At 73.0% G+C, this 53,512-nt stretch carries 44 protein-coding genes (1 of these 44 cut by a window edge); 31 read left to right on the top strand and 13 right to left on the bottom strand.

Annotated features, from left to right (window positions below):
- The first annotated feature begins 223 nt into the window (after nucleotides 1-223).
- From ACIRRS_RS30450 to recX, 4 genes are all read left to right on the top strand, one after another.
- On the top strand, nucleotides 224-418 hold the full coding sequence (locus tag ACIRRS_RS30450) for a DUF3046 domain-containing protein (protein WP_402977415.1): 195 nt from the start codon (nucleotides 224-226) through the stop codon (nucleotides 416-418).
- Between the two features lie 24 nt (nucleotides 419-442).
- Nucleotides 443-1,654: an AI-2E family transporter gene (locus ACIRRS_RS30445; RefSeq protein WP_402977412.1), complete on the top strand. Its 1,212-nt coding sequence runs from the start codon at nucleotides 443-445 to the stop codon at nucleotides 1,652-1,654.
- Nucleotides 1,655-1,807: 153 nt separating this feature from the next.
- Entirely contained in the window at nucleotides 1,808-2,935 is a 1,128-nt protein-coding gene (gene recA / locus ACIRRS_RS30440) for a recombinase RecA (protein ID WP_402977409.1), read from the top strand.
- A gap of 133 nt (nucleotides 2,936-3,068) precedes the next feature.
- Nucleotides 3,069-3,713 carry a recombination regulator RecX gene (gene recX, locus ACIRRS_RS30435; protein WP_402977428.1) on the top strand — a complete coding sequence of 215 codons (645 nt, stop codon included), beginning with the start codon at nucleotides 3,069-3,071 and terminating at the stop codon, nucleotides 3,711-3,713.
- A gap of 31 nt (nucleotides 3,714-3,744) precedes the next feature.
- On the opposite strand, the gene ACIRRS_RS30430 is transcribed toward recX, so the two are convergent.
- The 5 genes from ACIRRS_RS30430 to ACIRRS_RS30410 form a co-directional block, all read right to left on the bottom strand.
- Nucleotides 3,745-5,442 carry an FAD-dependent monooxygenase gene (locus ACIRRS_RS30430; RefSeq protein WP_402977406.1) on the bottom strand — a complete coding sequence of 566 codons (1,698 nt, stop codon included), beginning with the start codon at nucleotides 5,440-5,442 and terminating at the stop codon, nucleotides 3,745-3,747.
- Nucleotides 5,443-5,564: 122 nt separating this feature from the next.
- A complete protein-coding gene (locus ACIRRS_RS30425) occupies nucleotides 5,565-6,413 on the bottom strand; it encodes an amino acid ABC transporter permease (RefSeq protein WP_402977403.1) in 849 nt (282 codons plus the stop codon).
- Nucleotides 6,410-7,060, bottom strand: a complete 651-nt coding sequence (locus tag ACIRRS_RS30420) for an amino acid ABC transporter permease (RefSeq protein WP_402977400.1) — start codon at nucleotides 7,058-7,060, stop codon at nucleotides 6,410-6,412. The genes ACIRRS_RS30425 and ACIRRS_RS30420 overlap by 4 nt, the downstream gene beginning before the upstream one ends.
- Nucleotides 7,061-7,103: 43 nt before the next feature.
- Complete coding sequence (locus tag ACIRRS_RS30415) at nucleotides 7,104-8,018, bottom strand: glutamate ABC transporter substrate-binding protein (RefSeq protein WP_402977397.1); 915 nt, start codon at nucleotides 8,016-8,018, stop codon at nucleotides 7,104-7,106.
- A gap of 119 nt (nucleotides 8,019-8,137) precedes the next feature.
- Nucleotides 8,138-8,911 (bottom strand): amino acid ABC transporter ATP-binding protein, encoded by a 774-nt coding sequence (locus tag ACIRRS_RS30410; protein ID WP_402977394.1) that lies wholly within the window; start codon nucleotides 8,909-8,911, stop codon nucleotides 8,138-8,140.
- Between the two features lie 380 nt (nucleotides 8,912-9,291).
- Here ACIRRS_RS30410 and ACIRRS_RS30405 point away from each other — a divergent pair, with 380 nt between their 5' ends.
- Both ACIRRS_RS30405 and ACIRRS_RS30400 read left to right on the top strand, forming a co-directional pair.
- Entirely contained in the window at nucleotides 9,292-10,041 is a 750-nt protein-coding gene (locus ACIRRS_RS30405) for a response regulator transcription factor (protein ID WP_402977391.1), read from the top strand.
- Between the two features lie 6 nt (nucleotides 10,042-10,047).
- Nucleotides 10,048-11,481, top strand: a complete 1,434-nt coding sequence (locus ACIRRS_RS30400) for a sensor histidine kinase (protein WP_402977388.1) — start codon at nucleotides 10,048-10,050, stop codon at nucleotides 11,479-11,481.
- Here the strand turns inward: ACIRRS_RS30400 and ACIRRS_RS30395 are convergent.
- Nucleotides 11,478-12,497: a TAXI family TRAP transporter solute-binding subunit gene (locus ACIRRS_RS30395; RefSeq protein ID WP_402977385.1), complete on the bottom strand. Its 1,020-nt coding sequence runs from the start codon at nucleotides 12,495-12,497 to the stop codon at nucleotides 11,478-11,480. The two genes, ACIRRS_RS30400 and ACIRRS_RS30395, sit on opposite strands and share 4 nt — an antisense overlap.
- 97 nt (nucleotides 12,498-12,594) lie before the next feature.
- Between ACIRRS_RS30395 and miaB the strand changes: the two genes are divergently transcribed.
- A complete protein-coding gene (gene miaB / locus ACIRRS_RS30390) occupies nucleotides 12,595-14,097 on the top strand; it encodes a tRNA (N6-isopentenyl adenosine(37)-C2)-methylthiotransferase MiaB (RefSeq protein WP_402977382.1) in 1,503 nt (500 codons plus the stop codon).
- A 74-nt stretch (nucleotides 14,098-14,171) separates the two neighbouring features.
- On the top strand, nucleotides 14,172-14,870 hold the full coding sequence (locus tag ACIRRS_RS30385; protein WP_402977379.1) for a class III extradiol dioxygenase subunit B-like domain-containing protein: 699 nt from the start codon (nucleotides 14,172-14,174) through the stop codon (nucleotides 14,868-14,870).
- A 16-nt stretch (nucleotides 14,871-14,886) separates the two neighbouring features.
- Here the strand turns inward: ACIRRS_RS30385 and ACIRRS_RS30380 are convergent, their stop codons facing one another.
- Nucleotides 14,887-15,177, bottom strand: a complete 291-nt coding sequence (locus ACIRRS_RS30380; RefSeq protein ID WP_402977377.1) for an antitoxin — start codon at nucleotides 15,175-15,177, stop codon at nucleotides 14,887-14,889.
- Between the two features lie 171 nt (nucleotides 15,178-15,348).
- On the opposite strand from ACIRRS_RS30380, the gene miaA reads away from it, so the two are divergent.
- The 5 genes from miaA (at nucleotide 15,349) to hflX (ending at nucleotide 22,201) form a co-directional block, all read left to right on the top strand.
- Nucleotides 15,349-16,284, top strand: coding sequence for a tRNA (adenosine(37)-N6)-dimethylallyltransferase MiaA (miaA, locus tag ACIRRS_RS30375; RefSeq protein ID WP_402977374.1), 936 nt, complete (start codon nucleotides 15,349-15,351; stop codon nucleotides 16,282-16,284).
- A 228-nt stretch (nucleotides 16,285-16,512) separates the two neighbouring features.
- A complete protein-coding gene (locus ACIRRS_RS30370) occupies nucleotides 16,513-17,025 on the top strand; it encodes a hypothetical protein (RefSeq protein ID WP_402977372.1) in 513 nt (170 codons plus the stop codon).
- Nucleotides 17,026-17,148: 123 nt separating this feature from the next.
- Nucleotides 17,149-18,057: a diaminopimelate epimerase gene (gene dapF / locus ACIRRS_RS30365; protein WP_402977370.1), complete on the top strand. Its 909-nt coding sequence runs from the start codon at nucleotides 17,149-17,151 to the stop codon at nucleotides 18,055-18,057.
- Nucleotides 18,058-18,282: 225 nt separating this feature from the next.
- The gene (locus tag ACIRRS_RS30360) at nucleotides 18,283-20,487 is read left to right on the top strand and encodes a RelA/SpoT family protein (RefSeq protein ID WP_402977368.1); all 2,205 of its coding nucleotides are present in this window, start codon (nucleotides 18,283-18,285) and stop codon (nucleotides 20,485-20,487) included.
- A gap of 208 nt (nucleotides 20,488-20,695) precedes the next feature.
- Nucleotides 20,696-22,201, top strand: a complete 1,506-nt coding sequence (hflX, locus tag ACIRRS_RS30355; protein WP_402977366.1) for a GTPase HflX — start codon at nucleotides 20,696-20,698, stop codon at nucleotides 22,199-22,201.
- Nucleotides 22,202-22,268: 67 nt separating this feature from the next.
- Here hflX and ACIRRS_RS30350 read toward each other — a convergent pair whose 3' ends face one another.
- Complete coding sequence (locus ACIRRS_RS30350; protein ID WP_402977364.1) at nucleotides 22,269-23,381, bottom strand: trypsin-like serine peptidase; 1,113 nt, start codon at nucleotides 23,379-23,381, stop codon at nucleotides 22,269-22,271.
- A gap of 37 nt (nucleotides 23,382-23,418) precedes the next feature.
- The gene (locus ACIRRS_RS30345; RefSeq protein WP_402977361.1) at nucleotides 23,419-24,600 is read right to left on the bottom strand and encodes a hypothetical protein; all 1,182 of its coding nucleotides are present in this window, start codon (nucleotides 24,598-24,600) and stop codon (nucleotides 23,419-23,421) included.
- 267 nt (nucleotides 24,601-24,867) lie between these two features.
- Between ACIRRS_RS30345 and ACIRRS_RS30340 the strand changes: the two genes are divergently transcribed.
- From ACIRRS_RS30340 to ACIRRS_RS30320, 5 genes are read left to right on the top strand one after another with little or no spacing between them, the layout of a single operon-like run.
- Complete coding sequence (locus ACIRRS_RS30340; RefSeq protein ID WP_402977359.1) at nucleotides 24,868-26,781, top strand: IucA/IucC family protein; 1,914 nt, start codon at nucleotides 24,868-24,870, stop codon at nucleotides 26,779-26,781.
- Nucleotides 26,670-27,341: a GNAT family N-acetyltransferase gene (locus tag ACIRRS_RS30335; RefSeq protein WP_402977425.1), complete on the top strand. Its 672-nt coding sequence runs from the start codon at nucleotides 26,670-26,672 to the stop codon at nucleotides 27,339-27,341. The genes ACIRRS_RS30340 and ACIRRS_RS30335 overlap by 112 nt, the downstream gene beginning before the upstream one ends.
- Before the next feature lie 9 nt (nucleotides 27,342-27,350).
- Nucleotides 27,351-28,736 carry a lysine N(6)-hydroxylase/L-ornithine N(5)-oxygenase family protein gene (locus ACIRRS_RS30330; protein WP_402977357.1) on the top strand — a complete coding sequence of 462 codons (1,386 nt, stop codon included), beginning with the start codon at nucleotides 27,351-27,353 and terminating at the stop codon, nucleotides 28,734-28,736.
- Nucleotides 28,714-30,552: an IucA/IucC family protein gene (locus tag ACIRRS_RS30325; RefSeq protein ID WP_402977354.1), complete on the top strand. Its 1,839-nt coding sequence runs from the start codon at nucleotides 28,714-28,716 to the stop codon at nucleotides 30,550-30,552. The genes ACIRRS_RS30330 and ACIRRS_RS30325 overlap by 23 nt, the downstream gene beginning before the upstream one ends.
- 12 nt (nucleotides 30,553-30,564) lie before the next feature.
- Nucleotides 30,565-32,703, top strand: a complete 2,139-nt coding sequence (locus ACIRRS_RS30320) for an ATP-dependent DNA helicase (RefSeq protein ID WP_402977352.1) — start codon at nucleotides 30,565-30,567, stop codon at nucleotides 32,701-32,703.
- A gap of 113 nt (nucleotides 32,704-32,816) precedes the next feature.
- Here ACIRRS_RS30320 and lexA read toward each other — a convergent pair whose 3' ends face one another.
- Entirely contained in the window at nucleotides 32,817-33,698 is an 882-nt protein-coding gene (gene lexA, locus ACIRRS_RS30315) for a transcriptional repressor LexA (RefSeq protein ID WP_402977349.1), read from the bottom strand.
- A gap of 344 nt (nucleotides 33,699-34,042) precedes the next feature.
- On the opposite strand from lexA, the gene nrdR reads away from it, so the two are divergent.
- The 9 genes from nrdR to ACIRRS_RS30270 all read left to right on the top strand — a co-directional run bounded on the left by nrdR (nucleotide 34,043) and on the right by ACIRRS_RS30270 (nucleotide 44,763).
- Nucleotides 34,043-34,540 (top strand): transcriptional regulator NrdR, encoded by a 498-nt coding sequence (gene nrdR / locus ACIRRS_RS30310; RefSeq protein WP_402977346.1) that lies wholly within the window; start codon nucleotides 34,043-34,045, stop codon nucleotides 34,538-34,540.
- Nucleotides 34,541-34,746: 206 nt separating this feature from the next.
- Nucleotides 34,747-37,635 carry a vitamin B12-dependent ribonucleotide reductase gene (locus tag ACIRRS_RS30305; protein ID WP_402977343.1) on the top strand — a complete coding sequence of 963 codons (2,889 nt, stop codon included), beginning with the start codon at nucleotides 34,747-34,749 and terminating at the stop codon, nucleotides 37,633-37,635.
- A gap of 159 nt (nucleotides 37,636-37,794) precedes the next feature.
- Complete coding sequence (locus tag ACIRRS_RS30300) at nucleotides 37,795-38,559, top strand: SDR family oxidoreductase (RefSeq protein WP_402977340.1); 765 nt, start codon at nucleotides 37,795-37,797, stop codon at nucleotides 38,557-38,559.
- Between the two features lie 80 nt (nucleotides 38,560-38,639).
- Complete coding sequence (locus ACIRRS_RS30295) at nucleotides 38,640-38,876, top strand: RNA polymerase subunit sigma-70 (RefSeq protein ID WP_402977337.1); 237 nt, start codon at nucleotides 38,640-38,642, stop codon at nucleotides 38,874-38,876.
- Nucleotides 38,877-38,879: 3 nt separating this feature from the next.
- Nucleotides 38,880-39,458 carry a Clp protease N-terminal domain-containing protein gene (locus tag ACIRRS_RS30290; protein ID WP_402977334.1) on the top strand — a complete coding sequence of 193 codons (579 nt, stop codon included), beginning with the start codon at nucleotides 38,880-38,882 and terminating at the stop codon, nucleotides 39,456-39,458.
- Between the two features lie 207 nt (nucleotides 39,459-39,665).
- Nucleotides 39,666-40,919 (top strand): cytochrome P450, encoded by a 1,254-nt coding sequence (locus ACIRRS_RS30285; protein WP_402977331.1) that lies wholly within the window; start codon nucleotides 39,666-39,668, stop codon nucleotides 40,917-40,919.
- Nucleotides 40,920-41,241: 322 nt separating this feature from the next.
- A complete protein-coding gene (locus tag ACIRRS_RS30280) occupies nucleotides 41,242-42,573 on the top strand; it encodes an ABC transporter substrate-binding protein (protein WP_402977328.1) in 1,332 nt (443 codons plus the stop codon).
- Nucleotides 42,574-42,778: 205 nt separating this feature from the next.
- Complete coding sequence (locus ACIRRS_RS30275; protein WP_402977325.1) at nucleotides 42,779-43,798, top strand: carbohydrate ABC transporter permease; 1,020 nt, start codon at nucleotides 42,779-42,781, stop codon at nucleotides 43,796-43,798.
- A complete protein-coding gene (locus ACIRRS_RS30270) occupies nucleotides 43,795-44,763 on the top strand; it encodes a carbohydrate ABC transporter permease (RefSeq protein ID WP_402977322.1) in 969 nt (322 codons plus the stop codon). Before ACIRRS_RS30275 ends, ACIRRS_RS30270 begins: the two co-directional genes overlap by 4 nt.
- Before the next feature lie 86 nt (nucleotides 44,764-44,849).
- Here the strand turns inward: ACIRRS_RS30270 and ACIRRS_RS30265 are convergent, their stop codons facing one another.
- Nucleotides 44,850-46,397, bottom strand: a complete 1,548-nt coding sequence (locus ACIRRS_RS30265) for an MFS transporter (RefSeq protein WP_402977319.1) — start codon at nucleotides 46,395-46,397, stop codon at nucleotides 44,850-44,852.
- Between the two features lie 235 nt (nucleotides 46,398-46,632).
- Here ACIRRS_RS30265 and ACIRRS_RS30260 point away from each other — a divergent pair, with 235 nt between their 5' ends.
- The 3 genes from ACIRRS_RS30260 to ACIRRS_RS30250 all read left to right on the top strand — a co-directional run bounded on the left by ACIRRS_RS30260 (nucleotide 46,633) and on the right by ACIRRS_RS30250 (nucleotide 48,811).
- Nucleotides 46,633-47,229: a TetR-like C-terminal domain-containing protein gene (locus tag ACIRRS_RS30260; protein WP_402977315.1), complete on the top strand. Its 597-nt coding sequence runs from the start codon at nucleotides 46,633-46,635 to the stop codon at nucleotides 47,227-47,229.
- Between the two features lie 87 nt (nucleotides 47,230-47,316).
- Nucleotides 47,317-48,015, top strand: coding sequence for a ribonuclease HII (locus ACIRRS_RS30255; protein WP_402977312.1), 699 nt, complete (start codon nucleotides 47,317-47,319; stop codon nucleotides 48,013-48,015).
- Nucleotides 48,016-48,115: 100 nt separating this feature from the next.
- Nucleotides 48,116-48,811: a hypothetical protein gene (locus ACIRRS_RS30250; RefSeq protein ID WP_402977310.1), complete on the top strand. Its 696-nt coding sequence runs from the start codon at nucleotides 48,116-48,118 to the stop codon at nucleotides 48,809-48,811.
- Between the two features lie 296 nt (nucleotides 48,812-49,107).
- On the opposite strand, the gene ACIRRS_RS30245 is transcribed toward ACIRRS_RS30250, so the two are convergent.
- The gene (locus ACIRRS_RS30245) at nucleotides 49,108-49,827 is read right to left on the bottom strand and encodes a hypothetical protein (RefSeq protein ID WP_402977308.1); all 720 of its coding nucleotides are present in this window, start codon (nucleotides 49,825-49,827) and stop codon (nucleotides 49,108-49,110) included.
- Nucleotides 49,828-50,206: 379 nt separating this feature from the next.
- On the bottom strand, nucleotides 50,207-52,405 hold the full coding sequence (locus ACIRRS_RS30240) for a RecQ family ATP-dependent DNA helicase (protein WP_402977306.1): 2,199 nt from the start codon (nucleotides 52,403-52,405) through the stop codon (nucleotides 50,207-50,209).
- Between the two features lie 229 nt (nucleotides 52,406-52,634).
- Here ACIRRS_RS30240 and ACIRRS_RS30235 point away from each other — a divergent pair, with 229 nt between their 5' ends.
- Nucleotides 52,635-53,512, top strand: partial view of a DUF4192 domain-containing protein gene (locus tag ACIRRS_RS30235; RefSeq protein ID WP_402977303.1) — the 5' portion only. The gene runs 598 nt beyond the window's last position; only the first 878 of its 1,476 coding nucleotides appear in the window; it begins with the start codon at nucleotides 52,635-52,637; the stop codon falls past the right edge of the window.

Here is a 53,512-nt window from a genome sequence, read left to right as displayed (position 1 = left end):
TGGTGCGGACCGTTGGCAGTCTGAAAATCACCCGCAACGCCCCACTCCGGGCCACCCCCTGCGCCGCCCCCTCCCGCAGCGCGTCCCTCTCGCCTTGGTCGGGTCGTCGTGGGGGTGGCGGGGTGGTTGCTGTGGGTGGGTGGGTTGCTGGTGCGGCCGCGCGGGCTTCGCCCTGCGCGGCCGTTGGGGGTGAGGGGAGTGGGGTGGTTGGGATACTGGGGGCATGAGGCTGACGGAGTTCTGGCGACGGATGTACGCGCACTTCGGGGAGGGGTATGCGGAGTCGTTCGCGAGTGATCATGTGATGAGTGAGCTCGGGGGGCGGACGGTGCGGCAGGCGTTGGAGGCGGGGTGGGAGGCGAAGGACGTGTGGCGGGTGGTGTGTGAGACGCAGGGGGTTTTGGGGCCGCTGCGGTGAGGGGGTGTGGGCCAGACTGTTCGGGTGACGAGTAGTACGGAAGAGCGGGACGGGTCGGCCGAGGGTGTCGACGAGGGGCGTGGGGTGCTGTGGGGCGGGGGGATGCCGAGATGGCTGCCCCGGGCGATGGTGCTGGCGATGGTGCTGGTGGGGTTGTTCCAGCTGGCCAGTTGGGCGTTCCTGCAGTTGGTCGACCTGTTCGTGATGTTGTTGGTGGCGTTCTTCCTGTCGTTGGCGTTGGAGCCGGCGGTGGACCGGATGGCGGCGCGGGGGGTGCGGCGGGGGGTCGGGACGTGTCTGGTGTTCGTCGCGGTCGGGGTGGCGGTGGTCGGGTTCCTGGGGGCGTTGGGGACGCTGCTGGTGGATCAGGTGGCGAAGATCGCGGGGGACATGCCGCATCTGGTGGAGAACCTGATCGGCTGGATCAACCGGACGTTTCATCAGGACGTGTCGTTGGGCGAGCTGCAGAAGAAGCTGTTGAAGGACTCGGGGGCGATCGAGACCTACGCGCAGCAGGCGGCGGACAACGTGTGGGGGTTGTCGTCGACGCTGATCGGGGGGTTGTTCCAGGCGTTCACGGTGGGGCTCTTCACCTTCTACTTCACGGCCGAGGGGCCGCGGGTGCGGCGGACCGTGTGTTCGATGCTGCCGCCGGCGAAGCAGGGGGAGGTGCTGCGGGCCTGGGAGATCGCGCTGGCGAAGACGGGCGGGTACCTGTACTCGCGGGCGGTGCTGGCGGTGGTGTCGGCGGCCGGGCACTGGGTGATGTTCGCGCTGATCGACCTGCCGTACGCGGCGGCGCTGGCGATCTGGGTGGGCGTCATGTCGCAGTTCGTGCCGACGATCGGGACGTACCTGGCGGGGGCGCTGCCGGTGCTGGTGGCGCTGACGGTGGAGCCGGTGGACGCGCTGTGGGTGCTGGTGTTCACGGTGGTGTACCAGCAGATCGAGAACTACCTGCTGCACCCGAGGATCACGGCCAAGACGATGGACGTGCACCCGGCGGTGGCGTTCGGGGCGGTGATCGCGGGGGCGGCGCTGCTGGGGGCGGTGGGGGCGCTGATCGCGATCCCGGCGGCGGCGACGCTGCAGGGGTTCGTGGGGACGTACGTGAAGCGGTACGAGGTGGCCAGTGATCCGCGGATCGACCGGGGGGAGCAGCGGCGGGCGCGGAGGGCGCTGCGGCGGGAGGCGACGCGGCGGCTGCGGCGGATGGTGGGTGGGGACGGGGAGTAGGCGGGCGTGTGAGGCTTGAATCGAACAGATGTTCTTTGTACTCTCCGGCCAGGAGTTTTCCACAGGCCGATGCGGGTGGGGCTCGTTTGTCAGTGGGACGCGCTAGCGTCGAGGACGATGAAGCGCACAGCACAGAACCCGAGGGAAAAAGTCATGGCAGGTACGGACAAGGAGAAGGCCCTAGAGGCCGCACTCGCCCAGATCGAACGGCAATTCGGCAAGGGCTCGGTGATGCGCCTCGGCGAGAAGGCGAACGAGCCGGTCGAGGTGATCTCCACCGGGTCCACCGCGCTGGACGTCGCCCTCGGTGTCGGCGGCATCCCGCGCGGCCGCGTCGTCGAGATCTACGGCCCCGAGTCCTCCGGTAAGACCACTCTGACCCTGCACCTGGCCGCGAACGCCCAGCGGGCCGGCGGCACGGTCGCCTTCGTCGACGCGGAGCACGCGCTCGACCCGGAGTACGCCAAGAAGCTCGGCGTGGACACCGACGCCCTGCTGGTCAGCCAGCCGGACACGGGTGAGCAGGCCCTGGAGATCACCGACATGCTGATCCGCTCCGGCGCGATCGACCTGGTGATCATCGACTCCGTCGCGGCGCTCGTGCCCCGCGCCGAGATCGAGGGCGAGATGGGCGACTCGCACGTCGGCCTCCAGGCCCGTCTGATGAGCCAGGCGCTGCGCAAGATCGCGGGTGCGCTGAACCAGTCGAACACCACGGCGATCTTCATCAACCAGCTGCGCGAGAAGATCGGCGTCATGTTCGGCTCGCCGGAGACCACGACCGGTGGCCGGGCGCTGAAGTTCTACGCCTCGGTCCGTCTGGACATCCGCCGCATCGAGACGCTGAAGGACGGCACGGAGGCGGTCGGCAACCGCACCCGCGTCAAGGTCGTCAAGAACAAGGTCGCCGCGCCGTTCAAGCAGGCCGAGTTCGACATCCTGTACGGCATCGGCATCAGCCGCGAGGGCGGCCTGATCGACATGGGCGTGGAGCACGGCTTCATCCGCAAGTCGGGCGCCTGGTACACGTACGAGGGCGACCAGCTGGGCCAGGGCAAGGAGAACGCCCGCAACTTCCTGCGGGACAACCCGCAGCTCGCCGACGAGATCGAGCGGAAGATCAAGGGCAAGCTCGGCATCGGCCCGAAGCAGGAGGAGCCCGCCGAGGGCGCCGCCGCTCCGGAGGCCGCCGCGGCCGCCGACGACGCCGCGGCGAAGCCGATCACCGCGACCGCCGCCAAGACGGCCGCGGCGAAGAAGACGGCGGCTGCCAAGGCCTGAGCCGTTGAGCACGTACGACACGGTGGGCGCCGAGGACGACCACGGGCCGCCGGACTGGTTCGCCGCTGTGGCGGAGGAGCCCGATCCGGCGCCCGGGCCGGGCCCGGCGGAGGTGACGGTCGAGGAGCTCGGCCTGGTCACCGCCTCCGAGCTGCCTGCGGGGCGGCGCCGGAGGCGCTCGGCGCTGGAAGCCGAGGAGGGTGGGGCGGCCGGTCACGGGGGTGTGGCCGCCCCGGAGGTACGGCCCGGCCGGGGGCGGCGCTCGGGGGAGGAGCGCGCGCCCCGGAAGCGGGCCGAGGAGCCGGAGGATCCGGAGTCCCGTGCGAGGGACATCTGCCTGCGGCTGCTGACGGGCTCCGCCAAGAGCCGCAAGCAGCTGGCCGACGCCCTGCGCAAGCGGGAGATCCCGGAGAACGTCGCCGACGGGGTGCTGACCCGGCTCGAAGAGGTCGGGCTGATCGACGACGCGGCCTTCGCCGCCGCCTGGGTGGAGTCCCGGCACGCCGTCCGGGGGCTGTCCCGGCGGGCGCTGGCGCAGGAGCTGCGGACCAAGGGCGTCGACGCGGAGCTGGTCGAGCGGGCCGTCGCCCACCTCGACTACGACGACGAGACGGAGGCCGCCCGGGCGCTGGTCGAGCGCAAGCTGCGGAGCACCCGGGGGCTGGAGACGCAGGTCCGGATGCGGCGGCTGGTCGGGGTGCTGGCGCGGCGCGGGTACTCGGAGGGGATGGCCTTCCGGGTGGTGCGCGAGGCGTTGGAGGACGAGGGCCGGGAGTAGCCCACCTGAAGGGGTGGCTGCTCCCGGTTCGTCATTCCACCGGTTGGGCGATGGGCTCGGGGGCCCCGGTGAGGGGGACCGGGCCGCCGCTGGCCCGGTCGGCGAGGGCCAGCAGGTCCTCGGCGGCGGCGCCCTGGGTGGCGCCGACCAGGTGGCCGTCCGGGCGGATCAGCAGGACGGTGTGCGGGCCCGCCGCCGGGTACTCCTCGGTGACGAGCACCTCGGCCGGGACGGGCAGCGCGGCGGCGACCTCGGCGAGGCGGGGCATCAGGCCGGCGCTCAGCCAGTGCTCGGCGGACCAGACGGCGGTGCCGGGGGCGACCAGCAGCAGCAGGAAAGTGGAGCCCAGCCGGGCGTGGAGGTGGTCCGGGGTGCCGTCCGCGGCGAGGACCGGGAGGTCCGGGACGAGGACGCCGGGGGCCGTGGCGGGCAGCAGTTCGCTGAGCGAGGTGGTGCCGCGCGCCCCGCGCTGCACCGGGACGCGGCTGGGCACGCCCGAGGGGGCCGCCGGGTAGGCGGGGGCGCCGCCGAAGCGGCCGGTGCCCAGTTGGCCGTCCGCCAGCAGCGGGGCGTGCTTGCGGAAGCCGCCCGCCAGCAGCGAGCGGCGGGTCTGCGCCCAGCCGCGCAGCGGGCGCAGCAGCGGCATGGACTGGTCGACGGCGCGCAGCCGGGCCCCGACGGCGCCGCGGCGCTCGGCCTCGTAGCCGTCCAGCAGGGAGCCGCCGGGCTGGGGGCCGCCGGAGTGCAGGTGCCAGGCGAGGGAGAGCCGCCAGGCGAGGTTGTCGGCGTCGCGCAGCCCGTCGGCGAGGTTCTGCATGCCGAGGGCGCCGTGCAGGTGGGCGGCGTCGCCGGCGAGGAAGCAGCGGCCGACCCGGAAGCGGGCGGCGAGGCGCTGCTGGGCGGTGTGGTCGGCGGCCGCGAGGAGTTCGTAGCGGGGGAGTTCGCCGCCGCACCAGCCGGTGAGGGTGGAGGTGACCCGGGTGAGCAGGGTGTCGCCGGTGACGATGCCGGGCCAGGTGGCGTGCGGGTCGACCTCCTCGGCGGGGTCGGGGCGGCCGGGGGGCAGGCGCCAGTCCAGGCGCCAGACGCCGTCGGGCAGGGGGCGGGCGGAGGCCTCGCGGTCACCGCGCCACGGGGGCTCGCGGTGCAGCCGGGCGCCGTCGAAGGGCAGGTCGACGCGGACGGTGGCGACGGCGTTGCGGTCGACGGCCGGGCGGCCGGGGAAGCGGACCTTGAGCAGCTTGCGGACGGCGGACCGGGCGCCGTCGCAGCCGACCAGATGGCTGCCGCGCCACCAGGTGGTGGAGCCGTCCTGGGTGCCGGTGGTGCGGACGCTGACGCCGTCGCGGTCCTGTTCGAGCTCGACGACCCGGTTCAGCGGGACGAGCCGGACCAGCGGGGTGGCGGTGAGGGCGTCGCGCAGGCCGCGCTGGAGGCGGTGCTGCGGCAGGTGGAAGGTCGGGGAGTCGGTGAGGTCGATCCGCAGCATCTCCTGGCGGCGGCGCCAGACGGAGAAGGAGTCCCACAGCGCCGAGTCGGAGACCGCCCGGGGGTAGCCGATGCGGGTCAGGAAGGCGGTGGTGTCGGCGCCGAGGACGACGCTGCGAGGGCCCTCGGGGCAGAGCCCGGAGCCCTCGTCGAGGATGACGGTCGGGACCTCGTGCCGGGCCAGGGCGAGGGCCAGGGCCAGACCGACCGGTCCGGCCCCGACCACGATCACCGGGTCCACGAGGGAACCCCCGGGCACGAACCGGCCGATCGGCCGGCGTCAGGTACCGCTGCCGCATATGCCGCGTGGATGCTCCCGGGAGGTGTCACGAAGAGCAATGCAACAGATCGCCTGCGTGTCCGTCAAGCAGCAGTCGAAGTGCGCCGGTTCGCGCCGCGGCGCCCGCGGCTCTCGATCCAGTGGGCGAGCGCGGTCAGCAGCAGGCACATCGCGATGTAGATCGGGCCGATCACCAGGACCACCGGGATGTACGGGAAGCCCGCGGCGTTGATCGGCTGGCTGGCGATCGCCTTCCCGACGAACAGCAGCTCGTGGTAGGTGATGACGAAGCCGAGCGAGGTGTCCTTGAGGGTGACGACCAGCTGGCCGATCATCGAGGGCAGCATCGAGCGGACGGCCTGCGGCACCAGGACGAAGGTCATGACCTGCGTCTTGCCCATGCCGAGCGCGTACGCCGCCTCGCCCTGGCCGCGGGGCACGGCGTTGACGCCGCTGCGGATGATCTCGGCCTGGACGGACCCGTTGTAGAGGGTGAGGCCGAGCACCAGCGCCCACATCGGCTCCTTCGCGAAGAACGCGTAGTAGAGCGCGACGATCAGGATCAGCAGCGGCATCGCCCGGAAGAACTGGACGACGGCCGTGCAGGCCCAGCGGACCGGCTTGTGGTCGGAGAGCTGGCCGGCGGCGAGCAGGGCGCCGAGGGTGAGCGAGAACAGCCCGGCCAGGCCGAAGGCCTTCAGGGTGGACAGCAGGCCGTCCACGATCCGCTGCTGGACGGCGGTGTACTGGAAGACGTCCCAGAGGTCCGGGTCGAACTGGTTCTTGCCGTCCAGCGAGGCGATGGCGAACCAGATCAGGCCGATGATGGCGAGGACGGAGACGATGCCGAACGCCTGGTAGCGGGCGCGGGCCTTCGGGCCGGGGGCGTCGTAGAGGACGCTCGCGCTCGCGGAGCGGTTGAGGAAGCTCATCGGGCCACCGCCAGTCGGGATTCCAGGAAGCGGAACAGCGTGGCGACCGCGGCGCTGATCAGCAGGTAGGCGCAGGCCACCCAGAAGAAGATCGCGAAGATCGAGTAGCCCTTCTCGGAGAAGGACTGCTGGGCGCTGTACAGCTCGGCGACGCTGAACGCGCCGGCGATCGCCGAGTTCCTCGGGAGGGCGATGAACACGCTGCTCATCGGGGCCAGGACGGTGCGCCCGGCCTGGGGGAGCACCACCAGCAGGAGGGTCTGGCCGAAGCTCATGCCCAGGCTGCGGGCGGCCTCGGCCTGGCCCAGCGGCACGGTGTTGATGCCGGAGCGGATGACCTCGCAGACGAACGAGGCGGTGTACCCGCCCAGCGCCAGCACCGCGAGGGTCATGTAGCTCAGGCTCGCGCCGAGCTTGGGCAGGCCGAAGACGACGGCGAAGAACAGCAGGGTCAGCGGGGTGTTGCGGAAGAGCGTCACCCAGGCGGTGCCGAAGCCCCGCAGGACCGGGACCGGGGAGACCCGGAAGGCCGCCAGCAGGGTGCCCAGCAGCAGGGCGAGCAGTGCGCTGAGCGCGCTCAGCTCGATCGTCTGCAGGAAGCCGTCGCGGAACAACGTGAAGTTGTCGTCCTCGAACAGGAAACCCATCCGGCGGCCCTCCTCTCAGGAATGGTCGGGAACGTTCGGCGGATCAGTAGCGCTCGAGGGTCGGCATGGTGGACGGCGCCGGGGAGCCGGACAGGCCGAGCGTCGCGTCGTACGCCTTCTTCCAGTCGCCGTTGTCCTGGTGGGCCTTGATCGAGTCGTTGATCGCGTCGCGGAGGTTCTTGTCGTCCTTGTTCAGGCCGACGCCGTACTTCTCCTCGGTGAACGGCTTGCCGACGACCTTGAGCTGGCCCTTGTACTTGGAGGCGTAGCCCTTGAGGATCGCGTCGTCCGTGGTCACGGCGTCGACCTCGCCGGCCAGCAGCTTCTCCACGCAGGCGGAGTAGGTGTCGAACTGGGTGACCTTGGCGTTGTACTTCTGGATGTTCTTGATCGAGGTCGAGCCGGTGGCGGTGCAGATGTTCTTGCCCGCGATGCTGTCCGGGCCGGTGATCGCGGTGTTGTCGGCCTTCACCAGGAGGTCCTGGCCGGCGATGTAGTACGGGCCGGCGAAGGAGACGGTCTTCTTGCGCTCGTCGTTGATGCTGTAGGTGCCGACGTAGAAGTCGATCTGGCCCTTGGCGATGGCCGGCTCGCGCTGCGAGGAGACCAGGGTCGACCACTTGATCTGCTGCGGGGTGAAGCCGAGGTCGGCGGCGATCATCTTGGCGATCTCGATGTCGAAGCCGGTGCGGTCGCCGCTGCCGAGCTCCTCGAAGCCGAGGAAGGGCTGGTCGGCCTTGGCGCCGATGATCAGCTGGCCGCGCTTCTTCGCCTCGGCGAGGGCCGGGGAGTCCACCTTGACGTCCGTCTTGACGGCGTAGGCGGGCGCCTTGGGGGCGTTGCTGGCCGCGGCCGAGTCGGCGGCGGTGGCGCCGGGCGTGCCGTCCTTGCCGCAGGCGGCGGTGGCAGTGAGCGCGACGGCGCAGAGCGCGACGGCGAGGGTGCGGGAAGCCTTCATGAGGGTCGATCTCCTGGGGCCGGGCCACGGCGTCAACCGGGCTCTGACGTCTGGGGGTTGTGCGCGGGCGGGACCGGCCGGCTCCGTTGCCGGGGGCGGTGCCGCTGGGGCTCGAAGCGTCAGTGGTGGAGGATCTTCGAGAGGAAGTCCTTCGCGCGGTCGGAGCGCGGCGCGGTGAAGAACGCGTCCGGGGTGTTCTGCTCGACGATCTTGCCGTCGGCCATGAACAGGACCCGGTTGGCGGCGGAGCGGGCGAAGCCCATCTCGTGGGTGACGACGACCATCGTCATGCCGTCGGCGGCCAGTTGGCGCATGACCTCCAGCACCTCGTTGACCATCTCCGGGTCGAGCGCCGAGGTCGGCTCGTCGAAGAGCATCACCTTGGGCTTCATCGCCAGCGCGCGGGCGATCGCCACGCGCTGCTGCTGGCCGCCGGAGAGCTGGGCCGGGAACTTGTCCGCCTGCGCCCCGACGCCGACGCGCTCCAGCAGGTGCCGCGCCGTCTTCTCCGCCTCGGCCCGGGGGACCTTGCGCACCTTGACCTGGCCGATGACCACGTTCTCCAGCACGGTCTTGTGCGCGAACAGGTTGAAGCCCTGGAACACCATGCCCACCTCGGTGCGCAGGCGGGCCAGTTCGCGGCCCTCCTCCGGCAGCGGGCGGCCGTCGATGGTGATCCGGCCGGAGTCGATCGTCTCCAGGCGGTTGATCGTCCGGCAGAGCGTGGACTTGCCCGAACCGGACGGGCCGATCAGCACCACGACCTCGCCCTGGGCGATCTCCAGGTCGATGTCCTGGAGCACGTGCAGGGCGCCGTAATGCTTGTTGACGTTGCTCAGCACGACCAGGGGGTGGGCTGCGGGGGTGGAGTCCCCGATGGGGCTCTCGGTCATCGCGCCTGCTCCCTCGAAGTCGGTCATGCCTCCCAGGAAAGCGTCAACTCCCTTGGGGGGCAATGGTGGTACGTGGATCGGGGGCCGCAGCCGGCGGAGCCGCAGCCCCCGGTGGGCCGACCTTAGGAGGCTTGACGACACCCAGTCAGCCGATCTGAGCGGAACTTGAGCATCACGAAACGGACACACGGCGGGCGCGGCCCGTTCGCGGGGGCGGCGATCGGGCATGTCACAGCCGGCGGCCGCGCCGGTGCCCACCGTCCCCCACGGGCCCGGAGCGCGGCCGTGCCTGGCGCCGGGCCGTCCTCTGGCCCATACTGCGCAGGGCCGGGACCGACCGTACGGTCCGATGATCACCAGGGGGAGAGGAGGAGAACGGCATGCGACTGCTGCTCGTCGAGGACGACGAACGCGTGGCCGCCGCACTGGTCGCGGTGCTCGGGCGCCACGGCTTCCAGGTCCGGCACGCGCGCAGCGGGCACGAGGCGCTGGACGCGCTGGTGCCGGACGGCAACGACCCGTACCGGGTGGTGCTGCTCGACCTCGGGCTGCCCGACCGCGACGGCTTCGAGGTGTGCAGCCGGATCCGGGCCGGCAGCGGCGTCCCGGTGATCATGGTCACCGCCCGCGCCGATATCCGCTCCCGCATCCACGGGCTCAACCTGGGCGCCGACGACTACGTCACCAAGCCGTACGACATGGGCGAGCTCCTCGCCCGCATCCACGCCGTCGCCCGCCGCGGCACCGGCCCCTCCGCGGCGAGCGCGCCCGCGCCCGACACCGTGCCCCAGCAGCGCGGCCCGCTGGAGTCCCGGGGCATCCGGATCGACCGGGAGCGCCGCCGGGTCAGCGTCGACGGCCGCGACGTGCCGCTCACCCGCAAGGAGTTCGACCTGCTGGCCCTGCTCGCGCAGAGCCCCGGCGTCGTCTACCGGCGCGAGCAGATCTTCAGCGAGGTCTGGCGCAGCGGCTGGGAGGGCAACGGGCGCACCCTGGAGGTGCACATCGGCTCACTGCGCAACAAGCTGGCCCTGCCCGGGCTCGTCGAGGCCGTGCGCGGCGTCGGCTACCGGCTGATCCCCGAGTCCCCCGCGCCCGCCGCCGGGCAGCAGCCCCCCGCGGAGCACTGACCGCACGTGCGCACCCGCCTGCTCGGCATCCTGATCGCCCTCATGCTGTGCGTGCTGGCCGCCCTGGGCATGCCGCTCGGGGTGGCGGTGGCGGCGGCCGAGCAGTCCAAGGTCGTCGTCGACCGGCTCGACGACGCCGCCCGCTTCGCCCAGGACCTGCCCACCTCCGGCACGGCCACCGTGGACGCCGCCCGCAAGGGCGACCCCGAGCCCGCGCCCGGCGACCTCAGCCGCAAGCACGCGATCGACGCCGAGGTGCGCCGCTACTTTGACCTGTACGGGGTGCGGCTGGGCATCTTCCAGCGCGACGGCGCGCCGATCTCCGTCGCCCCCGGCGACTGGCGGGTCCCCACGGGCGGCTGGGGCGCCCAGGCCTTCCAGGAGGCGCTGGACGGGCGGCGCAGCCACAACCCCCCGCAGGTCTGGCCGTGGACGCCGGACCGCACGATCACCGTGGCCACCCCGGTGGTGCGCGACGGCGACGTGGTCGCGGTGGTGCTCAGCGAGTCCCCCACCGGGGCGCTGCGCACCCGGGTGCTGCACCGGTGGCTGGTGATCGCCGGCGGCGAGGCCGTCGCGATGATCGTCGCCGTGCTGCTGGCTGTCCGGCTCACCGAGTGGGTGCTGCGCCCGGTGCGCACCCTGGACCGGGCCACCCACGACATCGCCACCGGCCGGATGAACGCCCGGGTCGCCCCCGGCGGCGGGCCGCCCGAACTCCAGCGGCTGGCACGGTCGTTCAACGAGATGGCGGATCACGTGGTGCTCGCCATGGACCAGCAGAAGGCCTTCGTCGCGGACGCCTCGCACCAGCTGCGCAACCCGCTGGCGGCCCTGCTGCTGCGCGTCGAGCTGCTCGGCCTGGAGCTGCCCGAGGGCCACGACGAGGAACTCGGAGGCGTACGGGAGGAGGGCGTCCGGCTCGCCCGGGTGCTGGACGACCTGCTCGGGCTGGCCACCGCCGAGCACTCCCGGCCCGAGCCCGAGCAGACCGACCTCGCCCAGCTCGCCCTGGCCCGCGCGGACGCCTGGCGGCCGGTGGCCGAGCAGCGCGGCCTCGAACTGACCTGGGACGGGCCGGCCCTGGCGATCGGCATGGCCGACCCGATCGGCTTCGGCTCCGCGCTGGACGCCGTCCTCGACAACGCGCTCAAGTTCAGCCCGCCCGGCAGCCGGGTGCGGCTGCGGGTCGCGGTGCGGCGCGGCGAGGTGGCGGTGACGGTGAGCGACGCCGGGCCCGGCCTCACCGAGGAGGAGCTGACCCGGGCCGGCGACCGGTTCTGGCGCAGCCCGCGCCACCAGAACGTGGACGGCTCGGGGCTCGGCCTGTCCATCGCCCGCACCCTGCTGGCGGCCGGCGGCGGCTCGCTCTCCTTCGCCCCGGTCAGGCCGACCGGGCTGGCGGTGACGCTGACCGTGCCGAGGCCTGAAAAGAGCTAGGGCTTCACGGACTGGTAGTAGCGGGACGCGCCGGTGTGCAGGGGCAGCGGGTCCGTGTAGACGGCGGTGCGCAGGTCGACGAGCTGGGCGGCGTGGACCTTGGAGCCGATCTGGTCGCGGCTGTCGATGACCGCCTTCGTCATCCCCTCGACGAGGTCCTGGTCCACGTCGGCCCTGGTGATCAGCAGGTTGGGCACGGCCACGGTGGCGACGGCGTCCGAGGGGACGGCGTCCGGGTAGGTGCCCTTGGGCATGGTGGCCGCGCGGTAGGCGTCGGTGCCGCCGCCCTCGGCCTTGTGCAGCGCCTCGGAGAGGTCGCTCAGCGGCACCACCTTGATCGCCATGTGGGAGGAGAGGTCGGTGAGCGCGCTGGTCGGCAGGCCGCCGGACCAGAAGAACGCGTCCAGCCGGCCGTCGCGGAGCATCGTCGCGGAGTCCATGATCCCGATGTTCTGCGGCTTGATGTCGTGGTCCGGGTCCAGCCCGGCCGCCGTCAGCAGCCGCTTGGTCACCAGGTTCACCCCGGACTGGCCCAGGCCCACGCCCACCCGCTTGCCCTTGAGGTCGGCGACGCGGCCCACCGGGGAGTCCGCCGGGACGATCAGCTGCAGGTAGTCGTCGTACAGCCGGGCGATCGCCCGCAGCCGGCCCTTGTTCGGGCCGCTGTAGTCGGCCACCGCGTCGGCGGTGGCGATCGCGAAGTCGTCCTGGCCCCGGGCCACCCGCTCCAGGTTGTCGACCGAGCCCTCCGAGCCGTCCAGGGCCAGCCGCAGCCCCGGCATCGCCCGGGAGACGTGCTCCTGGAGCATCTGCCCGTACCGGTCGTAGACCCCGCTGGGGACCCCGGTCGCGAAGCGCGCCTCGCCCCGGGGGCCGCCGGGCGGGCCGCCCGCCGACAGCCACCAGCCGCCCAGGCCCGCCAGCAGCAGGGCCAGCACCAGCACCGTCCGCCACAGCCGGCTGCGCGCGACCGCGCGGACGGCGGCGCCGAGACGGGACGGGACGGGGGAGGTCATGCAGGGATACTGCCAGGCGCCCCGGCCGAACGGGAGGGGGAGGGATTGTGCGATGGGCCGGGAAAACCGCTTCGCGGGTGCCCGTACCCTTGGTCGGGTGAGCGGTGAGAGCGGATTGAAGAGCTACAAGGTCGTCACGCACGGCTGCCAGATGAACGTCCACGACTCCGAGCGGCTGTCCGGCCTGCTCGAGGAGGCGGGCTACGTCAAGGCCGGGGCGGAGGGCGACCCCGACCTGGTGGTGTTCAACACCTGCGCGGTGCGGGAGAACGCCGACAACAAGCTGTACGGCAACCTCGGGCAGCTCGCGCCGGCCAAGACCCGCAACAAGGGCATGCAGATCGCCGTCGGTGGCTGCCTGGCCCAGAAGGACCGCGAGAGCATCGTCGCCCGTGCCCCCTGGGTCGACGTGGTGTTCGGCACCCACAACATCGGCCACCTGCCGGCCCTGCTGGAGCGGGCCGCGGTCGAGCGCAAGGCCCAGGTCGAGATCCTGGAGTCGCTGGAGACCTTCCCCTCCACCCTGCCGACCCGCCGCGAATCCGCCTACGCCGCCTGGGTCGCCATCTCGGTCGGCTGCAACAACACCTGCACCTTCTGCATCGTCCCCGCGCTGCGCGGCAAGGAGGAGGACCGCCGGCCCGGCGACGTCCTCGCCGAGGTCGAGGCGCTGGTCGCCGAGGGCGTCATCGAGGTGACCCTGCTCGGCCAGAACGTCAACGCGTACGGCTCCGACCTGGGCGACCGCGAGGCCTTCTCCAAGCTGCTGCGCGCCGCCGGGCAGATCGAGGGCCTGGAGCGCATCCGCTTCACCTCGCCGCACCCGCGCGACTTCACCGACGACGTGATCGCCGCGATGGCCGAGACCCCGAACGTGATGCACCAGCTGCACATGCCGCTGCAGTCCGGCTCGGACCGGGTGCTCAAGGCGATGCGCCGCTCGTACCGGCAGGATCGCTTCCTCGGGATCATCCGCAAGGTCCGCGAGGCGATGCCGGACGCGGCGATCTCCACCGACATCATCGTGGGCTTCCCCGGCGAGACCGAGGAGGACTTCGAGGAGACGATGCACACCGTCCGCGAGGCCCGCTTCACCAACGCCTTCACCTTCCAGTACTCCAAGCGGCCCGGGACCCCGGCGGCCGAGATGGAGGACCAGGTGCCGAAGGAGGTCGTCCAGGCCCGCTACGACCGGCTGATCGCGCTCCAGGAGGAGATCTCCTGGGACGAGAACAAGAAGCAGGTCGGCCGGACGCTGGACATCCTCGTCGCCGAGGGCGAGGGCAAGAAGGACGACCGGACGCAGCGGCTCTCCGGCCGCGCGCCCGACAACCGGCTGGTGCACTTCGCCAAGCCGGAGGAGCCGGTGCGGCCGGGCGACATCGTGACCGTCGAGATCACGTACGCCGCCCCGCACCACCTGCTGGCCGAGGGCCCGTCGCTCGCGGTGCGGCGCACCCGGGCGGGCGACGCCTGGGAGAAGCGGCAGGCGAAGCCGGCGGACAAGCCGGCCGGGGTGATGCTCGGGCTGCCGAAGATCGGCGCCCCGGCGGAGCTGCCGCCGGCCGCCCCGGCGGGCGGAGCCTGCTGCGGGGACTGAATCCTCCGAGGGCGGCCCGGTGGGACCTTCGTGGTCCCGCCGGGTCGTTCGGCTTCCCCGCTAAAGTGATCCACATGCTGGTAGCCGCCGCCGTGTGCCCCTGTCCGCCGCTGCTCGTCCCCGAGGTCGCCGCCGGGGCGGCGCCGGAGCTGGACGGGCTGCGCGCCGCCTGTGACGAGGCGCTGGCGGCGCTGGTCGCGGCCGGGCCGGAGCTGCTCGTGGTGGTCGGCACCGGGCCGGAGGCCGAGGTGTGGACCGAGGGCGGCGCCGGGTCGTTCCACCGGTACGGGGTGCCGCTGGCCGCCAAGCTGCCCGGCGGGCGGGTGGAGGGGCCGGAGCTGGCGCCCTCGCTGACCGTGGGCGCCTGGCTGCTGGAGCGCGCCGGGGTGGACCTGCCGACGCACGCCTGCGCCGTCCCGGCGGACGCCCCCGCCGACCGGATGCTCGGCCTCGGCCAGGGCTTGGCCGGGCTCGCCGACAGGGTCGGCCTGCTGGTGATGGGCGACGGCAGCGCCTGCCGCACGGTGAAGGCGCCCGGGTACCTGGACGAGCGGGCCGAGGGCTTCGACGCCGCCCTGGCCGCCGCGCTGGGCTCCGCCGACCTGTCGGCCCTGGCCGGGCTGGACGCCGGGCTGGCCGCCGAGCTCAAGGCCGAGGGCCGGGCGCCCTGGCAGGTCCTGGCCGGCGCCGCGGAGGGCGCCGGCCTCACGGCCCGGCTCGGCTACCAGGACGCGCCGTACGGGGTCGGGTACCTCGTGGCGTCCTGGTCGTAGTCGTAGTCGTAGGGCGTTACGGCTTCGGGGCCTCGCCCTCACCGCCCGGCTGACCGGACTGACCGGGCTGACCCGGTTGGTCGGGCTGGTCGGACTCGGGCTTGTGGGCGAAGTCGTTCACCGCGCCCTTGGCCTTGCCCGCGCCCTGCTCGATCTTGTCGCTGTACTTGCCCTTGGTCGCCTTGTCGATCGCGCCGCCGGCCTTGTCGACCATGCTGTCGATCTGCTCGTGGTGCTTGCCCGCGAGCTCGCTGGCCTTCTCCTTGAGCTCCTCGGCCTTGCCCTTGAGGTTGTCCATCAGGCCCATGGCGATCCCATTCCTTCCTCGACTGTCTCCCTGCACAACGTCCGTGGCCGGCAAAGCGTTCGCAAAGAAGGGCCGTCGGCCGAAACGGAGGAAACAGTCATATCGTCGCGCAGGTGCGGCCCGGCGGCAGCCCGATACCCGGGGCGGCGGCGCTTTTGGGAGACTGGAGCGGTGAGCAGCTCCCGTGTGATCAGCATCGTCGGCGCGACCGCCGCCGGAAAGTCCGACCTGGCCGTCGCCCTCGCCCGCACTCTCGGCGGCGAGGTGATCAACACCGACTCGATGCAGTTGTACCGGGGCATGGACATCGGCACCGCGAAGCTCACCACGGCCGAGCGCGGGGGAGTGCCGCACCACCTGATGGACGTCTGGGACGTCACCGAGGCCGCCAGCGTCGCCGAGTACCAGCGGCTGGCCCGCGCCGAGATCGACCGGCTGCTCACCGCCGGGCGCGTGCCCGTCCTGGTCGGCGGCTCCGGGCTGTACGTGCGGGCGGCGATCGACGAGATGGAGTTCCCCGGCACCGACCCGGCCGTGCGCGCCCGGCTGGAGGCGGAGCTGGAGGAGGCCGGCCCGTACGCGCTGCACCGGCGGCTGGCCGAGCTGGACCCGGCGGCCGGCGAGGCGATCCTGACGAGCAACGGGCGGCGGATCGTCCGGGCGCTGGAGGTCATCGAGATCACCGGGCAGCCGTTCACCGCCAACCTGCCGAGCAACACCGCCGTGTACGAGGCCGTGCAGATCGGCGTGGCCGTGCCGCGCCCCGAACTGGACGAGCGGATCGCGCTGCGGGTCGACCGGATGTGGGAGGCCGGGCTGCTGGACGAGGTGCGGGCGCTGGAGGAGGTCGGCCTGCGGGAGGGGCGGACGGCCTCGCGGGCGCTCGGCTACCAGCAGGTGCTGGCGCACTTCGCCGGGGAGTGCACCGAGGACGAGGCGAGGGCCGAAACCGTACGGGCCACCAAGCGGTTCGCGCGGCGCCAGGAGTCCTGGTTCCGCCGCGACGACCGGATCACCTGGCTCTCGCGCCCGGCCGGCACCGACCCCGTCGCACTGCTGGAACGGTCCCTCGAACTGATCGACCGTCAGGAAGTTCCTGCCCCTTAGTACCAGTTCAGGCCATTCGGACGGTGCACCTGCGCGCGCAGCCGACCGTGCAGGACGAACCGGGGGTCACGGCGCGATCACGTGATGGCCACGGATCACCCGCCGGACCCGGTACGGCCCGGACGGCCCCTCTGGACATGCCATCATCGATGCCGTAGGGGTCGGCCCGGGCGGGCCGACCGGGCCAGGCCGCGAGTCCGCTCGTGTCGAACTGTCAGGGGAGGCCGTGTGTCGACGGGTACCGGCCCCGAACCCGGCCAGAGCGGGAGCGTCACCGCGCCGGCCGAGGAGTTCGACGAGTCGACCAGGGGGGACCTCCCGGTGCTGACCGGCCTCGAAGCGCCCACCTCGTACGCGGTCGCGGTGCCCGCGCTGGACACCCGCACGCCGCCGGGGGGCGCTGTCCACGAGCGGGAGATCCGGCCGCGCCGTCGGCTGCGCTGGTGGCAGATCCTGCCGATCGCGCTGACCGGCATCCTCGGCTCGCTGATGTTCGCCTTCCCGCTCGCCTTCGGCTCGGCCGGTGCGCGCGCCACCATGGTCGGGATGCTGGGGCTGCTGCTCACCGCCGCCTCGGTCGGCTGGGGCGCGATGGCCGCCCGGCACGCCGGGTACAAGTGGCCCGGGCTGCCGCGCCGCGGCTCCGGGCAGCGGGCCGGCTGGAAGGCGATCGTGGTCTACACCCTCGTCGCGCTGGCCGCCTCGGTGCTCGCCGTCTGGCGGGTCGCGTACCTGAGGTAGGACCCCCGCCGCGAGCCGAAGGGCGCGCCGGTTCCGAGAGGGAGAAGCGAGGGAACGCCGACCGTCGGCACCGGGTCAAGAGCGCCCGGAGGCGAGCGGTCGAGTATCAGTACTATCGGGAGGGTGAGCGAATCCACCTCTCCGCGGGCCGGTCTCCCCTTCTTCAAGGGCCACGGCACCCAGAACGACTTCGTCATCGTCCCGGACCCGGACGGGCTGCTCGACATCGGGCCGGAGGCCGTCGCCGCGCTGTGCGACCGGCGGGCCGGGATCGGGGCGGACGGGCTGCTGCGCGTGGTGCGCGCGGCCAACGACCCGGCCGCGAAGGACCAGGCCGGCGAGGCCGAGTGGTTCATGGACTACCGCAACGCGGACGGCAGCATCGCCGAGATGTGCGGCAACGGCGTGCGGGTCTTCGCCCGGTTCCTGGTCGAGGCCGGCCTCGTCGGGCCCGGGGAGCTGGCGATCGCCACCCGCGCCGGGGTGCGCACCGCGCGGATCGCCGAGGACGGGCCGGACGGCACGCCCGGCGACGTCACCGTGGGCATGGGCCACGCCCGGCTGCCCGGTTCGGACGGCATCGAGGTGGCCGTCGGCGGGCGCAGCTGGCCGGCCGTGAACGTGAACATGGGCAATCCGCACGCCGTCGCCTTCGTCGAGAGCCTGGACCACGCCGGCGACCTGTACGCCGCGCCGCTCACCAGCCCGGAGGGGGCCTACCCCGAGGGCGTCAACGTCGAGTTCGTGGTGGACCGGGGCCCGCGCCACGTCGCCATGCGGGTGCACGAGCGCGGCTCCGGCGAGACCCGCTCCTGCGGCACGGGCGCCTGCGCCGTCGCCGTGGCGGCGATCCGCCGGGACGGCGCGGACCCGGCCGTCACCGGGGAGGCGGCCTCGTACACCGTGGACCTGCCCGGCGGCCGGCTGGTCATCACCGAACACCCGGACGGGCTGGTGGAGATGACGGGCCCGGCGGTGATCGTGGCGGAGGGGCGTCTGGACGAGCGCTGGTGGGCCTCGATTGCGAAGTAACCGCGACCGGATCGCGAGGTGACGGTCCGGCAGGGGGCCAGGTTTGCCCACTTCCGCCGGTGACGAATCCCCCCGTTCGGGTGATACCGGTCGCGGAGGGGAAGCAGGGCGACGCGGAACGTGCTCTGCTCGGTAGCATGGACCACCGGGTGATCACCCCTCGGGGGAGGGGTAGTGCGACCGGCCCTTCGAGGGTCAGTGCCCGGCGAGCTGCCGGAGGTGCCGATGACCATCGAAGCCGGGCAGTCCCTGACGGGGCAGCCGACGACCGCACGGCAAGCCGGGGCCCGACGGCCCCTCGGAGAGGGCCTGGCCGCCCTGGGGCGGGCCGGCCGGGCCGCCCTGCTCGCGACCGGCCGCCAGCCCGTGCCCGACGCGCTCGAACCGCTCGTGCGCGTCCACCGGGACCACCACCCGGCGGCCGACCTCGCGCTGCTCGCCCGCGCCTACCGGCTGGCCGAGGCCAGCCACCGAGGCCAGAAGCGCAAGAGCGGTGAGCCGTACATCACCCACCCGCTGGCCGTCACCATGATCCTGGCCCAACTCGGCGCCGGGACGACGACCTTGGTGGCCTCGCTGCTCCACGACACCGTCGAGGACACCGAGTTGACGCTCGACCAGGTGGGCGAGGGGTTCGGGCCCGAAGTCGCCTACCTGGTCGACGGGGTGACGAAACTGGAGAAGGTGGACTTCGGCGCGGCCGCCGAGGCCGAGACCTTCCGCAAGATGCTGGTCGCCACCGGGGACGACGTCCGGGTGATGGTGATCAAGCTCGCCGACCGGCTGCACAACATGCGCACCATCCGGCACATGAAGCCGGCCAGCCGGGTGCGGATCGCCAAGGTCACCCGGGACGTGCTGATCCCGCTGGCCGAGCGGCTCGGCATCCAGGTGCTCAAGGCGGAGCTGGAGGACATCGTCTTCGCCACCCTGCACCCCGAGGAGCACGCCCGCACCCGCGCCCTGATGGCCGGTCACGAGGACGAGCCGGACGCCCTGCTGGAGCCCTTCGCCCGGCAGCTCGCCCGGCAGCTGGCCGAGGCCGGGGTCGCCGCCGAGGTCACCGTCCGGCCCCGGCACTGCGTCTCGCTGCACCGGGTGCTGATCAGGCGGGGCGCCGTCACCGGACGGGACGGGCGGCCGCAGGGCCCGCAGCCCGCCGACTTCGGGCGGCTGCTGGTCGTCGTCGAGGAGAACGCCGACTGCTACGCCGTGCTCGGCGAGCTGCACACCTGCTGGACGCCGCTGCCCGGGGAGTTCAAGGACTTCGTCGCCGCTCCCAAGTTCAACCTCTACCAGTCCCTGCACACCGCCGTGGCGCTGGAGCGCGGCGCCGTCGTCGAGGTGCTGGTGCGCACCCGGCGGATGCACGAGGTCGCCCAGACCGGGGTGGTCGCGCTCGGCGACCCGACCCGGACGGCCGCCGCCCCGGACGCCGACGAGCTGGACCGCACCGACCCGGCCAGGCCCGGCTGGCTCAGCCGGCTGCTGGAGTGGCAGCAGGAGACGCCCGACCCGGACGCGTTCTGGTCCGCGCTCACCGCGGACCTGGCCGGGGACCGCGAGATCACCGTGGTGACGGAGGGCGGCGAAACGCTTCAGCTGAGGGCCGGGGCCACCTGTGTGGACGCGGCCTACCTCCTCGGCGAGGAGACCGGCCACCGATGTATCGGCGCCCGCGTCAACGGCCGGCTCACCGCGCTGTCCACCGCGCTGCGCGACGGCGACGTGCTGGCCGTCCTCACCGAGCCGCTGGGCGCCGGCTCCGCCCCGCCCTCCGGGCCGTCCCCGCAGTGGCTGGAGTTCGCGCGCACCCCCGCCGCCCGGCTGGCCATCGAGCGCTGGCTCGCCGACCACCCGGCCGGGCCGCCGGTGGTGCGCACCGGCCCGTCCCCGGACCCCGCCCCGGCCCCGCGGCGGGCCGCCGAGCGCCGCTCCGCGCCCGTGGAGGTCGCCGGGCGCCCCGGGGCCTCCGTACGGCTGGCGCGCTGCTGCACGCCCGTCCCGCCCGACGCCGTGACCGGCTACCCGATCCGCGGCGGCGCCGTCGCCGTGCACCGCACCGGCTGCCCCGCCGGGGAGCGGATGCGGGCGGACGGCCGGGCGGAGCTGGAGGTGCGCTGGACGCCGCAGGACGAGCCGGTGGCCGGCCACCGCGTCACCCTGGACGCCGAGGCGCTCAACCGGCCCCGGCTGCTCGCCGACCTCACGGCGGCGATCTCCGCCGAGGGCGTGGGCATCGTCTCGGCCGAGGTCGAGCCGCCGCAGCAGCTGCGGGTGCGCCACCGCTACACCGTCGAACTGCCCGAGCCGGGGGCGCTGCCCGGTCTGATGCGGGCGATGATGCGGGTCTCGGGCGTGTACGACGTGAGCCGCCCGCAGGCCCTGGCGGGGGGCGCGGCGGGGCGGCCGGGGCCGAAAAGGGGGTGACCGTCCGGCTACGGACGTGCGACCATCGAGGGGAATTCACGGCCGGTCCGCGGCGTTCTCAGGGCACAGGAGCCCCGGAGAAACCGCGGCCCCCAGGGGTTGCTCACCACGCCCGGACGGTAGCTTGGGCCACGGTTGGGCAGAATCCCGTACGGGGCCGTACCGACGGCCCCCGGAAGGCCACCCGAACCAGCACCCAAAGGACAGAATGACCTCCACGTTCGACACCCGCGACGACCACGCCGACGCCACGCGCCGCCTCGACGGTCTGCGGGCTGAAGCACTCATGGACGAGGACCTCGCGGCCATCGACGAGGACCTCGACCGCCACTACGACGGCGACCAGTACGACCGCAGCGAGCGTGCCGCCCTGCGCCGCGTCGCCGGCCTCTCCACCGAGCTCGAGGACGTCACCGAGGTCGAGTACCGCCAGCTCCGCCTGGAGCGCGTGGTGCTCGTCGGCGTCTGGACGGACGGCACGCTGCAGGAGGCGGAGAACTCGATGGCCGAGCTCGCCGCCCTCGCCGAGACGGCGGGCTCCGAGGTCCTGGACGGCGTCATCCAGCGCCGCGACAAGCCCGACGCCGCCACCTACATCGGCTCCGGCAAGGCCCAGGAGCTGCGGGACATCGTCTCCTCCACCGGCGCCGACACCGTCGTCTGCGACGGTGAGCTCACCCCCGGCCAGCTGATCCACCTCGAAGACGTGGTCAAGGTCAAGGTCGTCGACCGGACGGCCCTGATCCTGGACATCTTCGCCCAGCACGCCAAGTCCCGGGAGGGCAAGGCGCAGGTCTCGCTGGCGCAGATGCAGTACATGCTGCCGCGCCTGCGCGGCTGGGGTCAGTCGCTGTCCCGGCAGATGGGTGGTGGCGGCTCCGGCTCCTCCGGCGGCGGCATGGCCACTCGTGGTCCCGGTGAGACCAAGATCGAGACCGACCGGCGCCGCATCCGCGAGAAGATGGCGAAGCTGCGCCGCGAGATCGCCGACATGAAGAAGGGCCGCGACACCAAGCGCCAGGAGCGCAAGCGCCACCAGGTGCCGTCCGTGGCCATCGCCGGGTACACCAACGCCGGCAAGTCCTCCCTGCTCAACCGGCTCACCGGGGCCGGCGTGCTGGTGGAGAACGCCCTGTTCGCGACCCTGGACCCGACGGTGCGCCGGGCCCAGACGCCGAGCGGGCGGCTCTACACCCTCGCCGACACCGTCGGGTTCGTCCGGCACCTGCCGCACCACCTGGTCGAGGCGTTCCGCTCGACGATGGAGGAGGTCGCCGACGCCGACCTCATCCTGCACGTCGTCGACGGCTCGCACCCCGAGCCGGAGACGCAGCTGGCCGCCGTCCGCGAGGTCATCGTCTCGGTCGACGCGCAGAACGTCCCCGAGCTGGTGGTCATCAACAAGGCGGACGCCGCCGACCCGGAGGTCCTCCAGCGGCTGCTGCGCCGCGAGCCGCACGCCATCGTGGTGTCGGCCCGCACCGGCGCCGGCATGGAGGAGCTGCTGGCGCTCATCGACGACGAACTGCCGCGCCCGGCCGTCGAGGTGAGGGCCCTGGTGCCCTACACCCAGGGTGCGCTGGTCTCGCGGGTGCACGCGGAGGGCGAGCTGATCGCCACCGAGCACACCGGCGAGGGCACCCTGCTGCACGCCAAGGTGCCGGCCGAACTGGCCGCCGAGCTGGAGTACTTCGCGGTGGCCCTGCAGGGCTGAGACCGCTTCGCGCCGGCCCCGGACGGGATTTCCGTCCGGGGCCGACGCATGTCCGCGGCGCGCGTTCTCAGCGCACGTTCTTGGTGAAGTAGTCGAAGGCCTGCTTGGCCTGGTCCTGGAGCGAGGGCCCGGCCAGGTACTCGAACGGGTTGCGGTTGCCCAGCGAGGTGACGCTGACCAGGTTGGGCTTGCCGTCCCGGGTGACGAACCAGCCGCCGCCGCCCGCCCCGCCCGTCATGGTGCAGCCGATCACGTACATCGGCGGGCGGGTGCGGTCGAAGGAGAGCCGACCCGGGGCCGCGGCGGAGTCGCAGTGCTGCAACTCCTGGCCGTCGTACGGCCTCTCGACCGGGAACCCGTACGCGGCGGCCGAGGTGATCTGCTCGCGCGGGGCGTTGAACCAGACGGGCACCGAGCCGCCGACGGCCTCCTCCAGCGAGGTGGCGCCCTCGCCGCGGACCCGGACGATCCCGTAGTCGTACTGGTCGTGCGCGCCGACGCCGCCCTCCTGCAGCCAGGTCGGCGAGACCAGCGCGCGCACCGCCGTCCAGCGGCCGTACGGGGCGGCCTGCTGGTCGGTGTACGGCTTGCCGCGGGCGGCCTGGCCGTCCCGGTTGAAGCCGGGGACGAAGACGAGGTTCCTGAGCCAGCCGCCGCCCTTGCCCTCGTGCAGGCAGTGCGCGGCGGTGTAGACGAGGTTGCTGCGGCCCGGGTTGAGCGGGTCGGAGACCACCGTGCCGGAGCAGGCGGCGTCGCCCCTGGGCGCGGTCGCGAAGATCCGGCCGGCGACGGCGGTGGCCGGGGCGTACGGGTGCGGCTGCGGCGCGGCCTTCACGGCGGCGGGCGGGGCGTCGCGCTGGACCTCGCCCTTGGCGGGGGAGGTGAGGGAGTACTCCTGCACCAGGCGGGCCTTGGCGGCCTCCATCCGGGCGGTGGTCCAGAAGCCCGGTGCCACGTCGTTGCGGAAGGCGCTGTCGGCGGTGAACCTCGCCCAGTCCTCCAGCTTCCAGCCGCTCAGGTCGCCCAGGCTGGTCGGGGCCGCCTTCGGCAGGGCGCTGGGCGGATCGGCGGCGGGGGCGGCGTCCGGGCCGCAGGCCGTCACGGTGAGGGCGAGCGCGCCGAGCAGCGCGGCGGCGGCCGTGGTGGCCCGGCGCGCTGCTCGGCCGGTGGTGCTGGGCATGCTGGTGGTTCCCCCGTGGTGGTTCCGTGCTGCGGCGCTACTGCTTGTGGGAGATCCAGTCCAGCGCCGTCCGGGCGACGGCCTCCAGGTACGGGCCGCTGAGCGAGGTGTGGCCCTGGGTGCCGATCGAGGTGTTGCTGACCAGGGCCGTCCGGCCGTCCGGCATGGTGGCGAACCAGCCGCCGCCGCTGGATCCCTGGGTCATGTCGCAGCCGATGGTGAGCATGGTCGGCCGCTTGGCGTCGAAGGAGAGCCTGGTCGGCCTGCCGCCCTCGCAGCGGTAGAGCTCCTGGCCGTCGAAGGGCTTGGCCAGCGGGTACCCGACGGCCGCCACCTTCAGCTGGTCGCGGGGCGCGTCGAACCAGACCGGGACGGCCGAACCGACCGTCTCCTCCAGGGACTTGCCGGTGTCGCCCTGGTTGTGGACCCGCATCACCGCGAAGTCGTACTGGTTGGCCGCGTCGCCGCTGCCGCCGCCCTCGACCATCCACTGGGGCGAGGTGGTGACCTGCTCGGCCCACCAGGTGCCCAGCGGGGCCAGCTCCGACAGCGGGGCGCGCTTGCCGCCGGTGGAGGCGCCGGAGTTGTTGTAGGCGGGCACGAACACGAGGTCCTTGTAGAAGCCGCCGCCCTTGCCCTCGTGCACGCAGTGGCCGGCCGTCCAGACCAGGTTGCTCTTCCCGGGGTGCTGCGGGTCGGTGATCACCGTCGCCGAGCAGTTGCCGCGGCCGCCCTTGGCGCTGAAGAACACCTTGCCGGAGGGCTGCCCGGTGTACGGGCGGGGCACCGCCACGGCCTTGACCAGCGGCGGCTCCGGATCCGTCACGCCCTCGTCGGTGGACGGCTTCGGGGTGGCGGGGGAGGGCTTGGCGGTGGGCGGGGCCGGGTCGGCGGGCGTGGAGTCGCCCATCTTGTCCGGGTCCCAGAAGTCCTTCACCACCGGGTTGTTGAAGACGTGCTTGGACGCCCACTTGTCCCAGTCGTCGAACTTCCACTTCTTGAGGTCGTCCCAGGTCCTGGGCAGGCCCTCCAGCAGGCTGCTCGGCAGTCCGGAGGGCAGCGTGATCGCGGCGGGCGAGGCGCTCACGGAGACGGGCGGCGGCTCGGCCACCGTCGAGCCGCTGTCGCCCGCCGGGCCGTCCGGTCCGCAGGCGCTCGCGGCGAGCAGCGTCCCCGCGACCACGGCGGCGGCCAGGGCTGACCGGTGGATCCTAGGCATCTGGGCACATCCCCCTGTGCTCGGTCGGGCGGTGGAACGGCGGTTCGCCGCCCAGGAGTCTTCCATCGCCGTACACGACGGCGGTCGCCGCCCCCCGGGTTGCGGACCGCCCCGGGGGTCACCGATCCGTGACCCGGAGGGGCCCGCTCCGGCGACGCAGCAGGCTTCGCGGCGCCCATGGCCGACTATCACCGATCTTCACCCTTACGAGTGAACCGTCCTTGTGATCACCCGTCATGGATAGGTAACCCTTACCTGACGCGACGGATGACGCGACGGATGCGGGTGCCACAGGCCCGCGCACCGCCACCCGCGCGTCGGCACCCCCACGCGCACCAAGGAGCAGCCTTGAGCACCGCCCTCACCGGAGCCCCGCCCGTACCGCTGACGCCGCCCGCGGACTCCCTGAGCCAGGACCACCCGTGCGGGCCCGATCCGCTGCTGCACCCCGACCCGGCCGTCGCCGCCGAACAGGCCGCCGTGGAGGCCCTGTTGCGGTGCTGGGCGCGCGAGACCGGTGCCCGGCCCGGGCCGGACGGACGGCTGCGCATCGACGTCCTCGGCGGCGCCGCCCGGCTCAGCGCGCCCGTACGCCACTGGTCGCCCGCCGGCTGGCACCGCTTCGGCCGGGCCGTCCTCGGCGCCGGCGGGGACAGCGCGGGCCAGGGCAGGGCCGACGCCCCGGTCGACGCCGTCACCACCGCCGCGCTGCTCGCCGCCGCGGCCGCCGACCGCCCCGACCCCGGGCAGGTCGCCGACCTCGCCGCCCGCGTCGCCGACTCCGTCGTGCGCACCGCCGACATCCTCGCCCACCACCGCGGCGCCGTCGCCCCCGGCGGCCCCGAGCGCTCCCGCTTCCTCGCCGCCGAACAGGCCCTCCTCCTCGGCCACCCGCTGCACCCCACCCCCAAGAGCCGCGACGGCCTCGGCCCCGCCCAGAGCGCCGCCTACTCGCCCGAACTGCACGGCTCCTTCCAGGTCCACTGGTACGCCGTCGACCGCTCCCTCCTCGCCTCCGGCTCCGCCACGGGCGACAGCGCCGACCGCCTCACCGCCGCCCTCCTCGGAGACGCCCTCACCCTGCCGCCCGGCACCGCCGCCCTGCCCCTGCACCCCTGGCAGGCCCGCGAACTCGCCCACCGCCCCGCCGTCGCCGCCCTCCTCGCCGACGGGCTGCTGCACGACCTCGGCCCCGCCGGCGAGCCCTGGCACCCCACCTCCTCCGTGCGCACCGTCTACCGGCCCGGCACCCCCTGGATGCTCAAGCTCTCCCTCGGCCTGCGGATCACCAACTCCCGCCGCGAGAACCTGCGCAAGGAACTCCTGCGCGGAGTGGAGATGCACCGGCTGTTGGAGAGCGGCCTCGCCGCCGAGTGGCACGCCGCCCACCCCGGCTTCGACATCGTCCGCGACCCGGCCTGGATCGGCGTCGACCACCCCGGTCTCGGAGACCCAGGAGGCCTGGACACCGTCCTGCGCGCCCAGCCCTTCGCCCCCGCCGACCGGGTGTTCTGCGTCGCCGGGCTCGTCGCCGAACAGCCGCGCGGCACCGGCGAGAGCGTCCCCTCCCGGCTCGGCGACACCCTGCGCGCCCTCGCCGCCCGCACCGGCCGGCCGCTGCCCACCGTCTCCGCCGAATGGTTCCTGCGCTACCTGGACGCCGTCGTCCTGCCCGTCCTGTGGCTCGACGGCCGCGGCGGCATCGCCCTGGAGGCCCACCAGCAGAACAGCCTCGTCCGGCTCGACGCCGACGGCTGGCCCCTCGGCGGCCACTACCGCGACAACCAGGGCTTCTACTACCGCGAGAGCGCCGCCGACCGGCTCACCGCCCGGCTGCCCGGGCTCGGCACCGAGAGCGACACCTTCCTCCCCGACGAGGTCATCGACCACCACTTCGCCTACTACCTCGGCATCAACCACGTCCTCGGCCTGATCGGCGCCTTCGGCAGCCAGGGCCTCGCCGACGAGACCGTCCTGCTCGCCGGGCTGCGCCGCTTCCTCGCCGGCCCGCGCGCCACCGCCACCGGCTCGGCGCTGCCCGCGCTGATGCTGGACGCGCCCACCCTGCCCTGCAAGGCCAACCTGCTCACCCGGATCAACGGGCTCGACGAACTCGTCGGCCCCGTCGCCACCCAGTCCGTGTACGTGGACATCCCCAACCCGCTGGCGGACGCCCGATGACCATCGACCCCGCCCGGTGGGGCGCCACCCCCACCCTCGCCGGCGCGTTCGAACTCCGGCCCGTCCGGCTCCCGCAGGACCTGGAGACGCTCGTCGCCTGGATGAACGACCCCGAGGTGGCCGAGTTCTGGCAGCTCGCCGGGCCGCCCGCCGTCACCGAGGCGCACCTGCGCCCCCAACTCGAGGGCGACGGCCGCAGCGTGCCCTGCCTCGGGCTGCTCGACGGCGAGCCGATGAGCTACTGGGAGGTCTACCGCGCCGACCTCGACCCGCTCGCCCGGCACTACCCCGCGCGACCGCACGACACCGGGATCCACCTGCTCCTCGGCCCCACGACGGCGCGCGGGCGGGGGCTCGGGGCCGTCCTGATCACCGCCGTCGCCGCGCTGCTCCTGTGCCGACTCGACGCCTGCGAACGGGTGGTGGCCGAACCGGACGTGCGCAACCGGCGCTCCGTCCGCGCCTTCGAACGGGCCGGCTTCCGGGCCGACGCCGAACTCGACCTGCCCGACAAGCGCGCGGCCCTGATGGTCCGCGCCCGATCCGCCCAGCCCTCTTAGGACGCCCCCGTGGACACACCGGCACCCGCCCAGCCGCCGTACGACCTGCTCGGCGTCGGCATCGGCCCGTTCAACCTCTCCCTCGCCGCGCTCGCCGAGCCCGTACCCGGCCTGCGCGCGCTCTTCTGCGAGCAGCGCCCCGAATTCCGCTGGCACCCCGGCATGCTCGTCGACGGCGCCCGGATGCAGGTGCCCTTCCTCGCCGACCTCGTCTCCCTCGTCGACCCGACCAGCCGCTGGTCCTTCCTCAACTACCTGCGCGAACAGGACCGGCTGTTCCCGTTCTACTTCGCCGAGCGCTTCCAACTGCCCCGCCGCGAGTACGACCACTACTGCCGCTGGGCCGCCGAGGGCCTCGCCGCCTGCCGCTTCGGCACCGAGGTCACCGCCCTGCACTGGGAGGAGCCCTACTACCGGGCCGAGCTGACCGAGACCGCCACCGGCCGGCGCAGCACCGTACGGGCCCGCAACCTCGCCCTCGGCGTCGGCACCCGGCCCGTCCTGCCCGAGGCCTTCGCCGAACTGGCCGGCCACCCCGGCGCGTTCCACTCCGCCGAGTACCTCGACCGCCGCGACGGCCTCGCCGGCGCCCGCGACATCACCGTCGTCGGCAGCGGACAGTCCGGCGCCGAGGTCTTCCTCGACCTGCTGCGCCGCCACGAGGGCGACGGCGTCCGGGTGCGCTGGCTCACCCGCACCAGGGCCCTCGCGCCCATGGAGTACTCCAAACTCGGCCTGGAGCACTTCACCCCCGACTACACCCGCTACTTCCACGGCCTGCCCGCGCCCGTACGCGACGGCCTCGTCGCCGCCCAGTGGCAACTGCACAAGGCCGCCAGCGCCGAGACCCTCGCCGAGATCCACGACCACCTCTACGAGCGCACCATCGGCCGCCCCATCGACTCGATCCCCGTCGAGATCACCCCCGGCACCGCCGTCACCGCCGCCCGACCCGGCCCCTGCGGCGGCCTCGAACTGCACTGCCGCCACACCGACTCCGGCGCCGAGCACCTGCTGCGCACCGACGCCGTGGTGCTCGCCACCGGCTACCGGGCCGCCAGCCCGGCCGCGCTCGAACCGATCGCCCACCTGATCGACCGGGACGAGGCCGGGCGCTACCGCGTCGACCTCGACCACCGCGTCTCCACCCGGTCCGCCCTCACCGGCGGCCTCTACGTCCAGAACGCCGAACTGCACACCCACGGCGTCGGCACCCCCGACCTCGGACTCGGCGCCCACCGGGCCGCCGTCATCCTCAACGCCGTCACCGGGCGGACCGTCCACCGCCTGCCCACCCGCACGGCCTGGACGGGCTTCGCGCCACCCGCACCCGCCCCGAAGGCCTCCATCCCACGCCCCCAGGAGCTGACCCGTGCCGCAACCGCCGGCCGCTGACACCCCGCTCTACCTGCCGCCCCACCTCACCGCCGGGCACTGGCGCCGGGCCGGGCGCGACCTCCTGGCCAAGATGATCGGCGAGTTCGCCTACGAGGAGCTGCTCGCCCCCGAACCGGGCCCGACCGAGGGCGCCTACCGGCTCGAACTGCCCGAGGTCTCCTACGAGTTCACCGCCCGCCGCGGCGCGTACGGCAGCTGGCAGGTCGACCCGGACTCGGTGCGCTGCACCCGCCCGGAGGGCCTGGACCCGCTGCGCTTCCTCCCGTACGCCCGCACCACCCTCGGCGTCGGCGGCGAGACCGCCGGGCACCTCGTGCGCGAACTCGCCGCCACCCTCACCGCCGACGCCCGGCAGCTCGCCACCGCCCTCAGCGCCGCCGAACTCGCCGAGCTCGACCACCCCGCCATCGAGGGCCGCCAGGGCGGGCACCCCTGGATCGTCCCCAACAAGGGCCGCATCGGCTTCTCCGGCAGCGACGCCGCCCGCTGGACCCCGGAGGCCCGCAGCCCCCGGCCGCTGCCCTGGATCGCGGTGCACCGCAGGCTCGCCGAGTACCGGGGCGTGCCCGGCCTGGAGCGGCCCGAGCAGCTGTACGCCCGGGAGCTCGACGACGTGGACGCGCTGCGCGCCGTGCTCGGCCCCGAGGCCGGGGACTACCTGCTGCTGCCCGTCCACCCCTGGCAGTGGGAGCAGACCGTGCTGCCGCTGTTCGCCCCCTGGATCGCCTCCGGGGAGATCGTCCCGCTGCCCACCGACGGGGACCCACGGCTGCCCCAGCAGTCCATCCGCTCCTTCTTCAACACCGCCCACCCCGAGCGCTGCACCGTCAAGCTGCCCCTGTCCATCCTCAACACCCTCGTCTGGCGCGGCCTGCCCACCGAACGCACCCTCGCCGCGCCCGCCGTCACCGCCTGGCTGCACGGGCTGCGCGACAAGGACCCGTACCTGCGCGACGAGTGCCGGGTGATCCTGCTCGGCGAGATCGCCTCCGTCACCGTCGACCACCCGGTCTACCGGGAGCTGCCCGAGGCGCCGTACCAGTACAAGGAACTGCTCGGCGCGATCTGGCGCGAACCGCTCGGCCCCTTCCTCGAACCCGGCGAGCGCGCCCGCACCCTGGCCGCCCTGCTGCAGACCGGCTCGGACGGGCGGGCCCTCGCCGCGGAGCTGATCGCCCGCTCCGGGCTCACCCCCGCCGAGTGGACGGCCCGGCTCTTCGCCGCGATGCTGCCGCCGCTGCTGCACTTCCTCTACCGCTACGGGCTGGTCTTCTCGCCGCACGGGGAGAACGCCATCGTGGTCTTCGACGACCGGGACGTGCCCGCCAGGCTCGCCGTCAAGGACTTCGTCGACGACGTCAACCTCAGCGACCAGGACCTGCCCGAGCTGCGCGACCTGCCCGCCGACGTCGCCGACGTCCTGCTGCGGGAGAACCCCCAGGACCTGTGCCAGTTCATCCACTCCGGGCTGTTCATCGGCGTCTTCCGCTACCTCGCCCCGCTCCTGGAGGCGCAGACCGGGCTGCCCGAGCCGGAGTTCTGGGCGCTGCTGCGCGCCGCGATCCGCGGCCACCAGGCGCGCTTCCCCGAACTGGCCGAGCGCTTCGAGCTCTTCGACCTGTTCCGGTCCGAGATCGACCGGCTCTGCCTCAACCGCAACCGGCTGCTCCTGGACGGCTACCACGACCGCCCCGCCCGCCCGCACGCCGCGCGGCACGGGACGGTGCCCAACGCCCTGGTGGCCGTGGAGGTGCGGCCTCCCGCGATGCGTCTTCCCGCGCAGCAGGACCGGATTGTCACCCCCGCCCCGTAGGCTGGGAGGGTCATGACGAACGACTCCGAATCCCAGCTCGCGGCACCGCTCGATGAGGCCGCTCCCGTCGACGGGGCCGACGACGCAGAAGCGCCCGTGGCCGTCCCGCGCTCGCGCATCCCCGACCTGCTGCACGCCGCGGTGGAGGCCGTGGGCGGCGTGGAGCGCCCCGGCCAGCTCCGGATGGCCGAGGCCGTCGCGGACGCCGTCGACCACGGCGAGCACCTGCTCGTCCAGGCCGGCACCGGCACCGGGAAGTCCCTCGCCTACCTGGTGCCGGCGCTCGCCCACGGCGACCGCGTCGTGGTCGCCACCGCCACGCTGGCGCTCCAACGCCAGCTCGTGGAGCGGGACTTGCCGCGTACGGTCGACGCGCTGCACCCGGTGCTGCGGCGGCGCCCGCTGTTCGCGATGCTCAAGGGCCGCTCCAACTACCTCTGCCTGCACCGGGCCAACGAGGGCACCCCGAGCGAGGAGGGCGAGGGCCTGTTCGACGCGGTCGACGCGCTCGGCGGCCCCGCCGGCAAGCTCGGCAAGGAGGTGCTGCGGCTGCGCGACTGGGCGGACGAGACGGAGACGGGCGACCGCGACGACATGAGCCCCGGCGTCTCCGACAAGGCCTGGGCGCAGCTGTCGGTCACCTCCAAGGAGTGTCTGGGCGCCACCCGCTGCGCGTACGGGCAGGAGTGCTTCGCGGAGAAGGCCCGCGAGCGCGCCAAGCTGGCGGACGTCGTGGTCACCAACCACGCGATGCTGGCGATCGACGCGATCGAGGGCGCGCCGGTGCTGCCCGAACACGGGCTGCTGATCGTGGACGAGGCGCACGAGCTGGTCAACCGCGTCACCGGCGCGGCCACCGCCGAGCTGACGGTGGGCGCCGTCAACCGGGCCGTGAAGCGGGCGGCGCGACTGGCCAACGAGAAGGCCGTGGACGCGCTGCAGGCCGCTGCCGAGAACTACCACGGCCTGATGGAGACGGCCCAGCCCGGCCGGGTGGAGGAGCTGCCCGAGTACCTGGCGTACGCCGTCACCGCGATCCGGGACGCCTCCCGGCAGGTGATCACCTCGCTGGGGGAGACCAGGGACAAGGGGCTCAGCGACGAGGACGCCGTGCGCAAGCAGGCGATGGCCTCGGCGGAGACGCTGCACGAGACGGCGGACCGGCTGCTGGAGGGCTCCGAGTACGACGTGGTCTGGATCGAGCGCAGCGACCGCTACGGGCTGGGCACGGCCTCGCTGCGGGTCGCGCCGCTGAGCGTGTCCGGGCTGCTGCGCGAGGGCCTGTACAAGGAGCGCTCGGTGGTGCTCACCTCGGCCACCCTCAAGCTCGGCGGGGACTTCAACGGCGTGGCCGGCTCGGTCGGCCTGCCCAAGGAGGCCAGGCTGCCGGACGAGCGGACCGCGGGGGACAACCCTGAGCCCGGCCTGTCCTTCGAGGAGGACGCCGTCCCGTACTGGCGGGGCATCGACGTCGGCTCGCCGTTCAGCTACCCCAAGCAGGGCATCCTGTACGTCGCCAAGCACCTGAACGACCCCGGGCGCGATCCCGAACGGCCGGACATGCTGGACGAGTTGGAGGAGCTGATCAGCGCGGCGGGCGGGCGCACGCTCGGCCTGTTCTCCTCGATGCGCGGCGCCCAGGCGGCCGCCGAGGCGATGCGGGAGCGGCTGGACCACCGGGTCCTGCTCCAGGGCGAGGACACCCTGGGCGAGCTGATCCGGGAGTTCGCCTCGGACGCGACCACCTGCCTGTTCGGCACCCTGTCGCTCTGGCAGGGCGTGGACGTGCCCGGCTCGGCCTGCCAGCTGGTCGTGATGGACCGCATCCCGTTCCCCCGGCCGGACGACCCGCTGATGAGCGCCCGGCAGAAGGACGTGGAGCAGCACGGCGGGAACGGCTTCATGGCCGTGGCGGCCACGCACGCGGCGCTGCTGATGGCGCAGGGTGCCGGGCGGCTGGTGCGCGCCTCGGACGACCGGGGCGTGGTGGCGGTGCTCGACCCGCGGGTGGAGACCAAGCGGTACGGGGGGTTCTTCCGCTCCTCGATGCCCGAGTTCTGGTACACCACGGACCGCAACCAGGTGCGGCGCTCGCTGGCGGCGATCGACGCCTCGGCGACGCCGGTGCGGCCGGTGGCGAAGCGGGGCTGACGGCCCCGCGGAACGACGGAGGGGCTCCCCGCGGTGATCCGCGGTGGAGCCCCTTCCCGTTGTCCGTTCGCGGCGCCGCCGGAGGGCGGCGTCGCGGTGCCGCCGCGGTGCCGTCAGAGGCGGCGCAGGACGGCGACGACCTTGCCCAGGATGGTCGCGTTGTCGCCGTTGATGGGCTCGTAGGCCGGGTTGTGCGGCATCAGCCAGATCCGGCCGTCCTCGCGCTTGAGCCGCTTGACGGTGGCCTCGCCGTCGATCATGGCAGCCACGATGTCGCCGTTCTCGGCGACGGGCTGGCGGCGGACGGTGACCCAGTCGCCGTCGCAGATGGCGGCCTCGATCATCGAGTCCCCGCGGACGGTGAGCGCGAACAGCTCGCCCTCGCCGACGAGTTGGCGCGGGAGGGGGAAGACGTCCTCGACCGTCTGCTCGGCGAGGATCGGCCCGCCGGCGGCGATCCGGCCGACCAGCGGCACGTACGAGGTCGAGGGACGCCCGGCCGTCTCGGCGGTGTTGGGGCGGGCGACCTCGACGCCGCGGACCTCGTAGGCGCGGGGGCGGTGCGGGTCCCTGCGCAGGAAGCCCTTGCGCTCCAGGGCCATCAGCTGGTGCGCCACCGAGGAGGTGCTGGACAGGCCGACGGCCTGGCCGATCTCGCGCATGGACGGCGGGTACCCCCGGCGCTGGACGGAATCCCGGATCACCTCGATCACCCGGCGCTGGCGCTCGGTGAGGCCCGCCTCGTCCGTCCGGATGCCGGGGGGGCGCCCCGGCAGGGCGCGGGCGGGGGAAGAGTGGGTGTCGTCCATGGCGGGGGAGTGCTCGATGGGCTGGTCCGGGACGCGGCCCGCGCCGGAGAGGGCCGCCCCGGAGAGGCGGTGGTCTTCGCTACGGTCCATGTTGATGTCCACACCCTGCGGATTCGTGGTGCGCTGCCCCACCTTGAACTGGGAGTGTTCCTGCACCGGGATGGTGTTGCTCTCGATCGTGTTCACGGCGGCCCCTCTCGACGGCTGTCCTCTCCTTTTTCCAGCCCAACGCGCCTCCTATCGAAAGGTTGCGCCAAACACACGTTCGAGTGAATTATTCGGGAGTTGACTGACTCGATCAAGGCTTTGTTGTACATCGATTAAGTGTTCGACCGGAAGCCGACTTCGGAAGTCTAATCCGCACGCGACACGCCAGGGGCTCCGCCTCCACCGAACACCTAGATGTAGTGGCTAGTCTCCTCTCCGTGCCCAGTGCTTGTGGTCGCGGCGCATGATCAGCTTGCCGAGGCCCGGGGCACATCGCATAGACTCGACTGGTCCGCACGTCCTGCCAGGGAGGGATCTCTCAGGTGCACTGCCCCTTCTGCCGGCACTCCGACAGCCGCGTTGTCGACAGCCGGACCACCGAGGACGGCAGCTCCATCCGACGCCGCCGGCAGTGCCCGGACTGCGGCCGCCGATTCACCACGGTGGAGACGGCCGCGCTGATGGTCATCAAGCGCAGCGGCGTCACCGAGCCGTTCTCCCGGCAGAAGGTCATCACCGGCGTCCGCAAGGCCTGTCAGGGCCGCCCGGTCACCGAGGACGCCCTCGCACAGCTCGGCCAGCGGGTCGAGGAGTGCCTGCGCGCCAACGGCAGCGCGGAGCTGACCACCCACGACGTCGGGCTGGCCATACTCGGCCCGCTCAAGGAGCTCGACGTGGTCGCCTACCTGCGCTTCGCCAGCGTGTACCAGGCGTACGACGGACTGGAAGACTTCGAGGCCGCCATCGCGGAGCTCCGCGCCGAGCGGTCGACCCCCGAGGCGGAGGACACCCGCGTGGCCGTCCCCGCCGCCGCGCCCTAGGCGGCGCACCCCCCGGGCCCCGTCGCGGGCCCCGCGCACCACATCGGCCCTCCGGGGCCCCCGCGCGCCCGAAATCTGGGCGCAGAACATGACAAACCGTGCACAGGCAGGCGGGGCTCCGGCTGCCCGCACACCGGAAAGACGAACCAGCGGTGCCCGGACTTTTCAGGGCACTTCGGGCGTTTGCCCAGGAGGAGGAGCGAGAAGTGACAGACACCACGAGCGGTTCCGCGCGAGGGTCGAAGTCCGGCAAGGCCGCGGCCAAGGGCGCCGGCAAGGCCCCCGAGGGCGGTCTGAGGATCGGGCGCATCTACACCACTCCTGGCGTGCACCCGTACGACGAGGTCCGCTGGGAGCGGCGCGACGTCGTCATGACCAACTGGCGCGACGGCTCGATCAACTTCGAGCAGCGCGGCGTGGAGTTCCCCGACTTCTGGTCGGTCAACGCCGTCAACATCGTCACGTCCAAGTACTTCCGCGGCGCGGTCGGCACCCCGCAGCGCGAGTGGAGCCTCAAGCAGATCATCGACCGCGTGGTGCTCACCTACCGCGCCGCCGGTGAGAAGCACGGCTACTTCGCGACCAAGGACGACGCGGAGGTCTTCGAGCACGAGCTGACCCACGCCCTCCTCCACCAGGTGTTCAGCTTCAACTCGCCGGTCTGGTTCAACGTCGGCACCAAGCAGCCCCAGCAGGTCAGCGCCTGCTTCATCCTGTCCGTCGACGACTCCATGGAGTCGATCCTCGACTGGTACAAGGAAGAGGGCATGATCTTCAAGGGCGGCTCCGGCGCCGGCCTCAACCTCTCCCGCATCCGTTCTAGCAAGGAACTGCTCTCCTCCGGCGGCAACGCCTCCGGCCCGGTCTCCTTCATGCGCGGCGCCGACGCCTCCGCCGGCACCATCAAGTCCGGCGGCGCCACCCGCCGCGCGGCCAAGATGGTCGTGCTCGACGTCGACCACCCGGACGTCGAGGCCTTCATCGAGACCAAGGTGAAGGAGGAGGAGAAGATCCGCGCCCTGCGCGACGCGGGCTTCGACATGGACCTCGGCGGCGACGACATCACGTCCGTCCAGTACCAGAACGCCAACAACTCCGTCCGCGTCAACGACGAATTCATGACCGCCGTCGAGAACGGCACCGAATTCGGCCTGCGCGCCCGGATGACCGGCGAGGTCATCGAGACCGTCGACGCGAAGAAGCTGTTCCGCAAGATGGCCGAGGCCGCCTGGGCCTGCGCCGACCCCGGAATCCAGTACGACTCCACCATCAACCACTGGCACACCTGCCCCGAGTCGGGCCGCATCAACGCGTCCAACCCGTGCTCGGAGTACATGCACCTGGACAACTCCAGCTGCAACCTCGCCTCGCTCAACCTGATGAAGTTCCTGCGCGAGGACGACTCGTTCGACGCGGAGCGCTTCGCCAAGGTCGTCGAGCTGGTCATCACCGCGATGGACATCTCCATCTGCTTCGCCGACTTCCCCACCGAGAAGATCGGCGAGACCACCCGCGCCTTCCGCCAGCTCGGCATCGGCTACGCCAACCTCGGCGCCCTGCTGATGGCCACCGGCCACGCCTACGACAGCGAGGGCGGCCGCGCCCTGGCCGGCGCCATCACCTCGCTGATGACCGGCACCGCCTACCGCCGCGGCGCCGAACTCGCCGCCGTGGTCGGCGCGTACGACGGCTACGCCCGCAACGCGGCCGCGCACCAGCAGGTCATGAAGCAGCACGCCGACGCCTCGCTGGACGCCGTCTCCTTCGACGAGCTGGACGCCCCGGTCCGGCTCCAGGCCAACAAGGCCTGGCAGGACACCGTGCGCCTCGGCGCGCAGAACGGTTTCCGCAACGCCCAGGCCTCGGTGCTCGCCCCGACCGGCACCATCGGCCTGATGATGGACTGCGACACCACCGGCGTCGAGCCCGACCTGGCCCTGGTCAAGTTCAAGAAGCTCGTCGGCGGCGGCTCGATGCAGATCGTCAACGGCACGGTGCCGCGGGCGCTCAAGCGCCTGGGCTACCAGGACGAGCGCATCGAGGCGATCGTCGCCCACATCGCCGAGCACGGCAACGTCGTGGACGCGCCGGGCCTCAAGCCGGAGCACTACGAGGTGTTCGACTGCGCGATGGGCGAGCGGACCATCTCTCCGATGGGCCACGTGCGGATGATGGCCGCGATCCAGCCCTGGATCTCCGGTGCCATCTCCAAGACCGTGAACATGCCCGGCAGCGCGACCGTCGAGGACGTCGAGGAGATCTACTTCGAGGCCTGGAAGATGGGCGTCAAGGCGCTCGCCATCTACCGCGAGAACTCGAAGGTCGGCCAGCCGCTCTCGGCCAAGAAGAAGGAGCCCGAGGCCAAGGCCGAGGAGGCCCCGGCCGCCGCGGTCGAGAAGGTCGTCGAGTACCGCCCGGTCCGCAAGCGCCTGCCCAAGGGCCGTCCCGGCATCACCACCTCCTTCACGGTGGGCGGCGCCGAGGGGTACATGACCGCCAACTCCTACCCGGACGACGGCCTCGGCGAGGTCTTCCTGAAGATGTCCAAGCAGGGCTCGACCCTCGCGGGCATGATGGACGCCTTCTCCATCGCCGTCTCGGTCGGTCTGCAGTACGGCGTGCCGCTGGAGACGTACGTCTCGAAGTTCACCAACATGCGCTTCGAGCCGGCCGGTCTCACCGACGACCCGGACGTGCGGATGGCCCAGTCGATCGTCGACTACATCTTCCGCCGCCTGGCGCTGGACTTCCTGCCGTTCGAGACCCGCTCGGCGCTCGGCATCCACTCCGTCGAGGAGCGCACACGCCACCTGGAGACGGGCTCCTACGAGCCGCTGGAGGCCGAGGAGATCGACACCGAGTCGCTCGCCCAGTCCGCCCCGGTCGCCGCCGCCAAGCCCGCCGCCCAGGCCCCCGCCCCCGTCGAGGCCCCCAAGGCCGCGCCCCGGCAGGCCCACAACTCCACGGAGCTGATGGAGATCCAGCTCGGCCTCAACGCCGACGCCCCCCTCTGCCTCTCCTGCGGCACCAAGATGCGCCGCGCCGGCTCCTGCTACCTCTGCGAGGGCTGCGGCTCCACCAGCGGCTGCAGCTGATCACCGGCTCGATCCACCGCTGAGGCGGGGCGAGGACTTCACGTCCTCGCCCCGCCTCTTTTTTCGTCTCGTCCAGGCGTCCCGGCGTGCCGATGTCACGGTCGGGGGTGGTGGTCGGTCGGGAGGGGGACGGGATCGTGCGATGAGAGGAGTGGTGTGGTGACGGGTGCGGTGCTGGTGACCGGGGCGACGGGGACGTTGGGGCGGGAGGTGGTGCGGCTGTTGGCGGCGCGCGGGGTGGTGGTGCGGGGGTTGAGCCGGCGGGCGCGGGCCGGGGGTGACGGGGTCGAGTGGGTGGTCGGGGACCTGGTGACGGGGGCCGGGGTCGCGGAGGCGCTGGACGGGGTGGAGACGGTCGTGGACTGCGCGACCACCCAGGGGAGCAAGGACGTGGAGGGGGTGCGCCAGCTGGTGGGGCGGGCCCGGGAGGCCGGGGTGCGGCACCTGGTGTACGTGTCGATCGTGGGGATCGACCGGGTGCCGATCGGCTACTACCGCACCAAGCTGGCCTGCGAGCAGGTGGTGCGGGAGTCGGGGCTGGGGTGGACGGTGCTGCGGGCGACGCAGTTCCACGACCTGCTGTTCAGGGTCTTCGACGCGTGCGCGAAGTCTCCGGTGTTCCCGGTGGTGAACGGGGTGCGGATCCAGCCCGTGGACGTCCGGGAGGTCGCCGTGGCGGTGGCGGGCCTGGTGGGGCGGGAGCCGGTCGGGTTCGCGCCGGAGGTCGGCGGGCCGCAGGTGCGGTCGTACCGGGAGCTGGCGCAGGCGTACCTGCGGGCGGCGGGGAGGCGGCGGGTGCTGCTGCCGCTCCCGGTGCCGGGTGCGGCGGGGCGCGGGCTTCGGGAGGGCGGGAACCTGACGCCGGAGCGTGCGGTGGGGACGGGGACCTTCGAGGAGGCGCTGGCGGCGCGGTTCGGGGGCTGAGGGTGCCGAGGGTGCCGAGGGTGCCGAGAAGTGTCAACCAGGGTTGACACTCCGGTGAGGTGTCAACCATAGTTGACAGCATGAGCGACAGCGGAGAACTCGCGGCCGCGGCGAGCAGCCGCGACCCCGCCGTGGGGCTCCGGGCGGTCCGCGCCCTGCGCGATCTCGCGGACCGCCTGGAGGGCCTCCAGGTGGGCAACGCCCGTACACAGGGCTGGTCCTGGCAGGACATCGCGGTCTGTCTGGGTGTGACCAGGCAGGCCGTGCACAAGAAGTACGCCCGTCGGGGGGCCGGCAAGGACGAGGACGGAGGCTGAGCGATGTTCGAGCGATTCACCGAGGCGGCACGGCAGACGGTTCTGGCCGCGCAGGGGGAGGCGCAGGAGTTGCGGCACCCCGCCATCGGGACGGAGCACCTGCTGCTGGCGGCCCTGCGCCAGCCAGGGGACCCGTCCGCCGCGGTGCTGATCGAGGCCGGGCTGGACCTGGAGACGGCGCGGGCGGCCGTGCGCCGCCTGCTCGGGGAGGGCGACCAGGCGGAGGCGCTGGCCTCGATCGGGGTGGACCTGGGGGCCGTGCGCGAGGCCGTGGAGTCCGTGTTCGGGGAGGGCGCGCTGGACGCGCCGGCGGCGGAGGAGCCGAAGCGCCGGGGGTGGTTCCGCTCCGGCTCCGTCCACTTCGGGCGGGCCGCGTTCACGGCCCCGGCGAAGAAGGCCGTGGAGCTGTCCCTGCGCGAGTCGTTGCAGCTCAGGTCGGGCCGCATCGACGTGGGCCACCTGCTGCTCGGGGTGATCCGCGAGGGCCAGGGGCTCGGGGTGCGGGTGATCGTCGACCACGGGCTGGACCTGGCCGCCGTGCGCGGGGCGATCGAAGGGGCGCTGACCGCCGGGCCCGCGTGAGCCGGCCTCACGCGAGCCGGCCCCGGGTGGTGCGTGTGCGACGCGCACCGGCGGTGGACGGTCCGTCAAGCGCCCGTTCGAGACGGGGGTCCGAATGACTATGATCTGCCGGATCGTGTGAACCGAACAGCCGCCCGGAGACGTTTCCCGACGTCACCGGGCGGCTGTTCGGTTCGCGCCCGCCCGCCACCCTCGAAGGAGACGCCGATGACTGCCGCCGCCCCGGCCCCGATCGCCCTGGACCCGCTGGCTCGCGACAGCGCCGCCGAGGGAGCCCTGCTGCGGGAGGCCGGCCCGGTGGTGCCGGTGACCCTGCCCGGCGGGGTGGCGGCCTGGGCGGTGGCGCGGCACGAGGCGGCCCGGGCCCTGCTCACCGACGCCCGGCTGGTGAAGGACGCCCGGCACTGGGCCGCGTACCAGCGTGGCGAGGTGCCCGCGGACTGGCCGCTGATCGGCCTCGCCGTGCCCGGCCCGAGCATGGTCACCACGGACGGCGCCGAGCACCGGCGGCTGCGCGCGATCGTCGCCCAGGCGTTCACCCCGCGCCGGGTCGAGCTGATGCGCCCGCGCGTGGAGGAGATCGTCCGCACCCTGCTGGACGGCCTGGCGCAGGGCGGGCCGGTGGTGGACCTCAAGGCGGCCTTCGCCTTCCCGCTGCCGATGACGGTGATCTGCTCGCTGCTCGGCGTGCCCGAGTCCGACCACGGGACCCTGCGCGACCTGTACGAGCGGTTCTTCGGCATCAAGCCGGACCCGGCGGGCATCCGGGCGACCGTCGCCGCGCTGAACGCCTTCGTCAACGACCTGGTGGCGCAGCGCCGTTCGGCCCCCGGTGAGGACCTTGCCAGCGCCCTGCTGGCCGCCGACGCCGACGCCGACGCCGACGCCGACGCCGAGGGTGAGGGCGGGGGCGGGGCGCTGAGCGACGCGGAGGCGGCGGCCACCCTGCGGGTGATCATCGCGGCGGGGCACGAGACGACGGTGAACCTGATCGGCAACGCCGTACGGGCGCTGCTGGCGCACCCCGAGCAGCTGGCGCTGGTGCGCTCGGGGGACGTGCCCTGGGAGGCGGTGGTGGAGGAGTCGCTGCGCTGGACGCCGCCGACGAGCAACTTCCTGTTCCGCTTCACGGCGGAGCCGGTCGAGGTCGGTGACGCGGTGATCCCCGCGGGGGAGCCGGTGCTGGTCTCGTACAACGCGATCGGCCGGGACCCGGCGCAGCACGGGGCGACGGCCGAGCTGTTCGACGTCACCCGGGGCCAGAGCCGACACCTGTCCTTCGGGCACGGTCCGCACGTCTGCCCGGGCTCGCCGCTGGCGCGGCTGGAGGCGGGGGTGGCGCTGCCGGCGCTGTTCGAGCGGTTCCCGGAGCTGGCGCTCGCGGTGCCGGACGGGGAGCTGCGGGCGAGCCCGTCGCTGGTGGTGAACAGCCTGCTGGAGCTGCCCGTCCGGCTGCGCTGACGGGGGTGGTTCCCGGCCGGTGCCGTCACGGTCGGGGCTGCGGTCACGGTCGGGACGCGGGCGTGGTCGGGACGCGGGCGCGGTCGGGGTACCGGCGCGGGAAGGCCGGACGCGGATCTCGACGGCGGCGGACGGCTGCGTTAACGTCGACGAATCGGTTCGGCCCGCCGGTCGTTCGCCCACCCGCGATCCCCGTATGCCCAACTCCGGTACAGCGCAATGTCGTTCAGCTCACAGTCGGCAGTACGCCCTGGCGAGGAGGACCACATTGACCCTCAACCCGACCGCGCCGCCACCGGTTTCACGCCGCAGACTCGCCGCCGTGCCCGCCCTGCTGGCGGCGCTGGCCCTGACGGCCGCCTGCTCCAACAGCTCCAGCGGCTCCGGCGACGGCGGTTCGGCGGCCACGCCGCTGACCGGCGACTGCGCCAAGTACCAGCCGTACGCCGGGCATTCGGGCACGAAGGTGACGATGTTCGCCTCCATCCTCAGCCCGGAGTCGGACAACCTGGAGAAGTCCTGGGCCGAGTTCAGTCGGTGCACCGGGATCAGGATCAGCTACGAGGGGTCCAACGACTTCGAGTCGCAGCTGCCCGTGCGGGTGGCCGGCGGCAACACCCCGGACTTCGCGATCATCCCCCAACCCGGCCTGCTGGCGCAGATGGTGAAGAGCGGCAAGGTGGTCAAGCCGCCCGCGCAGACCGTCGCCAACCAGGACAAGTGGAGCCCGGTCTGGAAGACGTACGGCTCCGTCAACGGCACCTTCTACGCGGCGCCGATGAGCGCCAACATGAAGTCGCTGGTCTGGTACTCGCCGAAGGCGTTCACGGCGGCGGGCTACGAGGTGCCCAGGACCTGGGCGGACCTGATGGCGCTCAGCGACAGGATCGCCAAGTCCGGCGGCGCCAGGCCCTGGTGCGGCGGCATCGCCTCCGGTACGGCCACGGGCTGGCCGGCCACCGACTGGCTGGAGGAGGTGGTGCTGGGCACGTACGGCGGTGAGGTGTACGACCAGTGGGTGGGCCACCAGGTGAAGTTCTCCGACGAGCGGATCACCAAGGCGATGAAGACCGTCGCCGACTGGATGCAGAACCCGGCCTGGGTCAACGGCGGGTACGGCGACGTCAAGTCGATCGCCACCACCACCTTCCAGGACGCGGGCGCGCCGGTCCTCACCGGCAAGTGCGCGATGCTCCAACAGGCCTCCTTCTACGAGGCGCAGTGGCCCAAGGGCACCAAGGTCGGCCCGGACGGCGACGTCTTCGCCTTCCACCTGCCCGCCGTGAACCCCTCGATCCCCAACCCGGTGGAGGGCGGCGGCGAGTTCCTGGCGGCCTTCTCCTCCAAGCCCGAGGTGCAGGCGGTGCAGAACTACCTGTCCAGCTCGGACTGGGCGAGCAGCCGGGTGAGGACCGCCACCGGCTGGGTCTCGGCCAACCAGGGCGTGGACAAGAGCCTGTACACCGACCCGATCGACCAGCTGTCGGCGCAGGCGCTGACCGACCCGGCCGCCACGTTCCGTTTCGACGCCTCGGACATGATGCCGGCGGCCATCGGCGCGGGGCAGGAGTGGAAGTCGCTGACCGCCTGGTTCGCGGAGGGCCAGTCGATCCAGAAGACCGCCGCCGACATCGACGCCGCCTGGCCGCAGTAGGCCGGGCCGGGGCCGCGACGCCCGTCCGGTCGTTCCGGCCGGGCCGGGCCGCAACAGCCGTCCGGCCGCACCGGGCCGGGCCAGGCCGCAACGCCCGTCCGTACGGCCGTTCACCGGGACCACCTGCCGAGGGCGGTGCGGGGCCACCCACCCGCACCGCCCGCCCCTCCATCGAAGGCGACCCGACCCGAAGGGACGCACTCCCATGCCCGTACCCGGCCCACCGCCGCCCGCCGCGCTCGCCACCGGCGCCTGGGGAGACGCGGCGCTCAAGTTCGGCAACACCCTCGGCGCCGTCGCCGGCTTCCTCGGCATCCTGCTGGTGGTCTTCCTCGTCGCCGGCCGCGCCCGGGGCCGGTTCGCCCGCCCACTGGCCGTGCTGGTGTTCCTCGGCCCGGCGGTGCTGCTCCTGCTCGTCGGGCTGGTGGTGCCGCTGGTGCGCACCGTCTTCCTGAGCCTGCACAACGACGACGGCAGCCGGTTCGTCGGCACCGGCAACTTCGACTGGGCGTTCACCTCGGACGACGTGCGGCACGTGCTGCTCAACACCCTGCTGTGGCTGGTGGTCGTGCCGCTGGTGGCGACGGGCCTGGGCCTGCTGCTGGCGCTGCTGGTGGACCGGATGCGCGGCCAGTCGGTCTACAAGTCGCTGATCTTCATGCCGATGGCGATCTCGCTGGTCGGCGCGTCGATCATCTTCAAGTTCGTCTACGAGTCGCGCGGCCCCGGGCAGCAGCAGATCGGCCTGCTGAGCCAGGTGGCCGTCGCCCTCGGCTGGGACGATCCGCCGAACTGGATGCTCTCCCAGCCGCTGAACACGTTCCTGCTGATGGCGGTGATGGTCTGGGTGCAGACGGGCTTCGCGATGGTGGTCCTGTCGGCGGCGATCAAGGCGATCCCGTCGGAGGTGGTGGAGGCGGCCCGGCTGGACGGCGCGAGCGGGGCGCGGCTGTTCTGGTACGTCACCGTGCCGATGATCCGCACCACGGTGATCGTCGTCCTGACCACCGTCATGATCATCACCCTGAAGTGCTTCGACATCGTCCGGACCATGACCGGCGGCAACTTCGGCACCCAGGTGCTGGCCAACGAGATGTACTCCCAGTCCTTCTCGCAGTTCAACGACGGGCGGGGCAGCGCCCTGGCGGTGCTGCTCTTCCTCGCCGTGCTGCCGCTGGTGGCCTACAACATCGTCCAGCTGCGGAAGGAGCGTGAGACGCGATGACCGGGTCCGAGGGACGGAAGACCGAGGGGCGGAAGGCGGAGGTCCGGAAGGCGGAGGTCCGGACGCGGTCGTCGGTGCGCGGGGCGTTCGCCTCGCCGCTGGCCTCGGTGTTCGTGATCGCGATGACGGTGCTGTGGACGATCCCGACGCTCGGCCTGCTGGTCACCTCCCTGCGCCCCAAGCAGGACGTGACGGCCGACGGCTGGTGGAACGCGCTGCTGCACCCGGACTTCGGCCTCGGCAACTACCACTCGGTGCTGTTCGAGGGCGGCCCCGGCGTCTCCACCGGGCTGATGCCGTACCTGGTGAACTCGCTGGCGATCAGCATCCCGGCGACGGTGTTCCCGCTGGTGCTGGCCGCGATGGCCGCGTACGTGCTGGCCTGGGTGCGGTTCCGGGGCAGCGACGCGGTGTTCCTCACCGTGTTCGGGCTCCAGGTGGTGCCGCTGCAGATGGCGCTGATCCCGCTGCTGCGGCTGTTCTCCGGCGGTGCGCACCTGGGGTCGCTGACGCTCGTCCCGGCGGTGGACCTCAAGGGCAGCTACGCGCCGGTCTGGCTGGCGCACACCATGTTCGCGCTGCCGCTGGCGGTGTTCCTGCTGCACAACTTCATCGCGCAGCTGCCGCGGGACCTGATGGAGGCGGCGGTGGTGGACGGCGCCTCGCACTTCCGGATCTTCCGCTCGATCGTGCTGCCGCTGTGCACGCCGGCGCTGGCCTCGTTCGCGATCTTCCAGTTCCTGTGGGTCTGGAACGACCTGCTGGTGGCGCTGACCTTCGCGGGCGGGACTCCGGAGGTGGCGCCGATGACGGTGCGGCTGGCGCAGCTGTCCGGGTCCTTCGGCGGGCGCTGGGAGCTGCTGACGGCGGGGGCGTTCCTGTCGATCATCGTGCCGCTGGGGGTCTTCTTCGGGCTCCAGCGGTACTTCGTGCGGGGGCTGCTGGCGGGGTCGGTGAAGGGCTGAGCCCGTACGGCACGAGGCCGGCCGGGGGCGTGGTGCCCCGGCCGGCCTCGTGCCTGTACGGATGGTGCGGTGTACGGAAGGCGCCGTCAGTGCATCGCGACGCCGGAGGCGTCCGTCGGCAGGTCGCTGGCCTTGGCCTTGATCGCGAAGAGCGCGACCAGGAAGGCGACGCCGGCGAGCGCCGCGCCCACGATGAAGCCGTGCGAGATGCCCTGGATCAGCACCGCGTTGGCGGCCTCGGTGCGCGGCGGGAAGCTCTGGTGCTCCTTGAAGTACGCGAGCTGCTCGGGCGTCGCGGCCTGCATGAACCGGGGCATCTGCGCCGCGAACTCGTCCTTGGCGTAGCTGGCGAAGACCGTGGTCAGGATCGACAGGCCGAGCGAACCACCGATCTGCTGCATGGAGTTGAGCAGGCCGGAGGCGGCGCCGGTCTCCTCGCCGGGCACGCCCGCGACGGAGATCAGCATCACCGGGACGAAGATCATCCCCATGCCGAGGCCGAAGACGACCGTGGGGCCGAGGACACCGTCCAGGTAGCTGCTGTCCTTGTTCATCTGCGTCAGCCAGGTGAGGCCGACGGCCACCAGCAGCGCGCCGCCCGCCATGAACGGCTTCGGGCCGTACTTGGCCTGGAGGCCGGAGGCGATCTGCGCGGCGACGATGATCGCGACGCTGATCGGCAGGAAGGAGACGCCCGCCCGCAGTGGGCTGTACCCGAGGGGTCCCTGCACGAACAGGACGACGTAGAAGAAGATGCCGAACATGGCGGCGGCGATGCAGAGCATCATCACCAGGCCGCCGGTGCGGTTGCGGTCGGCGAACAGGTGCAGCGGGGTGATCGGCTGGGCGGTGCGCCGTTCGATCACGATGAACGCGGCGATCAGGACGACGCCGGCCACGAAGGAGCCGATGGTGACCGGGTCGGACCAGCCGTCGGAGGCGGCGCGGATGAACCCGTAGACCATGCCGACCAGGCCGAGCGTCGAGGTCAGCGCGCCGGGCAGGTCGAACTTGCCGGCGGTGCGCTCCGATTCGGCGATGTAGCGCGGTGCGGCGACGGCGATCAGGATCGCGATCGGCACGTTGACGAAGAACACCCAGCGCCAGTTCAGGTACTCGGTGAGCAGGCCGCCGGCGAGCAGGCCGATCGCCGCGCCCGAACCGGCCACCGCGGAGAAGACGCCGAAGGCCTTGTTGCGCTCCGGCCCCTCCTCGAAGTTGGTGGCGATCAGGGCGAAGGCCGTCGGGGAGCAGATCGCGCCGCCGATGCCCTGGAGGGCGCGGGCCGCGAGCAGCAGGCCGCTGTCCTGGGCGAAGCCGCCGAGCAGGGAGGCCAGGCCGAAGAGCAGGGTGCCGAAGATGAACACCCGGCGGCGCCCGAGGATGTCGCCCGCGCGGCCGCCGAGCAGCAGCAGCCCGCCGAAGGTCAGCGTGTAGGCGTTGATGACCCAGGACAGGTCGGTGGTCGAGAAGTTCAGGGCGTCCTGGATGTGCGGCAGCGCGATGTTCACGATGGTGGCGTCGAGCACCACCATCAGCTGCGTGGCCGCGATGACCGTCAGGGTGATGCCCTTGCCCCGGCCCTTCTGCGAACGGGACGGGGAGTTCTTGTTGAGCGTGTCGGAGATAGCCACGAATGTGCCCCCTGCTGGCTATGTGTGCGGTGCGGCGGTACTGGGGTGCGCGGTACTTGCGGCGCTGTACTTGCGGTGCTTCGCGTCCACGGTGTTCCGCGTTCGCGTGCGCGGCGCCGCCGCGCTGGACCCGCCGGTCCGGGCGTGGGCGCCAAGGAACGGGATCGTTCACTAATCGGGACGATATCCTGGCCCTGATTGTGAACGCAAGCGTTCCTTAAAGGGGTGTGGGTGGATGGTGGCGACGGACCGCTCGGCGCGGCGGCGGGGGAAGGAGCTGGAGGACGCGATATTCGAGGCGACGCTCGACCAGCTCACCTCCGGCGGGTTCGCACGCCTGACGATGGAAGGGATCGCCGCTGCGGCACGGACCGGGAAGGCCGCGCTGTACCGGCGCTGGGGGTCCAAGGTCGAACTCGTCATCGACTCCCTGGACGCCACTCTGCCACGGCCCCGCACGGTGCCGGATCTCGGGTCCACGCGTGCCGAATTGCTGCAGGTCATCGAGCTGTTCGTCGACGCCACGGCCTCCCGGGTGGGCGCCTCGATCCATACGCTCATGGGCGAGGCGTCCCAGCAACAGGCCGAGGTGTTCAAGGAGTTCCTCATGGGCCGGGTCATGGAGCCGACCAAGGACACCATCCTCGACATCCTGCGGCGGGGTGTCGAGCGCGGTGAGGTCCGGCCCGGGGCCGTCTCCCCGCTGGTCGCCGACGTCGTGCCGGCGATGCTCTTCTACCAGGTGAAGACGTGCGGCCCCGCGCCGATGCCCGCCGCCTACGCGGAGCGGGTGGTGGACGAGGTGCTGATGCCGATGGTCCGGGCCTCGTAGGGGGCCGGGGCGGGCGCCCGGGGCCGAGGGGGAGTCGGGTGTGAACGGGCTTAGGCTGGAGGTCGCCCCAGTGGAACGGAAACCGCCATGCCCATCGTCCCCCCGACACACTCCGTCGAGCGCTCGCTGCGCCGGGCCGGCGCCAAGGTCGTGGTCGGACTGGACGAGGTCGGGCGCGGCGCCTGGGCCGGGCCCGTCACCGTGGGTGCCGCCGTCACCGGCCTGCGCCGGGCCCCCGAGGGGCTGACCGACTCCAAGCTGCTCACCGAACTGCGCCGCCGGGCGCTCGCCCCCGTCCTCGCGGACTGGGTCACCGCCTACGCCCTCGGCTCCGCCTCCCCGCAGGAGTGCGACGAACTCGGCATGACGGCGGCGCTTCGGCTCGCCGCCGTCCGCGCGCTGGAGGCGCTGCCCGTCGAGCCGGACGCCGTCATCCTCGACGGCAAGCACGACTACCTGGGCGGCCCCTGGCGGGTGCGCACGGTGATCAAGGGCGACCAGTCCTGCATCTGCGTGTCCGCCGCCTCCGTCCTCGCCAAGGTCCACCGCGACGGCCTGATGGCCGAACTCGGCGAGGCGCACCCCGAGTTCGGCTTCGCCGACAACGCCGGCTACCCCTCCCCGGTGCACCGCGCCGCGCTGGAGGAGTACGGCCCCACCGAGCACCACCGGCTCTCCTGGGCCTACCTGGACGCGCTGCCGAAGTGGAGCCACCTCAAGTACGTCCGGGACGCCGAGGCCGCCGGGCAGGGGTGCGCCGACGAACAGTTGACGCTCGGTTTCTGACGTTCCGTCGGGAATTGCCTGGATGTGGCACCGAACCATTCGGTGCCCAATGGGTGGGGCGCCCGTGCGCGCCCGACCGGCATTTGATAGATATCCGGGTATGCCTGTCTTCCCCGAGGAGCCGGAGATTCACGAGAGCCTCCCGGGCCCCGGCGTTCCCTTCCCCCGCGAGTCGGACGCACAAGCCCTGAACGCGCCTGCCCCCGGCGGCGCGCCCGCCGCCACCCCCTCCACCGTCGCCGCAGCGGCACCGGTGCCCGGTCCCCGTCAGGCGCCGCGTCCGGCGCCGTCGGCGTCCGGCAAGCCCGGCCCGCCGCGCCCGATCCCCAAGCCCGGGCCGCGCCGCCCGGCACCCTCCGCACCGCAGGTCGAGGTCCGGCGCATCGCCGCCGGCCCGGCCCAGGCGCTGGAGCGCGCCGACGAGACGGTCGACCAGCTCCTGGACGCGGGTCGCGACCCGGGCCAGATCCTGGTGCTGACCGTCGGCGAGGCGCACCCCTGGCAGCAGCACGAGGTCTCCTTCGGCGAGGAGCGCTACTGGGCGCAACTCGCCGAGGGTGGCGACGTGTTCTACGCGGACGCCAAGTTCGGCCGCCCGGTCCGCCGCGAGGTGGTCGTCCTGGTCGTCAACGGCGGGCCCGCCGCCCGGGCCGCCGAGGCGTACGCCGAGGCCCTGGGCCGCGCGACCTCGCTGCTGGTGGTCTGCGGCGACGCGGGCCCGGCGGCCGGCGGCCCGGCCGGAGCCACCCCGGGGCGCCGCAGCTCCGGGGCGCGGCCCGACCGGCTGAAGGTCTGACCGGCCGAAGTCCTGACCGGCCGAAGAGCCGGTCGCCTGAAGTCCTGACCGCCTGAAGGCCTGGCCGCCGGAAGTCCTGAAGTCCTGGTCGGCCGACGGCGGTTGTGACCTCGGGGCCCGGAGCCGTACGGCACCGGGCCCCGGTTCGTCGTCCCTCGGTGGGTTCCGGGCGCGGATGCCTTCGGCTCCGCGCCCGGACTCGTCGCGTTACGGGTGCGTGCGGGCGGGTGCCCGCTGTGGCGTTCGTTCCGGGCCCGTGCGGTACCTGTGCGGGCGTGCGGCCCTGCCGCCGGGGCTCAGCGCGTGCCGGTGCGGCGGGCCGGTTCCACGGCCGGGACCCGCGCCGGTGTCCACGGGCCCTCGGTGGGGCGCGTGAGCTGCCCGCCGTCGCCGCGCCGGATCGGCTCGGGCGCCTGCGGCCGGGGCCGCCAGCCGCGCACCGCGTCGTCCAGCACCGAGCGGGGCGGCAGCTCCGTCACGGTGTGCACCGGCCCGTCCGCCCACGAACCCGCGTGCGGGTTGCGCCCGCCGCGCCCGTCCCCGAGGATCTGCCAGCCCGCCGGGGTGAGCCCGATGTACGAGCCGCAGCGCAGCCCGTGCAGCACCGAGGCGTCGCGCAGCGCCCACATCCAGGCGCCGTCCTGTTCCGTCCAGCCGGGTGCGCCGTCACGGCAGCGCAGCAGCACGGCCGTCCGGGCCGGTCGGGAGAGCCGGAGGTCGTGCGGGGTGATCCGGCGCAGGTGGGTGAGCAGTACGTTGCGGTGCTGCCAGCCGTCGGTGTCGTGGGGCCAGGGGGTGAAGGAGGCCGAGGCGGTGAGGTGGTGGAGCGCGTCCAGGACGGCGACCACGACGGTGCCCGGCTGGGGCAGGTGACGTTGGTGCAGCTCCGGCACGAACTCGCGCGGATCGCGCAGCAGCGGAATCCCCGAGGCCGTCCAGGCCTCCAGGTCGAGCAGTCGTCTGGGCTCGGAACTCCCGGCGAGGGGATGCTGACCTGGGTCGCTGCCGCTGATCACGATCCTCCTTCCTGGCCCGGGGGCAGGCGGGTGCCTGGGTACGCCGAAGGAGGGTCCGCGGGACCGGGTTTCGGGTACCCTCCGATTCTCGCGGAATCCGGGGTGAAGCGGCAATGACGAAATGATGAACGCCACCAGATGGCTCTGTGACGGGAGGGTGTGCTCCGGCGTCCGTCGAGTGACGTCCGGCCAGCTCGCGACCTTGATCCAGGCCGTTCTCGACGCCCGCTGAACCGCTTACCGCATGGTGACCGATCCTTTCCGTTCAACTGCCCCGTGTGATCGAAATCGCTTGGTCCTGCCTCCTTTCGTTAGGCCATTCGAGTGACACCTGATCGAGGTGCCGACGCCTGCGAGCCGAGCGGGTCACTCCTCCCGGTCACCCCTGCACCGCCAGCACCAGCGGCAGCACCGCGCTCGCCCCCGCCCGGCGCAGCAGCCGGGCGGCCACGGTGACCGTCCACCCCGAGTCGACCAGGTCGTCCACCAGCAGCACCGGCCCGCCGGCCGCCGCCAGCGCCTGCTCCAGCTCCGGCGGCAGCAGCAGGGCCCCGGCCAGGGCGTTCAGCCGCTGGGCGCTGTTGCTGCGCGCTCCGAGCGGCGGCTGACCGCCCGCGTACTCGATCCGGCCGAGCAGCGGCAGCCGCCCGACCTCGGCGATCCGCGCGCCGAGGCTGCCGACCAGCTGGGGGCGTCGCGAGGAGGCCATGGTCACCACGCCGACCGGCCGCTCCAGCCGGGCGCCCTCCGAGGTGGCGGGCCCGGCCCAGCCGCCGGGCCCGCGCGCCCAGTCGGCCAGGACCGTCACCAGCGCGTCCACCGCCTCCCCGGGCACGGGAACGTCCGGCGCCTGGTCGGCCAGCAGGGAGCGCAGCCGGTTGCCCCAGCCGATGTCGGAGAGCCGGCCGAGGGCCCGGCCGGTCTCGGCCTGCTCGCCCGCCGGGATGCGGCCCTTGAGCGGCACGCCGAGCGCGTCCATGCCGGTCGGCCAGAGGCGGCGCGGCTCGAAGGGGATGCCGGGGCGGCCGAGGGCCGCACGGGCGGCGGCCAGCGCCTCCTCGGAGACGTCCGGGGTGTGGCGGGGCCCCGCGCAGGTGTCGCACCGCCCGCAGGGCGCGGCCTGCTCGTCGTCCAGCTGGCGGCGCAGGAACTCCATCCGGCAGCCGCCGGTCGTCGCGTACTCCCGCATCGCCCTCTGCTCGGCCTCCCGGGAGGCGGCGACCTTGGCGTAGCGGGCGGCGTCGTAGGCCCAGCTCTGGCCGGTGGCCGTCCAGCCGCCCTTGACCCGGCGGACGGCGCCGTCCACGTCGAGGACCTTGAGCATGGTCTCCAGCCGGGCACGGCGCAGGTCCACCCGGGGCTCCAGAGCGGCGGTGGAGAGCGGCCGGCCGGCCTCGGCCAGGGCGTCGATGGTGCGGCGGACCTGCTCCTCGGGCGGGAAGGCGAGCGAGGCGAAGTAGCGCCAGATCGCCTCGTCCTCGCGGCCGGGCAGCAGCAGCACCTCCGCCCGGTCGACGCCGCGGCCGGCGCGGCCGACCTGCTGGTAGTAGGCGATCGGCGAGCTGGGGGAGCCCAGGTGGACGACGAAGCCGAGGTCGGGCTTGTCGAAGCCCATGCCCAGCGCGGAGGTGGCGACCAGGGCCTTGACCCGGTTGGCCAGCAGGTCGGCCTCGGCGGTGCGGCGCTCGGCGTCCTCGGTGCGGCCGGAGTAGGAGGCGACGGCGAAGCCGCGCTCGCGCAGGAAGGCGGTGACCTCCTCGGCGGCGGCCACCGTCAGGGTGTAGACGATGCCCGAGCCCGGCAGTCGGTCGAGGTGGTCGGCCAGCCAGGCGAGCCGGTGCGCCGGGTCGGACAGGGACAGCACGCCCAGGGTGAGGCTCTCCCGGTCGAGCGGGCCGCGCAGCACCAGCGCGTCCGTGTCCGTGGCGCCGGTGCCCAGCTGCTCGGCGACGTCGGCGGTGACCCGGGCGTTGGCGGTGGCGGTGGTGGCCAGCACGGGGACGCCGGGCGGCAGGTCGGCGAGCATGGTGCGCAGCCGGCGGTAGTCGGGGCGGAAGTCGTGGCCCCAGTCCGAGATGCAGTGGGCCTCGTCGACCACGAGCAGGCCGGTGGAGGCGGCGAGCTCCGGCAGCACCTGGTCCCGGAAGTCGGGGTTGTTCAGCCGCTCGGGGCTGACCAGCAGGATGTCGACCTTGCCGGAGGCGACCTCGGCCTGGATCTCCTCCCACTCGCCGGTGTTGGCGGAGTTGATGGTGCGGGCGTGGATGCCCGCCCGGGCGGCCGACTCGACCTGGTTGCGCATCAGGGCGAGCAGCGGGGAGACGATCACCGTCGGCCCGGCGCCCCGGGCGCGGAGCAGCGCCGTGGCGACGAAGTAGACCGCGGACTTGCCCCAGCCGGTGCGCTGGACGACCAGGGCGCGGCGGTGGTCGACCACGAGGGCCTCGATGGCCGTCCACTGGTCCTCGCGCAGGGAGGCACCGGCCCCGGCGAGCTCGCGCAGGACGGCCTCGGCCCGCGCCCTGACCTCGGCCCGGTCGGCGGTGGTGGCGGTGGTGTTCATCTCGGACTGCTGCATGGCGTCGATGTAACCCCATGGCGCCGACAAGGGGCGAATGCCGGTGGGGGAGGGTGCGGCGAAGGCGAGGTGTCTTTCATCCGGTCATCAGTTGAACGGGCGGATTTCTTCACTCGGGGGAGTGGCGGGGATATCCGCCGAACGAGGGAAGAGGCATCTCGGGCCGGAGTTATCCACAGGATTTGGATAGTTTCGGCGGCCTTCGGGATTTGGTCTCACTCTTGCGGCCATGAACGCGATGAACAACGAACCCGTCATCCTGTCCCTCGGCCCGGCCTCCGGCCACCGGCCGGTCGTCATGCGGGGGCCGGCCGACATGGCCGAGCTCCTGCCCTACCTCCTGGGGTTCCACCCCGACGACAGCATCGTCGCGGTCGGCCTCCAGGGCCCGGACCTGCACCAGGGCGGAGTGATCCGGGCGGACCTCCCGCCCTCGCCCGCCCAGTGGTCCGCCGCGGCGGACGAGACGGCGGCCCTGCTGGTGGCGCTCTCCGAGCGGCACGGCGGCCCGCCGGTCCAGGTGCTCCTCTACCTCTGCCGGGACTCCTCCACGCCGCACGCCCCGCCCGTGGCGCAGGAGCTCCGGCCCCTGGCGGGCGGCCTCCAGGCGGCCTTCGCGCGCAGGGGCGTGGTCGTCAAGGAGTCGCTGTGCGTCTCGGACGGCCGCTGGTGGTCCTTCCTCTGCCGCAGTGAGGGCTGCTGCGACCCCGCGGGCACGCCCGTGCGCAGCGGCCCCGCCCCGGGCGCGGCGGCCGCCGCGGCGACGGTCGCCGGCCTGGTGCCGCGCGGCAGCCGGAAGGCGATCGTCGGCGCGCTGGCCCCGATCGGCCCGCCGGGGGCCGAGGCCCAGCGGGCGGCGCTGGAGCGGGCGCTGGCCGCCGCCGTCTCCAGGGAACAGGGCACCGCCCTGCTCGACCAGGCCGTCGCCGAGTTCGCGGCCGGTGGCCGGGAGCTCGACGAGGAGCGGACGGCCAGGCTGCTGGTCGCCCTGCGGGACCGTGTGACGCGGGACCGGGGCGTCGAGTACGCCCGGCCCGCCGAGCTGGCCCCGGCCGAGCGGCTCTGGCGCTTCCTCGCCCGGCGCGCCGTGCCGCCGTACGAGGAGTG

The sequence above is a fragment of the Kitasatospora sp. NPDC101183 genome, assembly GCF_044767945.1.
GTDB lineage: Bacteria > Actinomycetota > Actinomycetes > Streptomycetales > Streptomycetaceae > Kitasatospora.
This window is presented reverse-complemented; position numbering and strand designations above follow the sequence as displayed.

Excerpts from the sequence above, each read along its gene's own strand:
- ACIRRS_RS30450 (WP_402977415.1), top strand. The coding sequence starts at position 224 with ATGAGGCTGACGGAGTTCTGGCGACGGATGTACGCGCACTTCGGGGAG.
- recA (WP_402977409.1), top strand. The coding sequence starts at position 1,808 with ATGGCAGGTACGGACAAGGAGAAGGCCCTAGAGGCCGCACTCGCCCAG.
- ACIRRS_RS30425 (WP_402977403.1), bottom strand. The coding sequence starts at position 6,413 with ATGAGCTTCCTCAACCGCTCCGCGAGCGCGAGCGTCCTCTACGACGCC.
- ACIRRS_RS30420 (WP_402977400.1), bottom strand. The coding sequence starts at position 7,060 with ATGGGTTTCCTGTTCGAGGACGACAACTTCACGTTGTTCCGCGACGGC.
- ACIRRS_RS30415 (WP_402977397.1), bottom strand. The coding sequence starts at position 8,018 with ATGAAGGCTTCCCGCACCCTCGCCGTCGCGCTCTGCGCCGTCGCGCTC.
- ACIRRS_RS30410 (WP_402977394.1), bottom strand. The coding sequence starts at position 8,911 with ATGACCGAGAGCCCCATCGGGGACTCCACCCCCGCAGCCCACCCCCTG.
- ACIRRS_RS30405 (WP_402977391.1), top strand. The coding sequence starts at position 9,292 with ATGCGACTGCTGCTCGTCGAGGACGACGAACGCGTGGCCGCCGCACTG.
- ACIRRS_RS30395 (WP_402977385.1), bottom strand. The coding sequence starts at position 12,497 with ATGACCTCCCCCGTCCCGTCCCGTCTCGGCGCCGCCGTCCGCGCGGTC.
- ACIRRS_RS30385 (WP_402977379.1), top strand. The coding sequence starts at position 14,172 with ATGCTGGTAGCCGCCGCCGTGTGCCCCTGTCCGCCGCTGCTCGTCCCC.
- ACIRRS_RS30380 (WP_402977377.1), bottom strand. The coding sequence starts at position 15,177 with ATGGGCCTGATGGACAACCTCAAGGGCAAGGCCGAGGAGCTCAAGGAG.
- ACIRRS_RS30360 (WP_402977368.1), top strand. The coding sequence starts at position 18,283 with ATGACCATCGAAGCCGGGCAGTCCCTGACGGGGCAGCCGACGACCGCA.
- hflX (WP_402977366.1), top strand. The coding sequence starts at position 20,696 with ATGACCTCCACGTTCGACACCCGCGACGACCACGCCGACGCCACGCGC.
- ACIRRS_RS30350 (WP_402977364.1), bottom strand. The coding sequence starts at position 23,381 with ATGCCCAGCACCACCGGCCGAGCAGCGCGCCGGGCCACCACGGCCGCC.
- ACIRRS_RS30345 (WP_402977361.1), bottom strand. The coding sequence starts at position 24,600 with ATGCCTAGGATCCACCGGTCAGCCCTGGCCGCCGCCGTGGTCGCGGGG.
- ACIRRS_RS30340 (WP_402977359.1), top strand. The coding sequence starts at position 24,868 with ATGACGCGACGGATGCGGGTGCCACAGGCCCGCGCACCGCCACCCGCG.
- ACIRRS_RS30320 (WP_402977352.1), top strand. The coding sequence starts at position 30,565 with ATGACGAACGACTCCGAATCCCAGCTCGCGGCACCGCTCGATGAGGCC.
- ACIRRS_RS30295 (WP_402977337.1), top strand. The coding sequence starts at position 38,640 with ATGAGCGACAGCGGAGAACTCGCGGCCGCGGCGAGCAGCCGCGACCCC.
- ACIRRS_RS30290 (WP_402977334.1), top strand. The coding sequence starts at position 38,880 with ATGTTCGAGCGATTCACCGAGGCGGCACGGCAGACGGTTCTGGCCGCG.
- ACIRRS_RS30285 (WP_402977331.1), top strand. The coding sequence starts at position 39,666 with ATGACTGCCGCCGCCCCGGCCCCGATCGCCCTGGACCCGCTGGCTCGC.
- ACIRRS_RS30275 (WP_402977325.1), top strand. The coding sequence starts at position 42,779 with ATGCCCGTACCCGGCCCACCGCCGCCCGCCGCGCTCGCCACCGGCGCC.
- ACIRRS_RS30270 (WP_402977322.1), top strand. The coding sequence starts at position 43,795 with ATGACCGGGTCCGAGGGACGGAAGACCGAGGGGCGGAAGGCGGAGGTC.
- ACIRRS_RS30260 (WP_402977315.1), top strand. The coding sequence starts at position 46,633 with ATGGTGGCGACGGACCGCTCGGCGCGGCGGCGGGGGAAGGAGCTGGAG.
- ACIRRS_RS30255 (WP_402977312.1), top strand. The coding sequence starts at position 47,317 with ATGCCCATCGTCCCCCCGACACACTCCGTCGAGCGCTCGCTGCGCCGG.
- ACIRRS_RS30250 (WP_402977310.1), top strand. The coding sequence starts at position 48,116 with ATGCCTGTCTTCCCCGAGGAGCCGGAGATTCACGAGAGCCTCCCGGGC.
- ACIRRS_RS30240 (WP_402977306.1), bottom strand. The coding sequence starts at position 52,405 with ATGCAGCAGTCCGAGATGAACACCACCGCCACCACCGCCGACCGGGCC.